The organism is Microbacterium sp. 5K110 (assembly GCF_005774735.1).
In the GTDB taxonomy this organism is placed as follows: Bacteria; Actinomycetota; Actinomycetes; order Actinomycetales; family Microbacteriaceae; genus Microbacterium.
Genome location: NZ_VBUM01000014.1, coordinates 1 through 48,914, shown reverse-complemented (window position 1 = coordinate 48,914; position 48,914 = coordinate 1). Strand labels below are relative to the sequence as shown.

Here is a 48,914-nt window from a genome sequence, read left to right as displayed (position 1 = left end):
CGATCGTCACCCCGGGCCCCCTCGGGTTCGCCGCGATCGCGTTCATCGGTGTCGCGGTCTTCCTGCTCGTGTGGGACATGCTCCGCCGCATCCGTCGCGGTCGCTACCGTGAAGAGGTCAACGCCGAGCTGGATGCCGAGGAGCAGGCGCGCGCCGCACGGGCCGCCAGCGAGACGGACGACGAAGACATCGACCCCGCCGCTCCCCGCAGCTGACGCCGACGCGCGGGCTCAGCCCGCGTGGTACGCCGGGGCCAGGGCGATGAGCAGGCACGCGGTCCAGTGGCACAGGAACGCCAGCACGGTGCACACGTGGAAGATCTCGTGGAACCCGAAGTGCCCGGGCCACGGGTTCGGCCGCTTCAGGGCGTACACGATCGCCCCGGCCGTGTAGAGCAGACCGCCGACGACGACGAGCACCATCATCGCGACGTTCGCGTCGAGCAGGTCGACGAGGTACATCACGGCCGCCCAGCCGAGCGCGAGGTACAGCGCCACGTAGAGCCAGCGCGGCGCGTGCAGCCAGAACACACGGAACAGGATGCCGAGCAGCGCGCCGGTCCACACGATCGACAGCAGCAGCACGGTCTTGGGCGTCGGCAGCGCGAGAACGGCGAGCGGGGTGTAGGTGCCCGCGATCAGCAGCAGGATGTTGGCGTGGTCGATGCGCTTGAGCACGGCCCGCGTGCGGGGCTTCCAATTGAACCGGTGGTAGAGCGCGGAGTTTCCGAACAGCAGCATCGAGGTCGCCATGAACACCGCGGAGGCCCACTTCGCGGGGGCGCCCTGGGCGAGGCAGATGAGCACGATTCCGGCGGCGATCGCCACGGGGAACGTCGCGGCATGGATCCAGCCGCGCCACGTCGGCTTGAGATCGTCCTGCGCTCCGACGGCCCCGGCTTCCAAGAGGGGGAGCTGGGGCATTTCGGGTCCGTCGCCAGTGGGGGAGAGCGTCACCCCTCGACCCTACGTCTCCCCGCATACCCCCGTCGGCACATGCCGATCTCCCCGCCCGTGCGGCGCGTACGCGTCATCCTCTCGGTGTTCCCGGGGCCGGACGCGGTAGCGTAGCCGGGTGGCGCGCGTGCGGAAGAACGAGGGGCGAGGGCCCCTCTATCGTCTGTACATCTCGCGCCTTCGTCGCCGGATGCCCGGCACCGTTCCGCACCACGTGGCCATGATGATCGACGGCAACCGCCGATGGGCGCGGCAGCTCGGTTTCGACAGCGCGGCGCACGGTCACCGCGCCGGCGCCGCGAAGATGCACGAGTTCTTGCGGTGGTGCGACGATCTCGGCATCCAGGTCGTCTCCCTGTACCTGCTCTCCAACGACAATCTGCGCAAGCGCGATTCGCGGGAGCTCGAAGACCTCATCGACATCATCGCGGAGCTCGCGGGCGAGCTCTCCCACGAGCCCGACTGGCGGGTGCAGCACGTCGGCCGCTCTGACGACCTGCCGCCGGCCCTCGCCGAGGTGCTGCACGAGGCCACCGAACGCACCCGTTCGCACACCGGTCTGCACGTGAACCTCGCCGTCGGCTACGGCGGGCGCAGCGAGATCGTGGACGCGGTGCGCAGCATCATCGCGAAGCACGACGAGCAGGGCGGATCGCTCGAGGAGCTGGCCGCCAGCCTCACGCCGGAGCAGATCGGGGAGCATCTGTACACCGGCGGCCAGGCCGACCCCGACCTCGTGATCCGCACGTCGGGCGAGCAGCGTCTCAGCGACTTCTTGCTCTGGCAGTCCGCGCATTCGGAGTTCTACTTCGTCGAGGCCCTGGGGCCCGATCTGCGCGAGGTGGACTTCCTCCGGGCCATCCGCGACTTCTCTGCGCGCGACCGACGATTCGGACAATGAGCCGTCATCAGCGTTAACGCACTCGTCACTTTTCCGGGCGTGTTCGCGACCCTGGCATCCGGCGTCAGGCCTTACGGTGAGGTCATCGGGCACGGAGCCCGATCGAGTCGGCCTTCGGATCGCGACTCGTGACCCACAGGTCGACTCGTGACAGCCGGGTGAGACACCCGGGTCGGGAGTGGGTTGTGACTGCACGAGCACCGTACGACCAGCGTCGCGTCGTCGAGAGCACTGTTTCGGAAACCGATGCCTCAGCCGACCAGGCTTTGCGCACCTACGTCCTGGATACCTCGGTACTGCTGAGCGATCCGCGCGCGTTCTTCCGGTTCGCTGAGCACTCCGTCGTCATCCCGGTCGTCGTGATCACCGAACTCGAGGGCAAACGCCACGATCCCGAGATCGGCTACTTCGCACGGCAGGCGCTGCGCCACCTCGACGAACTGCGCATCGAGCACGGCCGGCTCGACTTCCCGGTCCCCGTCGGCGACGACGGGACGCTCCGCGTTGAACTGAACAACACCGACCCGTCGGTCCTGCCCTCGGGCATGCGCCTGGGCGACAACGACAGCCGCATCCTCGCCGTGGCGATGAACATCGCGCGCGACGGCGTCGAAGTCACCGTGGTGTCGAAGGATCTGCCGATGCGCGTCAAGGCGGCATCCCTCGGTCTCTCGGCCGAGGAGTACCTCGCGGAGCAGGCCATGGACTCCGGCTGGACGGGGATCGCCTCGATCGACGTCTCGGGCGACGACCTGAGCGACCTGTACGAGGCGGAGGTGGCCTCGAGCGACGACGTCGTCGGGCTCCCGGTCAACACGGGGTTGATCATCCACTCCGAGCGCGGCTCGGCGCTGGGCCGGGTCACCGGTGACGGAGAGTTCCGCCTCGTCCGCGGCGACCGCGACGCCTTCGGGCTGCACGGGCGCTCCGCCGAGCAGCGCATCGCCCTCGACCTGCTGCTCGATCCCGAGGTCGGGATCATCTCGCTCGGTGGCCGTGCCGGGACCGGCAAGTCGGCGCTCGCGCTGTGCGCGGCGCTGGAGGCCGTTCTGGAGCGGCAGCAGCAGAAGAAGATCATCGTGTTCCGACCGCTCTTCGCCGTCGGGGGACAAGAGCTCGGCTACCTGCCCGGTGACCAGGCCGAGAAGATGAACCCGTGGGGTCAGGCCGTGTTCGACACGCTCGGCTCTGTCGTGTCGGGCAACGTCCTCGAAGAGGTCGTGGCGAGGGGGCTGCTCGAAGTGCTGCCGCTCACCCACATCCGCGGCCGCTCACTGCACGACGCGTTCGTGATCGTCGACGAGGCTCAGTCCCTCGAACGCAACGTCCTCCTGACGGTACTGAGCCGGATCGGGCAGAACTCCCGCGTCGTTCTCACGCACGACGTCGGGCAGCGCGACAACCTGCGCGTCGGGCGGCACGACGGCGTCGCTTCGGTCATCGAGACGCTGAAGGGTCACGCGCTCTTCGGCCACGTCACCCTGACCCGTTCCGAACGGTCGGCGATCGCCGCCCTCGTGACGGATCTGCTGGAGGCGGCCGAGCTGTCCTGACCACCGATAGAAGGTCCGGGATGCCACGCATCCCGGACCTTCGGCGTTCGGGGGCTCTCGAGATGAGAGGTTTCTCATCTGCACCTCCCGGCGTTCTCACATGAGGGCGTCAGAGTGGAATCACGGGCGAGGGAAACCTCGTCACCGCCCCGGCGGTTCCCCCCACAAAAGAAAAACGAGATCGTCCTGCCGCGCAGGTCACCGACGTTTCGGGTACGGCGGAAGACCGCCACGGACGATCCCCCAGCCCCCGGTACCCCCCGACCGGGGGCTTCTGGGTTTCCGGCGCGGTCATTGCCAGCGGTAGCCGGCGCCGCGCACGGTGGAGATGCGACCGGCGCCGAACTTCGCCCGCAAGTAGCGGACGTAGACGTCGACGACGTTCGACCCGGGGTCGAAGTCGAGCCCCCAGACACGACTGAGCAGCTGTTCCCGACTGAGCACTTGGCCCGCGTGGCTGATGAACTCCTCTGCCAGGGCGAATTCGCGCGCGCTGAGATCGATCTCACGACCGGCGACGGAGGCGCGGCGGGTGAGTACATCCAGCGAGACGTCACCGTGCGCGATCGTGATGCTCCCCAGGCTCACCGGTTCGCGTAGACGCGAACGTACGCGCGCGAGCAGCTCGTCGAACTTGAAAGGTTTCGCGACGTAGTCGTTCGCCCCCGCGTCCAGGCCGTCGACGGTGTCGCGGGTACTCGTGCGGGCGGTGAGCATGATGACGGGGATCGACGCCCCCTGACCGCGCAAGCTCCGAAGGACCTCGAATCCGTCCATCGTGGGCAGGCCCACATCCAGCAGGACGAGATCGACCTCGCCCGACAACGCCGTCTCGAGAGCCTCGGCGCCGTCGTCGACGATGAGCGTCTGGTAGCCGGCCGATTCCAATCCCTTGGCCACGAACGCCGAGATGCGTTCCTCGTCTTCGGCGATGAGGATGCGAGTCATCCGGTGGCCTCTCTCTGCAGGACGACGTCACCGGCACGCACGGGCGTCGGCAGGTCGGCGGGCGTGTGCGAGCCGCCCAGCGGGACGTGCAGCGTGAGGGTCGCGCCGCCCCCCGGGGTGTCGGCGATGGTGCAGTGTCCGTCGTGCGCCTTGGCGATGGCATCCACGATCGACAGTCCCAGGCCCGACCCGTCGACGCCGCGCCGCGTCGACACCCGGTCGAACCTCCGGAACACGCGATGCCGGGCGGCGGGAGGGATGCCGGGACCGTGGTCCCGCACCCACAGGCTCGCGGTCGTGCCATCGGTGGAACTGCCGATCTCGATCGGGCTGCCCGCCGGGGTGTACTTCGCGGCGTTGTCCGCCAGCTGCAGCCACGCCTGGACCAGTCGGTCGTGGTCGCCGACGATGCGGCCACGACCGCGGGCCTCGATCGTCCAGGTGTGCTCGGGGATCCCACCGACCAGCTCGCCCATGCGGTCGGTCAGGGCGCCCACGTCCACGATCCCGGTCGAGACCGACCCCGCCTCCACGTCGGCGAGGGTGTCGATGTCGTCGACGAGACGCGAGAGCCGGTCCAGCTCGGCGATGCCGAGGTCGCGCGTCTCGATGACGTCGCGCGCATCGGTGGGGTTCATCGTCTCGAGGTGACCGCGCACGATCGTGATCGGTGTCTTGAGCTCGTGCCGGACGTCGTCGAGCAACTGCCGCTGCGATTCCACCGACATCGACAGGCGGTCCAGCATGGAGTTCACCGACGCGGTCAGGTCGGAGATCTCGTCGTTGCCGTGGGCGGAGACACGGGTGCCGAGATCGGCGATGGTGATCGCGTCGGTGGTGTCGCGGAGCTTGCGTAGGGGCGAGAAGAGCCGCCCGGTGACGAACCAGCCGGCCACGGCGACGGCCAGGAGCACCACCGCCCCGGTGAGGGCATACGTCGTGGTCGACAGGCTCACCAGCTCCATACGCTCGTCAATGGCGATGGCCTGCACGATCGTGGCGTCGCCGGCGGGCACCGCCGCGTAGAGCACCGGGCCGAGAGTGCTGTCGAGGCGGCCGCGCGTCTCGCCGCGCTCGAGCGCGGAGCGAAGGGCATCGAGGAACGCGGCATCCGCGGTCAGGGGGACCCCCGGCGGTGCAGGGGTGGAGGCCAGCACCGTGCCGCCGCTCAGGGCCAGCGTGGCGTCGGTGCGCCCCGGAACGGCTGCCGCGACGAGATCCGCCGGGTCCTGGGCCGACACCGAGACGGTCGAGACGAAGCCGTCGAGTTGGCGCTGCGCGTTGGCGAGGACGCGCTCGCTCTGCACGAAGAACGTGACACCTCCGGCCACGATGAGTCCCACCAGCACGACGCCGAGGATCGCCCCGAGGAGCCGCACCCGTGCCGAGACGGCTCTCGTAGGGCGGATCATCCTCTGATTATGGCGCTCCCCGGCGTCGTGCGAGGTTCGGCTCAGCCCGGGTGGGTCATCGAGAGCAGGTCGAGCTTGGCGTCGAGCACCTCTTCGGTGATCTCGCCGCGCTCGACATAGCCCAGGTCGATGACGGCCTCGCGCACCGTGATGCCCTTGGCGACGGCGTGCTTGGCGATCTTGGCGGCGGCCTCGTAGCCGATGACCTTGTTGAGCGGGGTGACGATCGACGGCGACATCCCGGCGAACGCCTCAGCGCGCGCGACGTTGGCCTCCAAGCCGTCGATGGTCTTGTCGGCCAGGACGCGCATGGCGTTGGAGAGCAGTCGGATCGACTCCAGCAACGCCGTCCCCATGACCGGGATGGCGACGTTCAGCTCGAACGAGCCCGATGCGCCGGCCCACGCGACCGTGGCGTCGTTGCCGATGACCCGGGCGCACACCATGAGCGTCGCCTCGGGGACGACCGGGTTGACCTTGCCCGGCATGATCGACGATCCCGGCTGCAGGTCGGGGATGTGCAGCTCACCGAGACCCGTGTTGGGGCCCGAGCCCATCCAGCGGATGTCGTTGTTGATCTTCGTCAGCGACACCGCGATCGTGCGGAGGGCGCCGGATGCCTCGACGAGACCGTCGCGGTTGGCCTGGGCCTCGAAGTGGTCCTTCGCCTCGGTGATCGGCAGCTCGGTCTCGGCCGCGAGCAGCTCGATGACCTTCTGCGGGAAGCCGAGAGGAGTGTTGATCCCCGTGCCCACGGCGGTGCCGCCGAGGGGGACCTCGCCGACGCGGGGGAGGACGGCCTGCACACGCTCGATGCCGAGGCGCATCTGGCGGGCGTAGCCGCCGAACTCCTGGCCGAGAGTGACGGGCGTGGCATCCATGAGGTGCGTGCGACCGGACTTGACGATGCCCTTCCACGCCTCGGCCTTGGCCTCGAGCGCCACCGAGAGGTGGTCGAGGGCGGGGATGAGATCGTCGATCAGCGCCTGGGTCACGGCGATGTGCACGGACGTCGGGAAGACGTCGTTCGAGGACTGCGACGCGTTGACGTGGTCGTTGGGGTGCACCGTGTCGCCGAGGATGCGCGTGGCGAGGGTGGCCAGCACCTCGTTCATGTTCATGTTCGACGAGGTGCCGCTGCCGGTCTGGTAGGTGTCGACCGGGAAGTGGGCGTCGTACGCGCCGGTGATGACCTCGTCGGCGGCCTGGGCGATGGCGTCGGCCACGCGCGGGTCGAGGGTGCCGAGATCTTTATTGGCCAGTGCCGCGGCCTTCTTGATGCGGGCGAGCGCCGCGATCTGCGTCGATTCCAGGCCCGAACCCGAGATGGGGAAGTTCTCGACCGCGCGCTGCGTCTGCGCGGCGTAGAGGGCGTCCTTCGGCACCCGCACCTCACCCATGGTGTCGTGCTCGATGCGGTACTCGATGTCGGTCACGTCGTCGTTCCTCCAGATCGTTTCGTTCTATCTCAGGCGGCGCGGGGCTCGTCCACGTCGCCCACGCTCACGACGGGGACGGCTTCCCCGTCGTCGAGTCGGTAGTTGGCGCCCACCACCGCGACGCGGCCGTCGGCCACGGCCTCGCTGATGAGTTCGGACGCGCGCAGCAGATCGGCCACGGTGTGGCGGAGGTGCTCGCGGCCCACGAGTTCGGGGTCGACGCGCTCGGTACCGCGGCCGGCAGCGGCCTCGGCACGCTGGACACGGCGGACCGCGGGCACGATCGGGGCGATCTGACGCCAGATGTAGGCGGGGAGCGTCGGCGCGTCGATTCCGGTGCTGTCGATGGCTGCACCCACGGCGCCGCACGCGTCGTGCGCGAGGACGACGATGAGCGGCACTTCCAGCACGCCGACGGCGTACTCGAGGCTGCCGATGACGGAGTCGGAGATGACCTGACCGGCGTTGCGCACGACGAACAGATCGCCCAGGCCCTGGTCGAAGATGATCTCGGCGGCGAGACGCGAGTCCGAGCAGCCGAAGAGCGCGGCCGTGGGGTGCTGCGAGCTCGCGAGCTCGGCACGGCGCTCGACGTCCTGCCGCGGGTGGGCGGGCGCTCCGGAGACGAAACGCCGGTTGCCCTCGAGCATCTGGCTCCACACGTCACGGGGAGTCATGCGATCGTTCACGGGATCTCTCTCAGTTCGCGGACCTGGGTGGTGACGGATGCCGCGGCGATCGCGGTGGTCTCGGGACTGGCATCCCCGTAGATCAGGACCTGATCGGGCCCGGCGGGAGTGGACAGGGCGTAGCTGATGTTGCCGGCGCGCTCGGGGTCGCTCGGGCGGTAGACGGCCCAGTCGAGGCCGTCGATCTCGATCGTCTCGGTGCTGCGCGCTCCGCCGAGGATCTGGGCGACCCACTCCTCGCCGGTGTCCAGGCCCTGGGCCACGCGGACGAAGCCGGACTCGCCCGAGCGCACGTAGACCATGGTCCACGCTTCGACGCCACCCTGGCCCTCGGTCATCGCCTGGTTCACGCGCCACCCGTCGGGCAGAGCGGGGGCGAGGGCGGGGCGGCCGAGGTCGTCGGACAGCTCGGCGGCGAGAGCGGGGACGTCCGGCTGCGGGCGCGGCGCCGGTTCTCCGCGCGGGACGGCGGCGATCACGACCAGCACGACGGCGACGGTCACGAGGAGCGCCGCGATCAGGTTGCGGAACGTCTTGCTCGAGCGGTAGCGGCGGGAGGACTCGGCCTTGCGCGCCGCGGTCTCGTCCGGCGTCTCGGGACGACCGAGCTCCGCGACGACGCGGGCCATCAGGACTCCTCGCCTTCGCCGCGCGCGGCATCGAGACGCCGTTTCGCGCCCAGCAGCCACTCCTCGCATCGGGCGGAGAGCTGCTCGCCGCGTTCCCACAGCGCGAGCGACTCCTCCAGCGTGGGAGCGCCCTGCTCGAGTTCGGCGACCACGCGGACGAGCTCGTCACGGGCCTGCTCGAACGACAGGGACGCCACGTCGGCGGAGGGGCCGGAGGGCGTCGCGGTCATGGCATCCATCTTAGGCGGGACCGGCGGTGCGGCCGCCGCCGGACGAGGAGTCCGTGGGTTCGATGGGGCCCGTGGAGGAGGCGCCGAAAGCGCCGTCGGCGACGGTCACGACGACGCGTGCTCCCGCTGGCGCCTGCGTCGCGTCGCGCACGATCCCGCCGCCCTCGACCTGAGCGATCGCATAGCCCCGCGCCAGGGTGGCCTCGGGGGACAGCGCGCGCAGCGACGCGCGCAGCTCGCGGGTGCGGCGCTCCTCGGCCTGCAGCCGGCGGTCGACGACGTCGCGGCCCCGGGTCGACAGCATCCACACGTCTTGCGCGCGGGCGGTCAGCATCGTGTGCGGAGTCCGCAGCGCCGGGCGCGAACGCAACTGCTCGAGCTGGGCGATGTCGTGCAGCACCCGCTGGGTGAGGCGACCGGTCAGGCGCGCCCGGAGTTGGGCGACCGCCGCGCGCTGCTCGCTCACGTCGGGCACGATGCGCTTGGCCGCGTCGGTCGGCGTCGAGGCGCGGACGTCGGCCACGTCGTCCAGCAGCGGACGGTCGTTCTCGTGGCCGATGGCGCTCACGATCGGGGTGGATGCCGCGGCCACCGCGCGCACGAGTCGCTCGTCGCTGAAGCCGAGGAGCGTCTGCGGATCGCCGCCGCCGCGCGCGATGACGATGACGTCGACGTCGGGGTCCGCATCCAGCGCCGTCAGTGCGGCGAGCGTCTCGGGGACGCAGCGGTCGCCCTGCACCGCGGCGTACCGGGTGCGGAAGCGCACCTGGGGCCACCGCAGTTCGGCGTTACGGTGCACGTCCTTCTCGGCATCCGAGTTCTCGCCCGTGATGAGACCGATGCAGTGTGGGAGGAAGGGCAGCTTCTTCTTGCGCGCGGGGTCGAACAGCCCCTCGGACCGCAACTGCGCGCGCAGGCGTTCGAGACGTTCGAGCTGTTCGCCCAGGCCCACGTGCCGCATCGCCGAGACCGCGAACGAGAAGTCGCCCGTGCGGGGGAAGTAGTCCGCCTTGACGCAGGCGACGACGTGATCGCCGACCTGCAGGTCTTTCGGCAGCCGAGCCAGCGTGCTCGACCAGATCCGGAACGCCACGGTCGAATCGGTGCCGAGGTCTTTCATGCGGCCGAACACGTTCCCGCCGCGCCGGTTGAACGAGGTGATCTCGCCCTCGACCCAGACGGATCCCCACCGTTCGATGAACCCGCGGATCGTGTCGTTCAGTCGCGAGACCGAGGTCGGCGCGTCCGTCGTCGACTCACGGGGATGAACGGAGTCCGCCGGGGGCGTGAGGCCCTCGACGGCGTCGGGTCGGAAGGAGGTCATGGTCTCTCGTACGGGTCGATGGTGGCGGTTCGGCCGTCGTCCAGGGGCGCCCCCGTAGAATCGAGGGGTGAGCTCACCTGCCGTCCACCTGCCCGTTCCCCGTATCCCGGGTCGACGCGGGCGGCTCCAGGATATCCCGGTCCACGGACAGAAGAAGGTGCTGTTGGCCGCGCCCCGCGGTTACTGCGCCGGTGTCGACCGGGCGGTGATCGCCGTCGAGAAGGCCCTCGAGCGCTACGGGGCGCCGGTGTACGTGCGCAAGCAGATCGTGCACAACATCCACGTCGTCACCGAGCTCGAGAAGAAGGGCGCGATCTTCGTCGAAGAGGTCGACGAGGTACCCGAGGGCTCGCACGTCGTCTTCAGCGCTCACGGGGTCTCGCCCGCGGTCGTGTCCGCGGCATCCGATCGGCACCTCCAGGCGATCGACGCGACGTGCCCCCTCGTGACCAAGGTGCACCGCGAGGCGGTCCGCTTCGCCCGCGACGATTTCGAGATCCTGCTCATCGGCCACGAGGGCCACGAAGAGGTCGAGGGCACGGCGGGCGAGGCCCCCGAGCACGTCACCGTCGTCAACTCTCCGGAGCACGCCGACACCGTCGAGGTGCGCGACCCGTCGAAGGTCGTGTGGCTCTCGCAGACGACGCTCTCCGTGGACGAAACGATGGAGACGGTCCGCCGCTTGCGTGTGCGCTTCCCCGAATTGCAGGATCCGCCGTCCGACGACATCTGCTACGCCACCCAGAACCGTCAGGTGGCGATCAAGAAGGTCGCGGTCGGCGCCGACCTCGTGATCGTCGTCGGATCGGCCAACTCGTCCAACAGCGTCCGCCTGGTCGAGGTCGCGCTCGAGTACGGCGCCAAAGCCGCCTACCGCGTCGACTACGTCGACGAGGTTCGGCAGGAGTGGCTCGAGGGTGTCGAGACGGTGGGCGTCACGAGCGGCGCGTCGGTACCCGAAGTCCTCGTCACCGAGGTGCTGGAAGAACTCGCCGGCGCCGGTTACCGCGACGTCGAGGAGGTCCGGACGGCAGAGGAGGACCTGATGTTCTCGCTGCCCAAGGAACTGCGTCAGGACTCGTCGGGCAAGCGCGACCAGCGCGCCCTGGGCGGCCGGGGTCGCGCGTGAGTGACGCGGAGTCGCGCCCGCGCCCGCAATACGGCGAGTACGCCACCCCCGAGGAGCAGCGCGCCCGGATCCAACACCCCGAGGTCACCGAAGCGCTCCAGTCGGGGGTCGCGCCGGAGCCCGACTCGGAGCCGACGGCCGCTCCCGCCGCACACCGTGCGCGCGGACCCCTCGCCGACCGTGTCGTCACGTTCGTGCTGCTGGTCTACGGACTCGTCTCGGTCATCTCCACGATCGTGCAGCTCCTGGACTTTCCCGGATACGCCGAGCGCGCCGCGCAGATCCTCGGGGTCGACGCGACGTACACCGCTCTGTCGTCGGGCTTCGTCTGGGGCGCCGTCGCGTCGGTCGTGTACGGCGTGGGGTATCTCGTCACGGCCGCTCTGACGTGGCGACGGCTGCGCCGCGGGCGCGTGGCGTTCTGGGTGCCTCTGGTGGGCTTCGTCGCGACGACGCTCCTGGCCGGTGTGTGCATCACGATCGCGCTGATGGCCGACCCCGCCTTCCTCTCGGCTCTCACGGGCGCAGTCACCAACTGAACCGACGGGCCGGGCATCCCGTGTTCTCTTGAGGACGACAGGAGGGGATCGGCGGTGCGAGACGATCACGCGCAGTTGACGGCGCTGTACGACGCTCACGCCGCCCCCGTCTGGCGCTACGTCGTCAGCCTGACCGGCGACCACGCGGGCGCCGACGACGTCGTGCAAGAGACGTTGCTGCGGGCGTGGCGGACGCCGCGCATCATGGCCGACGACCCGTCGACCCTGCGGTCGTGGATGTTCACGGTGGCGCGCAACATCGTCATCGACGACGCGCGTAGCGCCCGCCGGCGCCACGAGCAGACCGTCGATGAGCTTCCCGAGACCGCCGGCGGCGACGACACGGATGCCATGTTCGACGCGCTGCTCGTCGAAGAGGCCCTCGCGACTCTGACGCCCGATCACCGCGCCGTCATCGTCGCGGCCTATTACGGCGGCCGGAGCGTGGCACAGGCCGCCGAAGAGCTGGGGATTCCCGCCGGGACCGTCAAGTCGCGTCTGCACTACGCCGTGCGCGCGCTGCGGCTCGCCCTGCAAGAGAGAGGCGTGACGCGATGAACGCCGCACACGAGCGGTTCGCCACGTGGGACGGGGCGTACGTCCTCGGCGCGCTGTCCGCTGCCGATCGCGCCGAGTACGAGCGGCATCTCGACGGGTGCGCCCTCTGCCGCGCTGCCGTCGCCGAGCTCGCGCCCACCGCCGGTCTGCTCTCGCGCCTGTCGCCCGAGCGGGCCCGCGCGATCGATTCCACCGACCCCGCGCCCGCCGCGGCGCCGATGGCTCCGCACCCTGCCCTCCGCGGGCGGCTCGTGCGGACCGCGCGCCGCCGTCGTCATCGCACGGTGGCGCTGTGGGCGGGGGCCGCCGCGGCCGCCCTGCTCGTGATCGCGGTGCCGAGCGTGCTGGCGCTCACGGCCCCCGCGGACGACGCTGGCGGCACCGTGTACGCCCTCGAAGACGTCGCGGGAGCGCCGCTGGAGGCGTCGGTCAAACTGACGTCGGTCGAGTGGGGGACACGCATCGACCTCGTCTGCCAGTACACCGGCGAGGTGCTGGACGCTCCGCCCGGAGGATGGCCCTACGCGCTCGCGGTCACCGACGACGCCGGCGCCACGACGATGCTCTCGACGTGGCGCGCCGGTCCGGGGTCCACAACAGAGTTGAGCGCGGGCACCGACGTCGCCGCCTCGAGCATTGGTTCGATCGAGATCCGCACGCTCGACGGCGACCGCGTCGTGATGCGCCGGGAGTTCGACAGCCCCTAGCATCGACGGATGCCGAGCCTCATCGCCGTCTGCGCCGTCCACGCCCTGCGTCCCGACTCGGGGTCGGTGGGGGTCACCGCGATCGACAAGCGCGCCCTCGAGGGTGCGGTGCGCATCGGACGTCTCGGGGTCCGCGCCGACGTGCAAGCCAGCCGCAAGCACCACGGCGGTCCCGACAAGGCGGTGTACGCCTACGCGCAGGACGACGCCGAGTTCTGGGAGCGCGAGCTCGGGCGAGAGCTCGCCCCCGGGTGGTTCGGCGAGAACCTGCGCCTCGAGGGCATCGACGTTAACGGAGCGCGGATCGGCGAGGTCTGGCGCATCGGGGAGACCGTCGAGCTCGAGGTCACGATGCCCCGCACGCCGTGCGCCACTTTCGCGCGCTGGGTGGGCGGCTCGACGGGCCGTGGGTGGGTCAAGCGCTTCTCGGACGAGGGCCGGCTCGGTGCCTACCTGCGTGTCCGCCGCGCCGGCGAGGTGCGCGCCGGCGACCGCGTCGAGATCGTCTCGTCGCCACCCGCCGCCCCGACGGTGCTCGAGCTCTACCGCGCGTAGCGGGGGCGGGCCATGGCCGCGAAACTGCATCCGGCTGACATCTCCACGGCAGGCTGCAGGGGAGATGTCAGGGAGATGCAGTTTCGCGCGCGGGAGAGGCCGCGGGACGCACGAACGCCCCGGCCGGAGCCGGGGCGTTCGGGGAGAGGTGTCAGCCCTGGGATTTGCCGAAGGAGCCGAGCTGCTTCGTGGCCTCGACGACGCGCACGGCCATCGCCGACTCGGCGACCTTGCCCCACGCGCGCGGGTCGTACTGCTTCTTGTTGCCGACCTCGCCGTCGACCTTCAGCACGCCCTCGTAGTTCGAGAACATGTAGCCCGCGATCGAGCGGGTGAAGGCGTACTGGGTGTCGGTGTCGATGTTCATCTTGACGACGCCGTTGGCGACCGCGAGAGCGATCTCTTCATCGGTCGAGCCGCTGCCACCGTGGAAGACGAGGTCGAGGGGCTTGGGGCCGGTGCCGAACTTGGCGGCGATGCCCTCCTGGATCTCACCGAGCAGCTCGGGGCGCAGCTTCACGCCGCCGGGCTTGTACACACCGTGCACGTTGCCGAAGGTGAGCGCCGAGATGTAGCGGCCGTTCTCGCCGAGACCGAGGCGCTCGACGGCCTTGGTCACGTCGGCGACCGTCGTGTAGAGCGCCTCGTTGGAGCCTTCGTGCTGGACGCCGTCCTCTTCGCCGCCGACGACGCCGACCTCGATCTCGAGGATCGCGTTGATGTTCTTGAGGCGGGGGAGGAGCTCGGCGGCGATGTCGATGTTCTCGTCGAGCGGCACGGCCGAGCCGTCCCACATGTGCGACTGGAAGATCGGGTTGCGGCCGGCCTTGACCTCTTCCTCGGAGGCTTCCAGCAGCGGCAGGACGAAACCGGGCAGGGCGTCCTTCGGGCAGTGGTCGGTGTGCAGCGCAACCGTGATCGGGTAGTTCTTGGCGACCTCGGTCACGTACTTCGCGAAAGCGAGGGCACCCGTGGCGCGAGCCTTCACGGTGTGACCGGCGAAGTAATCGGCGCCACCGGTGGTGACCTGCAGGATGCCATCCGAGCCGGCTTCGGTCAGGCCCTGGAGCACGGAGTTGATGGTCTGCGAGCTCGAGACGTTGATCGCGGGGTACGCGAAGCTGCCGGCCTTGGCGCGGTCCAGCATCTCGGCATACTGCTCAGGGGTGGCGACGGGCATGGAGGCGCTCCTTGGTCGTGACAGGGACACCGTCACTCTAGCGAAGGCACCCGATCGTGACGCCGCGGCCGGGCGAGGATCGCCGCAGTTCTGCCGAGGCGTTAAGAATCACGAATCCTTCGGGCTCCGGTCGGGAAAAACCAGCGGTTGTCACAGTCGCGCTGGCTACAGTGGGGCTCATGGTGAGCCTGACGTCCGACATGAGTCCCCTGCACCCCGATCGGAACCTGGCTCTCGAGCTGGTGAGGGCCACCGAAGCGGCCTCCATCCGCGCCGTGCCCTTCATCGGCCGCGGCGACAAGGAGGCCGCCGACGGCGCCGCCGTCGACGCGATGCGCGCCTTCTTCAGCACCGTCAACTTCGACGGCACGATCGTCATCGGTGAGGGCGAGAAGGACAACGCCCCCATGCTCTACAACGGCGAGCGGGTGGGCAGCGGTCGCGGCCCTCAGTGCGACGTCGCCGTCGATCCGATCGACGGCACCTCCCTGACGGCCGCCGGACGCCAGAACGCGCTGTCGGTCATCGCCGTGTCCGATCACGGCACGATGCTCGACGCCTCGAGCGTCTTCTACATGGACAAGCTCGTCACCGGACCCGCGGGCGTCGGCGTCGTCGACATCCGCCTCCCGATCGGCGAGAACATCCGGCTGCTCGCCAAGGCGCTCGGCAAGCCGGTCGACGAGATCGTCGTGTCGGTGCTGAACCGCCCGCGTCACGAGCAGCTCATCGCCGACATCCGCGAAGCCGGTGCGGGTACCCGCCTCATGAGTGACGGCGACGTCGCCGGCGGCATCAACGCGGCACGACACAACGCCCGGACCGACATGTGCGTCGGGATCGGCGGTAGCCCCGAGGGCATCGTCACCGCGTGTGCGATCAAGGCTCTGGGGGGTCACATCCAGGGCGTCCTCGCACCGCGCACCGACGACGAGAAGCAGAAGGGCCGGGATGCCGGTCTGAAGCTCGACGGCGAGGTCTACGAGGCCGACGACCTCGTCAAGGGGAAGAACACGATCTTCGTGGCCACCGGTGTGACCGACGGCCAGCTCGTCCAGGGCGTCCGTCGCGACGGCGACTTCATCTACACCGAGAGCGTCGTGCTGCGCGGTGCGTCGGGGACGCTCCGCCGGATCTCGTCGGAGCACCTCACGTCGAAGTGGCTCTGACCGTCGTCCCGTGGCGCGTCCGCCCGCGGCGCTGATTCGCTGAGACAGCAGGATGCCGCCTCGCGGTGTTTCGTCAGGTGGGCCTGAGTCAGGCGGACCTGCGGGTCCGGAAGTTCGATGCATGCAGATACAGCCGGGCGTGTCGTTGCGCAAGCGTGACTCCCCCACGAGGGGGTGTCTGGCAGAATCGACGAAGGTGTCAACGGCGACGCTGCGTTCTTCCGAGACCCGAAGGGGGATCGTTCCATGGCAGCTCCGACGAACTCAACCGCACCGCAGACCGGTGCACAGGCGGTCATCGCCGATGCTCTCGACCCCGCGCGGCGTCCCGATGTGCTGCTGCGCAAGCGCCGCGATGAGGGCCACGAGATCAGCGCATGGTGGATGGTCGGCGCCTTCGTCGGTGTCTCGGCCGCGGTCGTGAGCCTGCTGAGCTGGGTTCCCGGCGGGTCTTGATCCTCGGGCGACGCTCAGTTGCCGTCGGCGATTCCCGCTCGTGCGCGGATCGCGCCGAGGTCGGCATGAGTCATGTCCCGGTGTGCGAGCCCGCGTTCGGTCGCCTCGCCGTCGTTCTCGGCGGCGTCGATGAGTTCGGGCGCCGTCCACCTGCGCGGTGACGCCTCGAGCGGCGCGGGAGCGTCTACGGCGTCGAGCTTCGTTTCGTCGATGCCGGGGAACTTGCGCGCCGTCACCAGTACGCGCGACTCCAGCGACCCGGCGAAGCGGTTGTAACTGTCGACGGTGCGCTCCAGGGCGCGCCGCAGATCGCCGGCGTGACCGGCGAGCACGCCTACGCGCTCGTATAGCTCGGTACCGAGGGCGAACAACGTGCGCGCCTCGTCGGAGACGTCCTGCTGCGTCCACGTGAAGGCCACGGTCTTGAGGACCGCCCACAGGTTCACCGGCGACGCGAGGGCTACTCGACGCGCGAACGCGTACTCGAGCAGCGTCGGGTCGTCGTCGAGGGCCGCGGAGAGCAGGGACTCGCTCGGCAGGAAGCAGATCACGAACTCGGGGCTGGTCGAGAGCCCTGCCCAATACGTCTTGCGGGCGAGCGCGTCGACGTGCGCGCGCACGGCCCGGGTGTGCTTGGTCAGGAGGGCCGCCCGGCGCGCGCCCTCGTCGCCCGGGGCGGTCACCGGGATCGCGCTGGCCTGGAGGTAGGCGTCGAGGGGGACTTTGGCATCCACCGCGAGAGCCTTGCCTCCGGGGAGACGCACGACCATGTCGGGGCGACCCGCGCCGGCGTCGGAGGTGATCGAGGACTGCAGGTCGAAGTCGACGTAGCGCGTGAGCCCCGCGGCCTCGACGACCCGTCGCAGCTGTGTCTCGCCCCAGACGCCGCGCGTGCTGCCCGAGCGCATCGCCGAAGCGAGGGACTCGGTCGTGGCGCGGAGCGCCTCGTCGGCCTCACGCGAGAGTCGCAACTGTTCGCCCAGCGCGGAGTACTGCTCGACGCGGTCGCGCTCGAGGCCGTCGACCTTGCGCTGCATCGCGTCGAGGGTCTCGCGCACGGGATCGAGCGCGCGCAGGACCGTCTGCTCGCGGCGTTCGCGCTCTTCGCGCGCTGCCTGATCGGCGCGTGTCTGGCCCACCAGGTCGCGGTACAGGGTCGTCTGATGGTCGAGCTGCGCCTGTGCCCCGACGAGCGCGGCATCGGCGGCGGCGACGCGCGAGGCGAGAGCGATCCGCTCGGTCGCGGCGCGCGAGGTGGCCCGCGCGGCGCCGAGGAACCAGCCCGCGCCGGCACCGATCGCGAGGGCGAGGATCGCGAGGATCAGGGCGATGGCATCCATGTGCTCAGTGTGCCGCAGGCCTCCGACATCGCCCGGAAGTGGCGGGCGGGTCAGGCGACGGCGCGCTCGAGGCGGCGTTCCGCCTGGATCTGCGAGACCCGCACGCCGAGGTGCGCGGCGAGGGCGTGCACATCGGCGGCTCCGGCGCGCCGGGCGCAGTCGATCGTGATCTCCGCGCACGCGACGGCGTCGGCGAGGGCGTCGTGGTGAGCGAACGGCGAGCATCCGGCCTCGGCCGCGACGAGCGGCAGGCGGTAGGAATCGAGGGTGTAGGTCTTCCGCGACATCTGGACGCTGCAGAGATAGCGGTACGAGGGGCAGTCGTCGCCGGTCGCGGCGCACGCACGGCGCAGCACCGACATGTCGAAGCCCGCATTGTGGGCGACGAGCACGTCCGCCCCGGCGAAGGCGGTCAGCCGAGCCAGCTGCGTGCTCCAGTCCGGCGCGTCGACGACGTCGGACGGACGGATGCCGTGGATGCCGACGTTGATCGCGGCGAAGTCGTCGTGCCCGGCCGGCGGCTTGATGAGCCAGGCGGCAGTAGCCACGACCCGTCCGTCGCGGACGCGCGCGAGCCCCACCGCACACGCGGACGCGCCACTGGAGTTCGCCGTTTCGAAGTCGATCGCGGTGAAATCCAGTGCCACGCCTCCACCCTCGCTCGACCTCCCCGTCCGGCCGGGACGGCACGCCGTCCGACGCGGGATCGGTCTCGTCGCGCCGCGGGTCGTCGACGGTGACCGCCAGGCGGTGGGTCGTCGTGCGGGTGGCACGCCGGCTCCTGGCTTCCGGTATCGGCGTGTCCCCTGCCGACTCCGCCGCATGGTACGGCTACGGGAGGCGCCCGCGCGGACGTCCCGCCCCCGGCATAGGGTCGAGGCATGACGGAACGCCAGAAGTCGACGTCGTTCGGGCAGGCGGCCGCGGCTTACGAGTCGGGGCGGCCCGAGTATCCGGCCGAGGCGGTCGCGTGGATGCTCGCGCCGGTCCGCGAGCCCGGCCGGGCGCTGCGCGTCGCCGACGTGGGTGCCGGTACCGGCAAGCTCACGCGTGCGGTCGTCGAGCTCGGTGCCGACGTGGTGGCGATCGATCCGGATGCCGCGATGCTGGCGTCGTTGCGCGAGAACGTCCGCGGCATCCCGACGTTCGCCGGTACCGCCGAGCGTCTGCCGCTGCCCGACTCGGCCCTCGACGCCGTGGTGATGGGACAGGCGTGGCACTGGGTCGATCCGGAGCCTGGTTCTCTCGAGATCGCGCGCGTCCTGCGCTCCGGCGGGGTGCTCGGGCTGGTGTGGAACATCCGCGACGAGCGTGTCGACTGGGTGCGCAGCCTCACCCGGGTGATCGGGACGTCGAACGCCGAACGGCTTCTCGCCGACGGTGGGCCGCGGATCGCCGAGCCGCTCGTCGACCTCGAGCACCGCACGTGGACCTGGAGCCGCCGCATCACCCTGGCCCAGCTGCGCGACCTCGTCTTCTCTCGGAGCGACATCATCACGGCATCCGCCGAGGAGCGCGCGCGCATCGACGCCGAGGTCGACGGGGTCGTGGCATCCGTCCCGGGACTCGCCGACGGCGGAGCGGTCGACCTGCCGTACGTGACCCACGCGTTCCGCGCGCGGCGTCCCTGACGCGGTGAGGGCGGCGCGGGCCGGGTAACCTGGACTCCCGTGGCTCTTACCATCGGAATCGTCGGCCTTCCCAATGTGGGAAAGTCCACTCTCTTCAACGCCCTGACCAAGAACTCGGTGCTCGCGGCGAACTACCCGTTCGCGACCATCGAGCCCAACGTCGGGGTCGTGAACCTTCCCGATGTGCGGCTGCAGCAGCTCGCCGACGTGTTCGGCAGCGAGCGTCTCGTGCCCGCCGCGGTGTCGTTCGTCGACATCGCCGGCATCGTCCGCGGCGCCAGCGAGGGGGAGGGGCTGGGCAACCAGTTCCTCGCGAACATCCGTGAAGCGGATGCCATCGCCCAGGTCGTCCGCGGATTCGCCGACGACGACGTGGTCCACGTCGACGGGCAGGTGAACCCCGCGAGCGACATGGAGACGATCAACGCCGAGCTGCAGCTCGCCGACCTCCAGACCCTCGAGAAGGCGATCACGCGCTACGAGAAAGAGGTCAAGGGCAAGAAGCTCGACCCTTCGGTGCTTGACGCTGCCAAGGCCGCGGAGGACGCCCTCCAGCGGGGCGTGCTGCTCTCGGCATCCGGTCTCGACCTGTCGCCGATCCGCGAACTGGGTCTGCTGACCGCGAAGCCCTTCATCTTCGTCTTCAACGTCGACGAGGCCGTTCTCACCGACCAGGCCCGCAAGGACGAGCTGGCCGCGCTGGTCGCGCCGGCGAAGGCCGTGTTCCTGGATGCCAAGATCGAGTCGGAACTGATCGACCTCGACCCCGAGGATGCCGCCGAGCTGCTGGCGTCCACCGGCCAGGACGAGTCGGGTCTCGACCAGCTCGCGCGGATCGGCTTCGACACGCTGGGCCTGCAGACCTACCTCACGGCAGGTCCCAAGGAGGCCCGCGCGTGGACGATCCCGCAGGGCGCGAAGGCCCCGCAGGCGGCCGGTGTCATCCACACCGACTTCGAGAAGGGCTTCATCAAGGCCGAGGTCATCTCGTTCGCTGACCTGATCGAGCTCGGCTCGGTCGCCGAGGCCCGTGCGAAGGGCAAGGCCCGCCTCGAGGGCAAGGACTACGTCATGCAGGACGGCGACGTGGTGGAGTTCCGCTTCAACAACTGAGTGGGTAGAAGTAGGGGCATGCAGGACGCGGGGGAGGCGGCAGGTGGAGCACAGCGCTCTCGGTGAGGCTCTTGACTATCTCGTCGCCTACAAGGCTGCGCATCGACACGCCGACAAGGCGGAGATGTCCAGGGCCTACGAGGCGGCTTTCACGCCCCGGCGCGCTCGAAGCGTGTTCGTAGGGGCAGGCTACGCTCTTCGGTTCACGCAAGCTAACCAGGAGAATTTCTCCAACACCGTCTTGTCGTTGTCCGCTCTTCGGCTGCATGATCATCAACCTCTGGTGGTCGTGATTGTGCGTCCGAGTGAGGTGAGCTTCTTGCTAGCAAATTCGTCCGTGCTAGCAAGGATCAGTCACAGTTCCTCTGAGCTTCGACCTGACCACATTCGCGGAAGTTTCAATGGGTGGGACATCATGCGGTCGTTCGCTGGGTTGGAAAATCGTCGCGAGAACTTCTCCTCGATCTTCGAATTGCACCAGGCGTCGGTGTGGGACGAGACCGTCGAACGGCTTGCCGAGGTCTCCGCAATGGTCAAGGCGCGTCGACCCAAGTTCGTCCCAAGCGCGACACAGCGTGCAGCCATTCTCGACGCCCCTCGCCGCGCCGCCGAAGCGTTGGACACGCCCCACTACCTTGCTATCTCGGTCGAACTCGCTTCTCGAGTGCAGGGGGCGCAACGTGCGATTCTTGATGCGGCGCGGAATGAGAATGGCAATCTCCGTGGGCAGGAAGTGGAGCGTTTGATCACGGGCGGTGAGAACGGGCATCGCCTCGATGACCTCGGGGTTGCTCTCGCAGACGGACAGCTTTCCATCGACGTCAAATCCAAACGCTTGAATCGATCCTCCGCGCCAAAGGCCTATAACGTCGACAAAATGCTCGATTTCCTTGCGCAACCGGGGTCGGTGGCAGCAATACTGGCGATTGGTATCGACACCGATCGTGAGCGGGTTGTTTCCTCTCTCGTGCCCGTCCTTGATCGAGAACTCCTCCGTGTTACCGGAGTGCAGCACCACTGGGCAGGGCGAGGCAGTCGTGGGGTGACCCAGTTCAGCGCTGACTGGGGTGTAGTTTTCGATGGATCCCACCGGGCCTCGATTGATGTCGCGGCTGCCCGCACCTTCCTGCAGCACCTCATCGAGCTGTGATCCGCCTGCTTCAGCTGCGTGACCGCGACGTGGTGGAGTCCCGCTTCAACAACTGAGCAGGCTCCCCACGTAGGCTTCCGGCCATGAACGGAACCCCTCCGGTGCGACGTTCCATCCGGCTATTCCCGGACTACGGCCGGGACTGGCCGCTGTGGGAGGACTCGACACCGACGTGGGACGTCGGGTACACGACGACGCCCGACGACTATGGGCTGTCCGATGCGCTCCGTCGCGACATCGCCGCGTGGAACGCCCTGTGGGAGGCGAACTTCGACCCGTTCGACGGGTGGAAGGACGCGGCATCCTGCGAGGCGTGGCGCGCGGCGGGGGAGGGCGTCGCGGCACGGCTCGCCGACGAGGTCTCGGCGTTCGCCGACGTCTGGTACGAGCCGTGGCCGCTCCGAACAGAGCTGGGTACGGCCGAAGGCTGAGGTCTGAGGGTCGCCGATGGCAGTAGCGGTATCGCGCCTGCAGCACCGTGACGTGCGTGTCGTCGGCGATGTAGACGAGCCGATTCGCCTCGTCGATGCGGCGCGACCCCGCGCCGGCCAATGCGTGTTTCAGCGGCTCCGAGGCCGCTCCCGCGACGACCTTCGCTAGAGTCGGCGCGTGAAACCCACCCCACCGGCCGCACCGGGGTCGACTCCGGAGCGCCGGGCGCGGGTGCGGGCCATCCTCGCGGGCTCCGTGCCGAACCTCGCGCAGTGGTTCAACCTCTACGTCTACGCGATCTTCGCCCCGTATTTCCGCACCGAGTTCTTCGATCCCAACTCACCGGACTCGCTGCTCTTTGTGTACGGCCTGTTTGCCGTGACCTTCGTCGTGCGGCCGGTCGGCTCGTGGCTGTTCGGTCGGCTTGCTGATAGTCGGGGGAGGCAACGGGCACTCGTGGCCGCGGTCACCCTGATGTCCGCGGGTTCCGTCGCTCTCGCGGTCGCGCCGACCGAGCGGTCGATCGGGGCGTGGGCGGCCGTGATCCTCGTGGTCGTGAGTGTCGTTCAGGGCATCGCCACCGGGGGCGAGTACGCGGCGGCCACGGTGTTGTTGTCGGAGTCGGGCACGCGGGGGCACCGCGGATTCTTCGCCTCGTTCCAGGCCACCACGATCGTCGGCGGTCTCGTGCTCGCGCAGGGAACGCTCCTGGTGCTCCTGCTGATCAGCGATCGCGCGGCGGTGTCGGAGTGGGGGTGGCGGGTCGCGTTCGTCGCGGGCGGCGCGGCCGGTCTGGCATCGCTGCTGTGGGCGCGGGCGAAGCCGCAGCCAGCGCCGGTGGTCGGCCCATTCACCACCCCACCGGCCTCGACGATCGCCGAGTTGGTCCGCACATACTGGCGGCCGCTCATCTGGGTGATCCTGCTGACAGCGGGAGGCAGCGCGGCGTTCTACACCGCGACGGTCACGGTGCCCTCCGTCCTCCGCGAGGCGTCCTTCGCCGCGGGCGGACACGCGGCCGAGTCCACGACGACCGGGGTCGTGCTCGCGGCCTTCGTCGTGCTGCTGCTGATGCAGCCGCTCGGCGGGGCGCTGAGCGACCGGATCGGCCGGAAGCCTCTGCTCATCGCCTTCGGTGCAGCGGGTGTCCTGGGCGCGGGGTTCCTCGTGACCGCGGCCGCCCGGGTGACATCGCCGGCGGTGGTCTTCGGCATCCTGGTCCTCGCGTTCGCGGTTCTGACCTGTTACCTCTCGGTCAACGGCATCGCCAAGGCGGAGGTCTTCCCCGCCCACATCCGTGCCCTCGGTGTGGGCCTCGGGTACGCCGTGGCCAACTCGCTGTTCGGCGGCACCGCTCCGCTCGTCTACCACGCCACGGCGGGCGGTTTCAGTTTCGTCGTGTATCTGACGGTGCTGCTCGGGGTGACGCTGGTCGCCGCCCTCCCGATGCGCGGGGGCGCGGCGACCGCTCTGGACGCGCCCGATGTCTCAGCGGAGCGCTGACGAGCAACCATCGGCCCGTGCGTCAGCCTTCGGGCCGCAGCTGAACCGCGAACAGCCATTCCGCGATCTGCTCCGCGGACGGGTCGTATTCGCCGATCTCCCGCCCCTCGTCCCAGGCGCCCGGGATCACGTCGGCATCCGGGGGCCAGTAGATCCAGCCGATCGCCTTCCCGGCACCGTTGACGCGGAGTAGGGCGTGATAGGTCTCGACGTCTTCCTGGCTGCGGGACGACATCGCTCGGCGCAACAGCTCGACGATCTCCTCCCGCGTGATGCCGGGGGTGGGGGTGACAGCGTGTTCGATGAGATGGGCTCTCGCGAACTCCTCCGCCGACTGACTGGCGAAGTACTCCCGGAAGTCCTGGTGCACCAGGGTCGATCCGACGGCGGTGTTGAACGCCGCGATCTGTGCCGCCGCCTCGCCGTCAGGGAGGAGGTCGATCTCCTTGACGAGAGCGGCGAGTCGCGGAACGATCGCGGTGTCGATGCGAGGAGGGGTGAGCGACGGTCGGAGGTCCACGTACCCCAGTATGTGTCGAGCGCACGTCCGAGCCCCCGGTCACTCGACCGGGGGCTCGACTGCGGTCCTCAGCCGCCGATGGGCGTCGGGTTCGTCGTTCGCAGCGAATCGAAACGGTGGAGGGGTGAACGAGCGCCGGCAGGCAGGGGAGAATGCCACCGTGACTACCGTGCAACTGCGTCCGCTCGAGCCGGCAGAAGAGCCCGCCTTCATCGTGCGCCTCCAGGAGGCGTTCACCGCCGGTGCCGAGGCGGCGGAGCCCGGTCACGCCGGCTCGGAGCCCGTCATCTCGGTCGGGGAGATCCGGGAGTCCATCGACGCACCCGGGGCCGACTCCTGGAACGTGCTCGTCGACGGGCAGAGCGTCGGCGGAGCCGTCGTTTCGATGAAGGACGGGGGACGCCGCCGAAGTCTGGACCTGCTGTTCATGGACACGGCGGCGCAGGGCAGGGGAGTGGGATCGGCGACGTGGCGCGCGCTCGAGGAGCACTACCCCGATGCCGAGGTGTGGGAGACGATGACCCCGTACTTCGACACTCGCAACATCCACTTCTACGTCAACCGGTGCGGGTTCCACATCGTCGAGTTCTTCCACCCCGGACACCCCGACCCGAACAGCCCCCATCCGACGACGGCCGACGACGACGAGCGCGGGCCCGACCTCATGTTCCGGTTCGAGAAGCGGCGGAGCTGATCAGCCCAGCTCGCCCGGGTGCGTCAGGCGCCACCAGAGCGTCGGTTCCTCGAGCTCGCCCGAGATCTTCACGTCGGCGGTCGCCTTGTTCGGCCCGGCGGTCCAGGTGATCGTGCCGACCGACTCGCCGTCGGCGTAGCGCTCGGGGGTCTGGACGTCGAGCGCCGTGACGACCGGGGTGTCCGACCAGGTCATCAGCGCCGCGCTGCGACCAAGCACGATCTCGGCGCGCGCGCCCCACGCGGTGGTGATCTCGCCGAGCTCGTCACCGACGGTCCCGACCGGCACCTCGTGGAACCCGGCGCGGATGCTCTGGAGCACCGTCACGACGTCCTGATCGGTGCTGTCGTGGCTCTCTCCTCCGAGGCGGACCCCGGTGATCGTCAAGGGCGCGCCGATGCCGACGTCGAGGAGTGAGCTGAACAGCAGGTTGAAGGTGCCCTCGCCCAGGTTCCCCGTCTTGAGGCCCCGGATGCCCTCGGTCCCGAGCAGGCCGTTCGTGTTGGTGACGGTCCCGGGCCCGCCGGGCAGAGAGATCGAGGACATCCCCACGATCCTGGCCAGGGCCGGGTTCGCCTTGGCGATCTTCCCGAGCGCCACGAGGTCGCGCGGCGTGCTCGTGTTGCGCTCGTCGATGCCCGTGGCATCCACGATCCGTGTCGACTCCAACCCGTTCGCCGCGAGCCATGCGCGAGCGGCGTCGACGTACGCGCCCTCCGACCCGAAGCCCCATCGCGCGACCGCGACGGCGTAGTTGCTCGCCGAAGGCAGCAGCATCGTCGCGAGGGCGTCGTGGAGCGACATGCTCGATCCGTCCGGCATCCGGGCGATCGTGACCCCGCGGACGTAGAACTGGTCGTACAGGTCGGTGTCGGCCTTGGTGAAGGCGAGAGTGGGGCCGGGATCGTTCGCCCCGTCGAGCGGATGCCGGTCCAGGACGACGAGCGCGGTGACGAGCTTCGCGATGCTCGCGATCGGCCGCGGATCGTCGCCGCCCGAGGCGACCCGCGCGCCGTCGGCTTCCGCCCCGAGGTAGTCCTCGCCGCCGGTGACGCTGACACGCATCGCCCCCGACGCCGGCATGCCGATCGCGGCGGGTTGGCCGGCAGCGACGGCGGGCGGTTGAGTCGTGACGGTCGGCGGAGCCAGCGGTGCCGCCGAGGCCCACCACACGTATCCGCCGCCCGCGCCGAGGACCACCAGCACGCTCGCCAGGAAGACGATGAGGACGATCCGCCCCGCCCGGCCCGATCCGGATGCCGCGGGCGCCTTGTCCAGCAATCCCGCGAACGCGCTCAGGTCATCAGTATGGTCCTGCGTTTCCCCCATGCGTTTCCCCTCGCGCACTCCCACGAACCTCACCCGTCGCGATCTCGTGTCGCACGCTCTTCCTCACCCGGAGCGGTTTTTCAAGCCCCCCGACGGGGTCGAAAGCCGTGTCTACCGTGGAGGGTATCGGGAGATACCCGGAATACCACGACGGGAGGAGCCGACATGGGACTCGACGACAAGATCAAGAACGCCGCGGAAGACCTGACCGGTAAGGCGAAGGAAGCCACCGGCAAGGCCACCGACAACGAGCGTCTCGAGGCCGAAGGTCAGGCCGACCAGACCAAGGCCAACGTCAAGAAGGCCGGCGAGAACGTCAAGGACGCCTTCAAGTAAGTCGCCCTCCCCGAATGCCCCGACCCGTCGCGGTCGGGGCATTCGTCGTTTCCGGAGGGCGACGCGGAGGCCCGGCGCTCGCCGCGCCCCGGGGGTGCCGTGCACGGCGATCATCCCCGGGATAATGGCGGCATGACCGCTGCCGTTCCCACCGAGACCCCGACGTTGGTCTCGGGTACCCCCGTCGTCCTCCGTGCCCACGGCTACGAAGCCGCCATCGCGAGCGTCGGTGCCTCCCTCCGCTCGCTCACGTACGAGGGTCGTGACCTCGTCGTGCCGTTCGACGCCGACGAGCTGCGCCCCGCCTACCGCGGCACGACGCTGGCGCCGTGGCCGAACCGCGTGGTCGACGGCATCCACCGCTTCGACGGCCAGGAGCACCGACTGCCGCTCACGGAGCCGAAGCGCGGCCACGCGCTGCACGGGCTGCTGTCGTGGGTCGACTGGAACGTGCTCGAGGCCTCGGAGGACGCTGTCACGCTCACGGCGACCGTCCCCGCACAGGCCGGCTACCCCTGGTGGCTCGTCGTGTCGACCACGTACCGACTGGATGCCGACGGCCTCACGCAGACCGTCCGGGCGACGAACCTGTCGGACACGCCCGCGCCGTGGGGCACCGGCCCCCACCCGTACCTCGTCGGCGGTCCCGCCGCGCTGGACGAGTGGACGCTGGGCCTCCCGGCCGACACCGTGCTCGAGGTGACGCCCGACCGGCTGTCGCCGGTGGCCCTGGCATCCGTCACCTCCGACGCGGAGCGTTTCGACTTCCGCGACGCGCGCGTGCTCGGTGCCGTCGAGATCGACCACGCGTACACCGGCCTGATCCGGGATGCCGACGGTCGCACGACCGTCACCCTCACCGACCCGTCGGGCACGGGGGTGGCGATGAGCTGGGCCGAGGACTGCGCGTGGGTGCAGATCCACACGGCCGACCAGCCGACCGGACCCGGGACGCCCGGACACCGCGCCGGGCTCGCGGTGGAACCGATGACGTGCGCACCCGACGCCTTCAACGACGACGCCTACGACTTCGCCACCGGCGTCGTCTCGCTCGACCCCGGTGCCTCGCACGAGGCCGGCTGGACCATCTCGGCACGCTGAGCCACGAACGACAGAACCGCCCCGTCGCACGCGACCGGGGCGGTTCTGTCGTGAAGCGTCAGACGACCTGTGCGCCGCACATGCCGCAGTCGCCGCCCGCCGAGACCTCGACGAAGCAGTCGGGGCACATCGTGCGCAACGGCCGGTCGCTCGGCGCCACGGGCTTCGGGCCGGCGACGCGGCGCTCGGCGCGCGGGGCGGACGCGCGCACCTTCTTGAGCTCGATCGGTGCCGGCGGGGCGGGGGCCGGCTCGGGCTTGTGCGCGGCGCAGTAGAAGCGCACGAAGCCGCCGTGGTGCTTGGGATGGCGGTGCTTGACCGCCCACAACTCACCGCGGTCGAACAGCTCTCCCTCGGCTCCGCACCCGACGCAACGGGTGGGCTCTCCGGGGACGACATCGGCGACGAGGACGGGAGCATCGAAGGCGATGGCATCCCGCCAATCCGACGAGGACACGATCTTCATGGGGGACCCTTCTTGCGGCGGTTCGGGCCGCCTCACCCTCCACGGTACGCGCCCTCACCGGCACGTGGTGACCTCCGGGGGGATCCGTGGGGGTGGACAGCCCGGGAGACCCTCCCGATAGGTTGGAGAGAATTCCCCCGCGCCGCCTCGGCGGTGCCCATCGAAGGAGAAGCATGGAACTCGCCGCTCTGGGGGCGATCGGTCTCGTCGTCGTCATCGCTCTCGTCGTCGCCATCGTCGTCATCCTCATCGTCGCCGGCATCATTCGCGGGTGGTACCGCGTCGCGAAGGCCGACGAAGCCCTGGTCATCGTCGGTAAGCGCCAGAAGGCCGCCGACGGCAACTCGTCGCGCATCACCGTCATCACCGGCGGTGGCGCGATCGTCAACCCGCTGACCCAACGCGGCGAGATGATCTCGCTGCGTGCCCGTCAGATCAAGATGGAGCCCACCGCGCAGTCTTCCACCGGTGTGACGGTCAACGTCAGCGGTGTCGCGCTGGTCAAGATCGGATCCGATCCCGAGTCCGTGCGCCGCGCGGCCGAGCGGTTCGCCTCGCAGGACAAGGCCATCGAGCAGTTCACGACCGAGCAGCTCGAGGGCGCGCTGCGCGGCGTCGTGGCCACGCTCACCGTCGAAGAGCTCATGCGCGACCGCCAGCGGCTGGCGGACCAGATCGCGGAGGGCATCAAGCAGGATCTGTCGTCGCAGGGACTGATCCTCGACTCCTTCCAGATCCAGGGCATCACCGACACCAACGGCTACATCTCCGCGCTCGGAGCGACCGAGGTCGAGCGCGTCAAGCGCGAGGCGGAGGTCGCGCGCATCAACGCGGTCCGCGAGATCCGCGCGCGTCAGATCGCGACCGACGAGGCCAACCTCATCGAGCAGACCGCGCTCGACAAGAACAGCGCCGCGGCCAAGGCCGAGGTCGGCCGGGCGAACGCCGAGGCCGAGCAGGCGGAGGCACTCACGCGTGCCGAGCGTCGGCAGGCCGTGCTGCAGCAGGAGGCGCAGAACACGCAGGCACGCCTCGAGTCCGAGGTCGCCCGCGTCGCCGACGCCGACCTGTACCAGCGGCAGAAGGAAGCCGACGCCGAGGCGTACGCGCAGATCAAGGCCGCCGAGGCCCGCGCCCAGATCGCCGAGCAGGAAGCGGCCGCCGTCCGCGTGCGCGCAGAGGCCGACGCGCAAGCCGTCCGCCTGGCCGGTGAGGCCCGGGCCGAAGCGATCCGCGCCGAGGCCGAGGCCCTCTCGCACAACCAGGAGGCGCTGCTCGCGCAGCGCGCGCTGGAGGCGCTCGTGCCGATGATGGCGGAGTTCGCCAAGGGGTATGACCGCGTGGGCAACATCACCGTGCTCGGGGGCGAGGGTGCCAGCGGCCACCTCGCGGCCGAGTCGGCCACGGGCCTGCGGTCGTCGTTCGAGGCGGTCCGGGCCGCCACCGGCATCGACCTGACCGCGATCATCCAGGGGCGTGCCGTCGCGGACGCCTTCGCCGACGCGTCTCACCGCCCGTCCGAGACGAGCGCGACCACCGAGGCCGCACCGGCATCCACCTCGGGGACGTCGCCCACGGCGTCCGAGCCCGGGGCCTGACGAGGAACCTCGACGGTGCCCGAGGCGCCCGAGGTCGAGGCGCTCACGCGGTTCTTGCGTGAGCGCCTCACCGGCCGCGTCGTGCGCGGCGTCGAGCTGACCGAGTTCCGCGCCCTCAAGACCCGCGCGCGACCGCTCGACGAGATCGTCGGCCGCACCGTCGGGAGCGTCGATCGGCACGGTAAGCACATCGACCTCGACGCCGACGGCACCCACCTCTCGATCGGCTTCGGTCGCGCGGGATGGGCGACGTGGAGCGACGACGCAACGGCATCCGATCCTCCCGCGAACGGCGCGGCGCTGATCGCGCGCGTGACGTTCGACGACGGCGTGCTCGGGATCACCGACGCGGGGGAGTGGCTGTCGGTGCAACTGCACGTCGTGGACGCGCCCGACGACGTGGCGGCGGTCGCCAAACTCGGACCGGATGCCGCCGACCCGGGCTTCTCACGCGAGGCGCTCGTCACCGCGCTCGGTCGACGACGCAAGCAGCTCAAGGCGCTGCTGCAGGAGCAGGAGTCCCTCGCGGGGATCGGCAACGCCTACTCGGACGAGATCCTGTACGTCGCGCGGCTGTCTCCCGTGGCCCAGGCCGCCTCGCTGAGCGACGACGAGGTCACGCGGCTGCACACGGCGGTGCGCGAGGTCCTGGACGGCGCCGTCGCCGCGCGCGACGGCATCCCGATCGCCGAGCAGAAGGCGGCGAAGGTCGCGTCGATGCGGGTGCACGGCCGGACGGGCGAGCCCTGCCCCGACTGCGGCGGCACGATCGAGGACATCCCCGGGACGAAGGGCGGCGGTCAGTACTGCCCGTCCTGCCAGCCGCTCTCCGCCTGACGGGTGGGAGGGGGCGCGGCGCCCCAAACCGCGAGACTGCACCCGCCTGACAACTCCACGGCAGCGTGCAGTGGGGATGTCAGTGGGATGCAGTCTCGGCGTGCGGGCACCGCGGCCCGCGGGGACCGGCGTGCGGGTCAGGCCGTCTGGCCGGAGTGCTTTCCCTCGGCGACCTCTTCGACGAGCTTGGCGTTGAACGCGGGCAGGTCGTCGGGGTTACGGCTCGAGACGAGGCCCTGGTCGACGTGGACCTCCTCGTCGACCCACGTGGCGCCGGCGTTGCGCAGGTCGGTCTGCAGCGTCGGGTAGCTCGTCAGCGTGCGGCCCTTCAGCACGTCCGCCTCGGTGAGGATCCACCCGCCGTGGCAGATGACCGCGACCGGCTTGTGCTGGTCGAAGAACGCCCGCGTGAAGTGCACGGCATCCTTCACGATCCGGATGTCGTCGGCGTTCTGGACGCCGCCGGGCAGCACGAGTGCGTGGAAGTCATCGGCCGTCGCGGAACCGACGGGGAGGTCGACCTTCTGCTCGTGACCCTTCTCCCCGGTGACGGTGCCGTCTGCGGGAGAGACCAGAACGGCCTCGGCGCCGGCCGCGGTGACGGCCTCCCAGGGGCTGGTGAGCTCGCTGTCTTCGAAGCCGTCGGTCAGAAGGAAGGCGATGCGCTTTCCGGTGAGATCCGTCATGGGGACTCCTCTCGCTGGGGTGGGGATCAGTCCACGCTAGGAAGAGGCCCTGACACCGGGACGGGGGTTGCGGATGCCGTGCCCGCCGGGTACCGCGGAAGTCCCGCGTACGACCGGCCCCCGTTCCTGCGCGCGGGCGTAGCATGGAGCGCATGTCCGGTGAGAGCACCCCCGAAACCGAGACCCCGTCGAAGCCCATCCTCACGCTTCTGACGCCCGAGGCCTCGGACGACGACCGCACCCCTCCCACCTATCGGTGCGCGGGGGGCTCCTGCTCGATCGGGTGAGCCCGATCGAGCTCAGTGCGCGAGCGGGACTCCGTCGATCTGGTCGGCGGGCTTGCGGATCAGGAACGCTCCGACGATGAGCGGCAGCGAGACGATCGCCGCGATCATGAACGCCATGCGCGCTCCCGCGGCGTCCGCCTCGAGTCCTCCGCCGTGGGACGCGGACACCGAGGACATCACGGTGACCAGCAGGGCGATGCCGGCGGCTCCGGCGACCTGCTGCACGGTGCCGACCACGGCGGAGCCGTAGGAGTAGAACTGCGGCGCGACCGAGCCGAGGGATGCCGTGAACAGGGGCGTGAACGACAGCGCAAGGCCGATCGACAGCACCGTCTGCGCGACGATGAGCAGCACGAACGACGTGTCCGTCCCCACCGTGGAGTAGAACCACAGCGTGCCGCTGGTGATGACGGCGCCGGGCACGAGGAGGACCTGCGTGCCGAAGCGGTCGTAGAGCCGGCCGATGAGGGGCCCGGCCAGGCCCATCGCGAGCGACCCGGGGAGCACGGCCAGGCCGGTCTCGAGGGGGGTCTTGTCCAAGACGTTCTGCAGGTAGAGCGGCAGCAGCGTGATCGCCCCGAAGAACGCCAGCGACATCACCCCGAGCTGCGTGACCGAGAGGGAGAAGTTCAGCGAGCGGAAGACCCGCAGATCGAGCAGGGCCGTTCCGCCCTTCTGAAGCCGCAGCTGACGCAGCACGAAGAGCGTGAGGCCGGCGACGCCGACGACGAGCGAGACGACGAGGGTCACGGTCGACGCCGACTGGGCGGCGGCGGCATCGGCTCCGGCACCGTGTCCGCCGCCGATCTGGCTGAGGCCGAACACCAGTCCACCGAAGCCGAAGGCCGAGAGGATCACGGACAGGACATCGATGGGGGCCTTGCGGGTCTCGCCGAGGTTGTGGATCCACCGAGCGCCGACGAACAGCGCGACGAGGGCGATCGGGAGGACGATCCCGAAGATCCAGTGCCAGCCGAGCGACTGCAGCACCAGACCCGACATCGTGGGTCCGATCGCGGGGGCGAGGGCCATGACGATGCTGACGCGCCCCATCATGCGGCCGCGTTGCTGCGGCGGCACGATCGTCATGATCGTCGTCATCAGCAGCGGCAGCATGATCGCGGTGCCGGAGGCCTGGATGACGCGGGCGACGACGAGCAGCTCGAAACCGGGGGAGAGGAACGCCACGAGCGTTCCGGCCGAGAACAGTGTCATCGCGGCGACGAACACCTGGCGTGTGGTGAAGCGCTGCAGGAGGAAGCCCGTGATGGGGATGACGACGGCCATCGTCAGCATGAAAGCGGTGGTCAGCCACTGGGCGGCGACGGCGGTGATGCCCAGGTCGCGGATGAGGAACGGGATCGCCACGTTCATCGTGGTCTCGTTGAGGATCGCCACGAACGCCGCGATGAGCAGGAGCCAGATGACGCGGCTCTGTTCGGCGGTGACACCCGAGGCCGATGTGGGCGGGGCGGTGGAGGTTCCGGTGGTGGCGGCCAAGGCGGGGTCCAATCGGGGCAGGCGTCCAGGCGTCACGAAGGCGACGAGCTTCGGAGGTAACGGCGCGAAGCGGGCGCGTATTCCCGGCGAGCGGGAAACGGGTCGAGGCGGTCGGAGGCGACGACAGCGCGTGCCTGATCCTAGCGTGCCGTGATGTCCGGGCCCTGAGCGCCGCCGTGTCGGCGGCCGGACGTAGGCTGACCGGCATGAGCATGGGCGGCACGGGTGGCAGCATGTTCCGCGGCGTGTACGCGGAAACCCAACGGCAGCGCAACGCCGAGGCGCCGCGCGTTCCCGACCTGGGGCGGCGGGTCGCCTCACTCTTCCGCCCCTATCGGGCCCGCATCGCGGTCACGGTCGTGCTCGTCGTGGTGGGGGCGGCGGTCGCGGTGATCCCGCCGCTGCTGGTGCAGCGGATCTTCGACGACGCGCTCTTCCCCGTCGACGGTTCTCCGGTGGACCTGAGACTGCTGGCCGGTCTCGTGGCGGCGATGATCGGGCTCTTCCTGATCTCGGGCGGGCTGGGCGTCGCGCAGACGTGGTTCACGGCGACGGTCGGCAATCGGGTGACGGGCGATCTGCGTGTGCGCTTGTTCGACCACCTGCAGGCGATGGAGCTCGGCTTCTTCACTCGCACCAAGACCGGTGTCATCCAGTCGCGTCTGCAGAACGACGTCGGCGGGGTCTCGGGCGTGCTGACGAACACGGTCACCAGCATCCTCGGCAATTCGGTCACGGTGGTGGCCTCGCTCGTGGCGATGATCCTGATCGACTGGCGGCTGACCCTCATCGCGGTGGTCATCATGCCGATCCTCGTGCTCGTGCAGCGACGGGTCGGGCAGGTGCGCGCGCGTATCGCGGCGCAGACGCAGGAGTCCCTGTCCGAGCTGTCGGCCATCACGCAAGAGACGCTGAGCGTGTCCGGCATCCTGCTGTCGAAGTCGTTCAACCGTCAGCGCACGGAGTCCGCGCGATACGACGCCGAGAACGCCAACCAGGTGCGCCTGCAGGTGCGTCAGGCGATGAGCGGTCAGCGTTTCTTCGCGGTCGTGCAGGTCATCATGGCGAGCGTCCCGGCCATCATCTACCTCGTCGCGGGGCTGCTCGTCGGCAGCGGAGCAGGGACGCTCACGGCGGGCACGATCGTCGCGTTCACCACGGTGCAGGCGCGCTTGCTCATGCCGCTCATGGGGCTCATGCGCGTCGCCCTCGACGTGCAGACCTCGTCGGCGCTGTTCGCCCGCATCTTCGAATACCTCGACCTGAAGCCGGCGATCGCCGATGCGCCCGAGGCGATCCCCGTCTCGGCGGCGCCGGGTCCCGTGGGACGCGTGGAGTTCCGCGACGTCGTCTTCCGCTACCCCGACGCCCCCGACCATGCGCGTCCGACCCTCGGTGGGGTCTCGTTCGTCGTCGAGCCCGGTCAGCACGTCGCCTTCGTCGGGCCCTCGGGCGCGGGCAAGACGACGATCCTGTACCTCACCCCGCGCATGTACGAGGCCAGCGCCGGGGCGGTGCTGTTCTCGGGAACCGACGTGCGGGCCCTCGAGCGCGCATCGATCATCGACAACATCGGCATTGTCTCGCAAGAGACGTATCTGTTCCACGCGACGGTGCGCGAGAACCTCCGCTACGCCAAGCCCGAGGCGACGGATGCCGAGATCGAGGCGGCGTGCCGCGCGGCGAACATCCACCACGTCATCGCCGGTTTCGAGGACGGCTACGACACGATCGTCGGCGAGCGCGGCTACCGCCTGTCGGGTGGGGAGAAGCAGCGCATCGCGATCGCGCGGGTGCTCCTGAAGGACCCGCCCGTGCTGCTGCTCGACGAGGCCACCAGCGCGCTGGACACCGTCTCCGAGCGCATCGTGCAAGAGGCTCTCGAGACGGCGTCGCACGGTCGCACGACCCTGTCGATCGCGCATCGGCTGTCGACCGTCGTCGGAGCCGATCGCATCCATGTCGTCGATGCGGGCCGCATCGTCGAGTCCGGGACGCACGCCGAGCTCCTCGCCGCGGGCGGCCTGTACACGGGTCTGGCCGCGGAGCAGATGGCGGCGTCGTTCGTCCTCACCGAGGAGGAGCACGACCGCGCCGACCTCGAGCGGCCGGCGCTGGTCACGCGACGCGCGGACCAGTCGCCGACGTGACGGCCTCGGCCGCGTCGACGCGCGGCCGGTTCGCTACGCCGGCAGCGTCTCGAGGAACGCCTCGAGCGCGATGCGGTAGGTCGGGTCGGGGTGCGTCTCGGCGAGGCGCAGCAGCGGCGGCAGATCGAGGGTGCGGATGAGTCGCCCGCGTTCGGCCACGGCCGCGTCGGCTCCCGCCGCGCGCAGCAGGGCGATGCCCTCACCGAGCGCCTCGAGGTAGTCGCGCAGCACGTCCACCTCGCTCAGACGCTGCGTGATCGAACTCCGGTCGCGCCGCTCCCGCCACTCCACCACGACGTCGGGGACGACGTCGAAGGCGGTCGCGAGCGTGTACATCCGCTGCGCGACGACCTGATCCTCGTAGTAGCGACCCTCGGGGAAGCGCAGGTCGTGCGCGCGCCAGAACGCGGTCCGGCTGAGCTTGGACCACGCGACGATGTTCCCGGATGCCGCGGGGTGCTGCGCGAGCGTCGTCGCGCGCCGGGCGGGATCGGTGGCCGCCGTCACCCAGGGCTGGACGGCCCCGGCGGTGTAGCCCGGGCCGTCGGCATCCGGTCGCAGGCGCACGTAGGCGCCGACGACGAAGTCGCTGCCGGAGTCCTCCAGGGTCGCGGCGAGTCGTTCCAGGGCGTCCGGACGCATGCGGTCGTCGGCGTCGAGGAACGCGAGGAAGGGCGTCTCGACGAGCGAGAGCCCGGTGTTGCGGGCGGCCCCGAGTCCTCGCGGTTCGGGATGCCGGACGACGCGGAAGCGCGGGTCGGCCGCGGCGGCGTCGGCGAAGATCCCCCGGGTGCCGTCGACCGAGGCGTCATCGACGAGGACGGCGGTCCAGCGCGGGTGGGTCTGCGCCTCGAGCGAGCGCAGCGCCTCGAGCGCGAACTCCTCGACGTCGCGACCGGGGACGATCACGGTGATCGCGGGGGAAGTCACCCGCGCGATCTTACGGCGGCGACCGCCTCGGCGACGGCGGTTGCCACGACGTCGAGATTCCGCGTCAGCCCGTGCGGCAGCGTGAACCGCACGGCGGTGCGGGCGTCGTCCGCGTCGATGCCCAGGGCGAGCAGCACGTGCGACGCCTCGTCGCTGCCCGCCGCGCACGCCGACCCGCTCGACGAGACGATGCCGCGGCGTTCGAGTTCGAGCAGCACGGTCTCGCCGTTGATGCCGGGGAAAACGAAGCTCGCGGTCCCGGGAAGCCGCCGCGTCGGGTGGCCGGTCAGACGGGCGCCGGGAACGGCGTGCAGCACTCGGGCGATGAACGTGTCGCGCAGATCCGTGACACGTGCGGCCTCCGCAGCGCGTTCGGCCTCGGCGAGCGACAGTGCCGTGGCGATCGCGACGGCACCGGCCACGTCCGGCGTTCCGGAGCGGCGTCCGCGTTCCTGTCCGCCGCCGTGCAGCAGCGGTTCGAGCGGCAGGCGTCCACGGACGGCGAGGATTCCGGTGCCCTTCGGGGCGCCGATCTTGTGCCCCGCGATCGTGAGGGCGTCCGCGCCGAGCCCGGACAGCGGCAGCCACCCCGCGGCCTGGACGGCGTCGAGGTGCAGGGGGACGCCCCGCTCCCGTGCGACCGCGGCGAGGGTCGCGGCATCCTGAACCGTGCCGACTTCGTTGTTGGCGTATCCGATGCTGACGAGGGCCGTGTCGTCGCGGAGCGCCGCGGCGAGGTCGTCGGGGTCGAGGAGTCCCGTGCCATCGACGGGGGCGTGGGTCACGTCGACGCCGTGGAGCCGCGCGAGGTAGTCGGCAGAGGCGAGCACCGACTCATGCTCGATCGCCGTGGTCACCAGGTGCCGCTTGCCGCGGGGGAGGACACCGAGCACGAGCCCCTTGATCGCGGTGTTGTTCGACTCGGTGCCCCCCGAAGTGAACACGATGTCGCCGGGTCGCATCCCGAGGACGCCCGCGACGCGCGCGCGGGCGTCGTCGAGAGCGGATGCCGCGGCTTCGCCGACCTCGTGGTGGCTCGACGGGTTGCCGAACCAGCGGGTGAGGTACGGCGCCATCGCGTCGACGACCTCGGGGCGGACCGGGGTCGTCGCGGCGTTGTCGAGGTACAGGCTCACGTCGTGCGGATGCGGATGTCGAGACCGAGGTCGAGTGCCGGCGCGGAGTGGGTGAGCGCGCCGACGGAGATGACGTCGACGCCGGTCTCGGCGATCGCGCGCACGGTGTCGAGCGTCACTCCTCCCGAGGCCTCGACCACGGCGCTCCCGGCGATCTTCTCGACCCCGGCGCGCAGGTCGTCGAGCGAGAAGTTGTCGAGCATGATCGTGTCGACGCCCGCCGCGAGCACCGCGTCGATCTGGTCGAGACGGTCGACCTCGACCTCGACGTGGGTGGTGTGCGGCAGCCGCGCGATCGCGCTCTCGAGGGCTTGCGTCAGCGGCATCCCGCTGGCAGCGAGCACGGCGAGGTGGTTGTCCTTGGCCATGACCGCGTCCGAGAGGGAGAAGCGGTGGTTGTGCCCTCCGCCGTCGCGGACGGCTTGGCGCTCGATCGCGCGCAGCCCGGGAGTCGTCTTGCGGGTGTCGACGATGCGGGCGCCGGTGTGGGCCACCGCGGCGACGTAGCGGCTCGTCAGTGAGGCGATCCCCGACATGCGCTGCACGAAGTTCAAGCCGATGCGCTCTGCGGTGAGCACGCCGCGCGCGGGCCCGGACACCACGGCGAGGACTTCGCCCGGGACGAACTCCGCGCCGTCGGCGACGCGCACCTCGACCCCGATGGTGGGGTCGGTCAGCGTGAAGGCGGCCCGGAACACGTCACTCCCGCTGAACACGCCGATCTCTCGGGCCACGAGCTCGGCGCGGGCCGTCGCGCCGGCCGGGATGAGGGTCTCGCTCGTGAGGTCCCCCCACGGGGCGTCCTCTTCGAGGGCGGCGGTGACGACGCGGTCGATCGCGGCGCGGGTCAGCATGCGAAGGCCTCCTGGGTGGCAGGGACGGATACGGCGGTGGGCGACGAGGAGGCCTCGTCCGAGCGGAAGTGCGCGCCGACCGAGACGGTGCGCGCGAGCGCGGCCGCCACGACGTGCCGCGCCAGCAGGAGCAGGGCGTCGTCCTCGGCGCCGCGGGGGCGCGTGTCGGCGCTCCATGCGGCCAGGATGCCGGCGGCCCGGCGCAGACCGGCGTCGTCGCGGACGAGTCCGGCGTCGTCCCACATGAGCTGCTGCAGTGCCGGGCGCGAGAACGGCGGCGCGTCCGCCGCCGGGGCGACGGCGGCGAGCGGAACGGCGGCGGGGGCGTCGACGTTCGGCCATGCGGTGTCCGACGCGGCGGCTTCTCCCGCGCGGGCGCCGAACACGGCGCCCTCGAGGAGGGAGTTGGATGCCAGCCGGTTCGCGCCGTGCACGCCGGTGCGCGCGGTCTCGCCCACGGCGTAGAGACCGGGCATCGTGGTCCGCCCGTCGAGGTCGGTCACGACACCCCCCATGAAGTAGTGCGCGGCGGGGGTGACGGGGATCGGCTCCCGCGACCAGTCCAGGCCCCGCGCCCGCACGGCGGCGTCGATCGTGGGGAAGCGTTGAGCCAGGCGCGCGGCGCCGAGACCGGTCGCGTCCAGCCGGACGGGGCGGCCGCCCTGGGCCGCCATCGCGCGAGCATTGGCACGGGCCACGACGTCACGCGGGGCAAGTTCGCCGTCGGGGTGCGCGTCGAAGGCGAACCGGCGCCCCGCGTCGTCGACCAGCACGGCACCGTCCCCGCGCACCGCCTCGGAGACCAGGAACGCCTCGCCCACGGCGAGGGCGGTGGGGTGGAACTGCACGAATTCGAGATCCGCCACGGCGGCGCCGGCGCGCAGGGCCGCAGCGATCCCGTCGCCGGTGGCCGAGGCCGGATTGGTCGTGTGGGCGTAGAGCTGTCCGGCACCCCCGGTGGCCAGGATGACGGCGTCCGCGCGGAGGCGTCGGCGCACGCCGCCCGACTCGACGTCGATGCCGACGACTCGGCCGCCCTCGACGACGAGATCGCGCAGGACGGTGTGCTCGCGCACGTCGAGGGTCATCGCGCGCGCGGCCGCCCCCAGGGCCGACTGGATCGCCGCCCCCGTGGCATCCCCGCCGGCGTGCAGCACGCGGGGACGCGCGTGCGCCGCTTCGAGGCCCCGGGCGAAGTCGCCGTCGGCTCCGCGGTCGAAGGCGACGCCCCGCCGGACCAGCTCGGCGATGCGGGTGGGGCCTTCCGCGACGAGCGTCTCCACGGCGTCACGGTCGCCCAGGCCCGCGCCCGCGGTGATCGTGTCGGCGGCGTGCGAGGCGAGCGAGTCGTCCGCGCCGGTGACGGCGGCGATCCCGCCCTGCGCCCAGCGCGTGTTGGTGTCGGCCAGCGCGCCTTTGGTGACCACCGTGACCCGGCATCCGCGTTCGGCGGCGTGCAGGGCGGCGGTGAGCCCCGCGATGCCGCTGCCGACGACGATGACGTGGGTCATTTCACGGCGCCGTTCGGCTTCGCGGCCAACATGCGCTCGAGCGCCACGGTCGCGGGATCGGCGACGTCGGCGGGGACCGTGATGCGATTGACGACCTCGCCGGCGACGAGGGATTCCAGCACCCACGCGAGGTAGCCCGGGTGGATGCGGTACATCGTCGAGCACGGGCACACCACCGGGTCGAGGCAGAAGATCTTGTGCTGCGGGTACTGGGCGGCCAGGCGCTGGACCAGGTTGATCTCTGTGCCGATCGCGAAGGTCGTCGGCTCGGTCGCGGCAGCGATCGCCTTGCGGATGATGTCGGTGGACCCCGCCTCGTCGGCGGCATCCACGACGTCCATCGGGCACTCGGGGTGCACGATCACGCGCACGCCGGGGTGCTCGGACCGGGCCTTCTCGATCTGCTCGACGGTGAACCGGCGGTGCACCGAGCAGAAGCCGTGCCACAGGATGACGCGGCTGTCCTCGAGCGTCGTGGCATCGGAGCCGCCGAGGGCCTTCCGCGGGTTCCACATCGGCATCTGCTCCAGCGGCACGCCCATCGCTTTGGCGGTGTTGCGTCCGAGGTGCTGGTCGGGGAAGAACAGCACGCGGCGCCCGCGGGCGAAGGCCCACTCCAGCACCGTCCGCGCGTTGGACGAGGTGCAGACGATCCCGCCATGCCGACCGACGAAGCCCTTGATGGCGGCGCTGGAGTTCATGTACGTCACGGGGATCGCCGGCACGAGGCCCTCGGCATCCGGAGTGTCGAGGTCGCCGAAGACGTCGGCGAGCTGCTCCCAGCACTCTTCGACCTGGTCGATGTCGGCCATGTCGGCCATCGAGCATCCCGCGGCCAGGTTCGGGAGGATCACGGCCTGGTCGGGGTGCGACAGCAGGTCGGCGGTCTCGGCCATGAAGTGCACGCCGCAGAAGACGATCGCCTCGGCCTCGGGGTGCGCCTTGGCGGCGTTGGCGAGCTGGAACGAGTCGCCCACGTAGTCCGCGTGCCGGACGACTTCTTCCCGCTGATAGAAGTGCCCCAGCACGACGACGCGGTCGCCGAGGGTCGCCTTGGCCGCGCGGACGCGCGCGTCGAGCTCGTCGTCGGAGGCCTCGCGGTACTCACGCGGCAGCTCGCCCTGGCGGGGAGCGCCGGTGGGGATGACGTCGCCCATCGACGATCCCGGTCCATAGCCCGGACGCGTATCGAAGTCCCACGGGCCGACGGCGAGGTCGGTCGTGCACGTCGCGTCGGTCGTCGCACCCGAGACGATCGCCTGGATGACGTGGTCGACCGAGGGATCGATGTCGGCGCGGGGCTGCAGGGTGAGGGGTGTCGTGTTCATGGGCGGTCCGATCAGTGACGGGACGTGAGCGGGCCGCGGTCGGCGAGCTCCACGTCACGGTTGTAGCGGTACAGGCGGGCGGGGCGGTGGCTTCCGGTGCGGAAGCGCTCGGTCGGGATGACGGTGTCCGACGTGTCGATCTGGCGTCGGAAGTTCGCGGGGTCGAGCCGGCGGCCGATGATCGTCTCGGTGACCTCGCGCAGGTCGGCCAGAGTGAACTCGTCGGGCAGCAGACCGTGCGCGATGCGGCTGTAGCCGACCTTGTTGCGCAGGCGCCAGAGCGTGTATTCGACGATGTCGTTGTGGTCGAAGGCCAACGCGGGGAGGTTCGTCGCGTCGAACCACTCGACGTTCTCGGGCGCGTCGCCCTCGCGCGCATGAGCGGCGACCTGGGCGTCGACCTCGTCCGACCGCAGGAGCGCCCAGTAGACGATCGACACCACTCGCGTGGGGGAGCGGTCGACCGCCCCGAAGGCATACAGCTGCTCGAGGTAGCTGGGGGTGAGACCCGTGGTCTCTTCGAGGGTGCGCGAGGCAGCGGCATCCAGGCCCTCGGCCGGGTCGAGCCAGCCACCGGGGAGTGCCCACCGACCGTCGAAGGGATCTCGCGTCCGCCGCACGAGGGGGAGGGAGAGGACGGGTTCGTCGTGCGCGTCGCGCCGCACGCTGAAGATCACGGTCGAGACCGCGACGCGGACGTCGCTGTCGCGGGGTTCGGGCTGCCGGGTTCGTGTCATTGTGACCATATCTCCTCGACGATCTTAGTGTCACCGTGACCCGAAGGGCAAAACGGGAGTCTCCCAGCGGCGCGACGTACGCTTTCGGCACGACCCTGGAGGTAGGGATGCCGCTCGTCGACATCGTGCTGATCGTGCTTCTCGCACTCGCGCTCATCGTGGGCATCGCCCGCGGATTCCTCGCCACGATCGGCTTCTTCGCCGGCCTCGCGCTGGGCGGTGTCGCTGCGTTCTGGCTCATCCCGCTCGTGGGGCAGGGGGTCGCCGACCCCATGTGGCGCGGCGCCGCGATCGTCGCCGCGGGAGTGCTGCTGCTCATGCTCGGCGCGGCCCTCGGAACCGCCGTCGGCAATGCGCTCCGTCGAGGAGCCGACCGCATCAAACTCCGGGTGCCCGAGCGCATCCTGGGCGGGCTCGTGAACCTCGCCGCCGCCGCCCTCGCCCTGTCGTTCTTCGCCGGCACCCTGACCACGGCCGGCGTGCCGATCGTCTCGACCGCCCTGGCATCCTCGACGGTCGTCCGAACGATCGACCGGCTCACGCCCGACCCCGTGCGCGCCGCGCTGGGCGAACTCCGCGGAACCGTCTTCGCCGACGGCATCCCGCGACTGGGGCAGCTGATCCAGATCGGCCCGGTGCCCAGCGCCCCCACGATCGCGCTCGACGACCCCGCACTCACCCGTGCCGCGCAGTCCGTCGCCCGCATCAGCGGCACGGCCTACGCGTGCGGCATCACCGCCAGCGGATCGGGATTCGTCGTCGCCGACGACCGCGTCGTCACCAACGCGCACGTCGTCGCGGGCGTCGATGCGCCGCTGGTCGAACTGCCGGGTCGTGAGGCGAAAGAAGGGCGCGTGGTCTACTTCGACCCGGTCGACGATCTCGCCGTCATCGCGGTCGACGGACTGGATGCCGCCAGCCTGCCGGTCTCGTCGGCGCTCGCCGTGGGCTCGGCCGCCGTCGTGCAGGGCTACCCCTACGGCGGTCCGTTCACCTCGGGCGGCGCGCAGGTGCTCTCCACCGGGACGGTCCCGGTGCCCGACATCTACGGTGACCAGTCCGCGCCGCGCGAGATCTACGCGCTGGGCGCGACGGTGCGGCCGGGCAACTCCGGCGGACCGCTCCTGACCCCCGCGGGAGAAGTGGCCGGCGTGGTGTTCGCGCGATCCGAGACCGACGACGACGTCGGGTACGCCATGACCCCCACCGAGCTCGACCCCGTCCTCGCGCAGCTGGGGTCGCTGTCGGCGCCGGTGGGATCGGGGAGCTGCACGACGCGCTGATCGCGCGGGCGATCGGGTCTGATCGGTCCCCACCCGGCGGATGGCTGAGCGTCGCCGCCTCGGATACACTGGCGGCCACAAGTCCACACCGGCCCCATGATCGATGCGGGAGAGCTCCGGCGAACGCAGCCGGGCACCGAAGGAGCAAGCCTCCCCGCCAATCTCTCAGGTACGCGTACCGCGTCGATCGGGCCACTCTGGAAAGAGACCCGGGCACATCCGGCGGGTCCACCGACGGTGAAAGCCCGCGCGCGCATGCCGCCCGGGCGAAACTCTCAGGTCCATGACAGAGGGGGAGTTCTCAGGCGCCGACCGGCGTCTGACCGTCATCGCGAACGGCAGAACTCATGACCGACACCCCCGCTCCACCGCGCTCCTCGCCGCTGCACGATCGGCACGAGGCCCTCGGCGCCTCGTTCACCGACTTCGGCGGCTGGAACATGCCCGTCCGCTATTCGTCCGACCTTGCCGAGCATCGCGCCGTCCGCGAAGCCGCCGGGCTGTTCGACATCTCGCACATGGCCGAGTTCTGGGTGCACGACGGACGCGCCACCGATCTGCTGGACGTCGTCCTCGCCGGTCGCGCGTCGGCGATGCGCACGGGCAAGGCCAAGTACTCGCTCGTGCTCGCCGACGACGGCGGCATCGTCGACGATGTCATCGTCTACCGCACGGGCGAGCAGCACTACCTGGTCGTGGCGAACGCGGGCAACCGCGAAGCCGTGGCCGGCGCGTTCGCCCGTGTCCGCGAGAGCTGGCCGGCAGACGCGGGAGAGGCACCGACCGTGTGCGACGTCACCGACTCCGTCGCCCTCGTCGCCCTCCAGGGGCCGCGAGCCCGCGGCATCCTCGAGTCCGTCGGCGCCGTCGAGATCCTCGGCACGCCGCTCGAGGAACTCGGCTACTACGCCTTCACCGAGGGCACCTTCGACGGGGACTCGCTGTTCATCGCGCGCACCGGCTACACCGGCGAGGACGGCTACGAACTGCTCGTTCCCGTCGAACGCGCCGGCGACCTGTGGGACGCTCTGCTCGCGGCCGGCGCCCCGCACGGTCTCGTCCCGTGCGGCCTCGCGGCACGCGACACCCTGCGCCTCGAAGCCGGGATGCCGCTCTACGGACACGAGCTGACTCGCGAGATCGCGCCCGCGCAGGCCGGACTCGGCCGCGTCGTCGCGACCGACAAAGACGCCTTCGTCGGCAAGGACGCCCTGGCATCGCGTCCCGCGGACGCCCCCGTCCTCGTCGGCCTGGTGTCGGACGGCAAGCGCGCCGGCCGCGCCGGCTACGCCGTGCTCCGCCACGACGAGGTCGTCGGCGAGATCACCAGCGGCGCCCTCAGCCCCACCCTGGGTCACCCCGTGGCCATGGCGTACGTTTCGCCGACCGCGGCCGAACCCGGCACCCCCTTGACCATCGACGTACGCGGGACCCGCATCCCCGCGACCGTCACCGCCCTTCCCTTCTACCGGAGGAACGCATGACCGACCTGACCGCTCTCCGCTACACCTCCGAGCACGAGTGGATCGCCCTCGACGGCGACCTCGCCACGGTCGGCATCACCGACTTCGCCGCCGAGAAGCTCGGTGACGTCGTCTTCGTCGACCTCCCCGCGACCGAGTCCACCGTCGCCGGCGGCGACGTGTGCGGCGAGATCGAATCGACCAAGTCGGTCGGCGAGCTCTACGCGCCGCTGAGCGGCACCGTCGTCGAGATCAACGACGCCGTCGTCGACGACCCCTCACTCGTGAACGCCGACCCGTTCGGCGCGGGCTGGCTCGTCAAGATCCGCCTCGACGGCGACCTGCCCGGCGACCTCCTCGACCGCGCCGCGTACGAGGACCTCACCGCATGAGCCTGACCACCGCCGCCCCCCGGACGGATGCCACGGCGCCCGCCGCCTTCACTGATCGCCACATCGGCATCGGCGCCGGTGACCGCGCCCGCATGCTCGACGTCGTCGGGTACGACAGCGTCGAGCGGCTCGTCGAGACCGCCGTCCCGGCATCCATCCACGTCCGCCCCCGCGAGACGAGCGCGCTGCCCCCGGCGGCGACCGAAGCCGAAGCGCTCGCCGAACTGCGTGAGCTCGCCGCGGCCAACCGCTCGGCCCGCCCGATGATCGGCCTCGGCTACTACGACACCTTCACGCCGTCGGTGATCCAGCGGAACGTCCTCGAGAACCCCTCCTGGTACACCGCGTACACGCCGTACCAGCCCGAGATCTCGCAGGGGCGTCTGGAAGCGCTCATCAACTTCCAGACGATGGTCACCGACCTCACGGGCCTCGCCACCGCCAACGCGTCGATGCTCGACGAGTCCACCGCGGTCGTGGAGGGCATGCTCGTGGCCCGGCGCGCATCGAAGGCGAAGACCGACGTGTTCCTCGTCGACGCCGATGCGCTCCCGCAGACCAAGGCGCTGCTCGCCCACCGGGCCGCGGCCGTCGGTGTCCGCGTGCACGAGACCGATTTCACCGGCGAGGTGCCGGAGTGCTTCGGGGCGTTCGTGCAGTACCCCGGCGCCACGGGCCGCATCTGGGACTTCTCCGACGTCGCAGCCGCGGTCCACGCGCGCGGCGGTCTGGTGGTGGCCGCCGCGGACCTCCTCGCCCTGACCTTGCTGCGCTCGCCGGGCTCGCTCGGCGCCGACGTCGCCGTGGGCACGACGCAGCGCTTCGGCGTGCCCCTCGGCTTCGGCGGCCCGCACGCCGGGTACATGGCCGTGCGCGCCGGGCTCGAGCGCCAGCTCCCGGGTCGGCTCGTCGGGGTGTCGCTGGATGCCGCGGGGAACCCCGCCTACCGCCTGTCGCTGCAGACGCGCGAACAGCACATCCGCCGCGAGAAGGCCACGTCCAACATCTGTACCGCGCAAGTGCTGCTGGCCGTGATGGCCGCGATGTATGCCGTGTACCACGGGCCCGACGGGCTGCGGGCGATCGCGACGCGCGTCGCGCGGACCGCCGACTCCCTGGCATCCGCTCTCCGTTCCTTCGACCTGCACCTGTCCTCGGACGCGTTCTTCGACACGGTCCGGGTCCACGTGCCCGGCCGGGCGCAAGACGTCGTGGACCGTGCCCGCGCGCGCGGCTACCAGCTGCTGTGGGTCGACGACGCCACGGTGGGCGTGTCGGTCGACGAGACGACGACGGATGCCGACGTCGCCGAGATCGTGGCATCCTTCGGGCTGCCGACCGAGGAGCTTCCCGAGGGCGAGGCGCTCCGCGGGGTCGAGGGGCACCTGCACCGGGACGACGCGTATCTCACCCACCCCGTGTTCCACGCGCACCGCAGCGAGACGGCCATGATGCGGTACCTCAAGACGCTCGCCGACCGCGACTACGCGCTCGACCGGGGCATGATCCCGCTGGGCTCCTGCACCATGAAACTGAACGCGGCGACGGAGATGGCGGCGGTGTCGTGGCCGGAGTTCTCGCGGGTGCATCCGTTCGCGCCCGAAGCCGACGTGCACGGCTACCTCGCGATGATCGAGCAGCTCGAGCGGTGGCTCGCCGAGGTGACCGGATACGACGCCGTCTCGCTGCAGCCGAACGCCGGCTCCCAGGGCGAGCTCGCGGGCCTGCTCGCGATCCGCGGGTATCACCACGCGAACGGCGATACGGCGCGCACCGTGTGCCTCATCCCGTCCTCGGCGCACGGCACGAATGCGGCTTCGGCGATCCTCGCGGGCATGCGGGTCGTGGTGGTCGCGTGCGACGAGGCCGGCAACGTCGATCTCGGCGACCTGCGGGCCAAGATCGCTCAGCACGCCGACGAGCTGTCGGCCCTGATGATCACGTACCCCTCGACGCACGGGGTGTACGAGCACGACGTGCTCGAGATCACGCAGGCCGTCCACGACGCGGGCGGCCAGGTGTACGTCGACGGCGCGAACCTCAACGCGCTGCTGGGCTTCGCCCGCTTCGGCGATCTCGGCGGCGACGTGTCGCACCTGAACCTGCACAAGACGTTCGCGATCCCGCACGGCGGGGGAGGCCCCGGCGTGGGGCCCGTGGCCGCGAAGGCGCACCTCGCGCCCTACCTCCCGTCGCACCCGTTCTCGCAGCGCGCCGATCACGCCGGTGGCGTGTTCGACGGCGGCCCGGTGTCGGCCGCCCCGCACGGCTCCGCCGGCATCCTGCCGATCTCGTGGGCGTACGTGCGCATGATGGGCGCCGAGGGACTGCGGCAGGCCACCGCCGCCGCGGTGCTCTCGGCCAACTACATCGCCGCGCGCCTGCGCGAGCACTACCCGGTGCTGTACGCGGGCGAGGGCGGACTGGTCGCGCACGAGTGCATCCTCGACCTCCGCCCGCTCAAGGAGCAGACCGGGGTCACGGTCGACGACGTCGCGAAGCGGCTGATCGACTACGGCTTCCATGCCCCGACGATGTCGTTCCCGGTCGCCGGAACGCTCATGGTCGAACCGACCGAGAGCGAGGACCTCGCCGAGCTCGACCGGTTCGTGGATGCCATGATCGCGATCAAGAACGAGGCCCTCGCCGTCGCGGCGGGGGAGTGGCCCGCCGACGACAACCCGCTCGTGAACGCCCCGCACACCGCGGAGGCGGCCGTGGCGAACGAGTGGCCGCACGCGTATCCGCGCGAGACCGCGGTGTATCCGCAGCGTTCGCTCGTCCGCACCAAGTACTGGCCGCCCGTCCGCCGCATCGACCAGGCCTACGGCGACCGCAACCTGGTGTGCTCCTGCCCCCCGCCGGAGGCGTTCGCCTGACGCGGTGGGGCGGGGCGTGGGTCGCGTTTCGCGAGACTGCATCTGCCTGACAACTCCACTGCACGCTGCAGTGGAGTTGTCAGGCGGTTGCTGTTTTGCGGGGTGGAGTGGCGCTGGCGGGCGGGCAGTCTCGGCGGGTCCGCGGGCGGACGGCCGCCGGGGTCGAGGCCTGGCGACGGGTCAGGGCAGGGGCGTGGCGGACGGGAGGCCGGGGCGCAGCAGACGACGAAGGCCCGCGAGGCGGTTCAGATCGGGCGGACGGTCGGGGGAGAGGCCGGCCGACAGCAGGATGTCGCGAAGCGCGGACGGGTCCGCCAGGTCGTCCCAGGCCCAGTGGGCAACGGCGCGCGCCCCGCGACGGCGCAACCGGCGGTCTCGCTCCTCGCGCGCGCGGAGCGCGGCGACCGGGTCTCCGAACCTTCCGTCGTACTTCATATGACCGTCGGCCTCGCCCACCAGGCCGATGGCGGGCCACCACATGTCGGTCCGATCGCCGTCGTCGTCCCACGGTCCGATCCAATGCTGCAGCTCCGGCGTCGGGAACCCCCACCACTCGATCCCGGCGCGGCTCGTGGACTCCAGCGGCGATTCCGCGGCGGCATCGGCGCGCTCGAGTGCCCATCGAGCATGTCGGCGTCCCCGCGCCGAGCCGCGCTGTTCGTTGAGCGCGCCCAGTGCGGCCGCGGTCATCGTCGCGTCGCGGCGGAGCGTGGCATCCGCCAGGACGAGTCCCGCAGCCGGATGCCGGGTCCGGGCGATGTCGACGCACGTCTCGGCGGGTGAGGTGAGACGGATGCCGCCGATCTCGTCGATCACCCGGTCCGAATGAGCACTGGTGTGCACCCGGATGCCGCTCACTCGACGCGACGTCGCCGTGTCGTCCGCGAGTACGTGGACCGTCTCGATCGCCCCGAGCGTGGGGAGGCCCCACAGCAGCGCCGCGGACTCCAGACACAGCACGGCATCCGGGTCACGCAGCAGATGAGCGTGGACGCGGGCGAGATCGCGCTCCCAACGGGGGAGGGACTGCCAGTCGCCGGTCTCGGCGTAGACACCGCGCAGCACGGGGACGACCTCTCCTCGACGGATGCTGCGGGTGGAGTGCGTCAGCTCCGCCGCCCGTACGAGGGCGATCGGTGACGTACGCGGAATCGGGATCATGGTCCCAGGCTGTCGCACCTCGGCCGCCCGTGGCGTCCGTCCACAGGCGCCCCGCATCCTCGGCATCCTGGGGAGGAGGGGTCGCCGAGCGCGCCGCCCCATCGAGACTGCATCCGCCTGACATCTCCACTGCACGCTGCAGTGGACTTGTCAGGCAGTTGCTGTTTCGCGGATTCCGGCGGGGGTGCCGCCC

At 70.6% G+C, this 48,914-nt stretch carries 49 protein-coding genes, 1 pseudogene and 2 riboswitches; of the genes and pseudogenes, 26 read left to right on the top strand and 24 right to left on the bottom strand.

Annotated elements, in window-relative coordinates; all coding sequences use genetic code 11:
• Window positions 1-2 precede the first annotated feature (2 nt).
• Entirely contained in the window at window positions 3-215 is a 213-nt protein-coding gene (locus FE256_RS05670) for a hypothetical protein (protein WP_138173628.1), read from the top strand.
• Between the two features lie 15 nt (window positions 216-230).
• Here the strand turns inward: FE256_RS05670 and trhA are convergent, their stop codons facing one another.
• The gene (gene trhA / locus FE256_RS05665; protein ID WP_138173626.1) at window positions 231-923 is read right to left on the bottom strand and encodes a PAQR family membrane homeostasis protein TrhA; all 693 of its coding nucleotides are present in this window, start codon (window positions 921-923) and stop codon (window positions 231-233) included.
• A 151-nt stretch (window positions 924-1,074) separates the two neighbouring features.
• Between trhA and FE256_RS05660 the strand changes: the two genes are divergently transcribed.
• Window positions 1,075-1,857, top strand: a complete 783-nt coding sequence (locus tag FE256_RS05660) for an isoprenyl transferase (RefSeq protein WP_502704855.1) — start codon at window positions 1,075-1,077, stop codon at window positions 1,855-1,857.
• Window positions 1,858-2,042: 185 nt separating this feature from the next.
• Window positions 2,043-3,410, top strand: a complete 1,368-nt coding sequence (gene phoH2 / locus FE256_RS05655) for an RNA 5'-3' helicase PhoH2 (RefSeq protein ID WP_171024221.1) — start codon at window positions 2,043-2,045, stop codon at window positions 3,408-3,410.
• 291 nt (window positions 3,411-3,701) lie between these two features.
• Here the strand turns inward: phoH2 and FE256_RS05650 are convergent, their stop codons facing one another.
• From FE256_RS05650 to xseA, 7 genes are read right to left on the bottom strand one after another with little or no spacing between them, the layout of a single operon-like run.
• On the bottom strand, window positions 3,702-4,358 hold the full coding sequence (locus FE256_RS05650; protein ID WP_138173624.1) for a response regulator transcription factor: 657 nt from the start codon (window positions 4,356-4,358) through the stop codon (window positions 3,702-3,704).
• Window positions 4,355-5,770, bottom strand: coding sequence for a sensor histidine kinase (locus tag FE256_RS05645; protein ID WP_138173622.1), 1,416 nt, complete (start codon window positions 5,768-5,770; stop codon window positions 4,355-4,357). The genes FE256_RS05650 and FE256_RS05645 overlap by 4 nt, the downstream gene beginning before the upstream one ends.
• Window positions 5,771-5,811: 41 nt before the next feature.
• Window positions 5,812-7,206 (bottom strand): class II fumarate hydratase, encoded by a 1,395-nt coding sequence (locus tag FE256_RS05640; RefSeq protein WP_138173620.1) that lies wholly within the window; start codon window positions 7,204-7,206, stop codon window positions 5,812-5,814.
• Between the two features lie 32 nt (window positions 7,207-7,238).
• Entirely contained in the window at window positions 7,239-7,886 is a 648-nt protein-coding gene (locus FE256_RS05635; RefSeq protein WP_212743484.1) for a carbonic anhydrase, read from the bottom strand.
• Window positions 7,887-7,894: 8 nt separating this feature from the next.
• Complete coding sequence (locus FE256_RS05630) at window positions 7,895-8,527, bottom strand: DUF4245 family protein (protein ID WP_138173617.1); 633 nt, start codon at window positions 8,525-8,527, stop codon at window positions 7,895-7,897.
• The gene (locus FE256_RS05625) at window positions 8,527-8,766 is read right to left on the bottom strand and encodes an exodeoxyribonuclease VII small subunit (protein WP_036328293.1); all 240 of its coding nucleotides are present in this window, start codon (window positions 8,764-8,766) and stop codon (window positions 8,527-8,529) included. Before FE256_RS05625 ends, FE256_RS05630 begins: the two co-directional genes overlap by 1 nt.
• Window position 8,767: 1 nt before the next feature.
• Window positions 8,768-10,081 carry an exodeoxyribonuclease VII large subunit gene (gene xseA / locus FE256_RS05620; protein ID WP_138173615.1) on the bottom strand — a complete coding sequence of 438 codons (1,314 nt, stop codon included), beginning with the start codon at window positions 10,079-10,081 and terminating at the stop codon, window positions 8,768-8,770.
• 67 nt (window positions 10,082-10,148) lie between these two features.
• Here xseA and FE256_RS05615 point away from each other — a divergent pair, with 67 nt between their 5' ends.
• From FE256_RS05615 to FE256_RS05595, 5 genes are read left to right on the top strand one after another with little or no spacing between them, the layout of a single operon-like run.
• The gene (locus tag FE256_RS05615) at window positions 10,149-11,210 is read left to right on the top strand and encodes a 4-hydroxy-3-methylbut-2-enyl diphosphate reductase (protein ID WP_171024220.1); all 1,062 of its coding nucleotides are present in this window, start codon (window positions 10,149-10,151) and stop codon (window positions 11,208-11,210) included.
• Entirely contained in the window at window positions 11,207-11,749 is a 543-nt protein-coding gene (locus FE256_RS05610; RefSeq protein ID WP_138173613.1) for a DUF6264 family protein, read from the top strand. Before FE256_RS05615 ends, FE256_RS05610 begins: the two co-directional genes overlap by 4 nt.
• A 54-nt stretch (window positions 11,750-11,803) precedes the next feature.
• Entirely contained in the window at window positions 11,804-12,307 is a 504-nt protein-coding gene (locus FE256_RS05605) for a sigma-70 family RNA polymerase sigma factor (protein WP_138173611.1), read from the top strand.
• Window positions 12,304-13,014: an anti-sigma factor family protein gene (locus FE256_RS05600; RefSeq protein ID WP_138173609.1), complete on the top strand. Its 711-nt coding sequence runs from the start codon at window positions 12,304-12,306 to the stop codon at window positions 13,012-13,014. Before FE256_RS05605 ends, FE256_RS05600 begins: the two co-directional genes overlap by 4 nt.
• 9 nt (window positions 13,015-13,023) lie before the next feature.
• A complete protein-coding gene (locus tag FE256_RS05595; RefSeq protein ID WP_138173607.1) occupies window positions 13,024-13,569 on the top strand; it encodes an MOSC domain-containing protein in 546 nt (181 codons plus the stop codon).
• Between the two features lie 151 nt (window positions 13,570-13,720).
• On the opposite strand, the gene fbaA is transcribed toward FE256_RS05595, so the two are convergent.
• Window positions 13,721-14,749, bottom strand: a complete 1,029-nt coding sequence (gene fbaA / locus FE256_RS05590) for a class II fructose-bisphosphate aldolase (protein WP_138173605.1) — start codon at window positions 14,747-14,749, stop codon at window positions 13,721-13,723.
• Between the two features lie 179 nt (window positions 14,750-14,928).
• Between fbaA and glpX the strand changes: the two genes are divergently transcribed.
• Both glpX and FE256_RS05580 read left to right on the top strand, forming a co-directional pair.
• Complete coding sequence (gene glpX / locus FE256_RS05585; protein ID WP_138173603.1) at window positions 14,929-15,918, top strand: class II fructose-bisphosphatase; 990 nt, start codon at window positions 14,929-14,931, stop codon at window positions 15,916-15,918.
• 246 nt (window positions 15,919-16,164) lie between these two features.
• Window positions 16,165-16,374 (top strand): UDP-N-acetylmuramyl pentapeptide phosphotransferase, encoded by a 210-nt coding sequence (locus FE256_RS05580; RefSeq protein WP_138173601.1) that lies wholly within the window; start codon window positions 16,165-16,167, stop codon window positions 16,372-16,374.
• Window positions 16,375-16,388: 14 nt separating this feature from the next.
• On the opposite strand, the gene FE256_RS05575 is transcribed toward FE256_RS05580, so the two are convergent.
• Together FE256_RS05575 and FE256_RS05570 are read right to left on the bottom strand one after the other, a co-directional pair.
• Window positions 16,389-17,714 carry a DNA recombination protein RmuC gene (locus FE256_RS05575; RefSeq protein WP_138173599.1) on the bottom strand — a complete coding sequence of 442 codons (1,326 nt, stop codon included), beginning with the start codon at window positions 17,712-17,714 and terminating at the stop codon, window positions 16,389-16,391.
• Between the two features lie 50 nt (window positions 17,715-17,764).
• Window positions 17,765-18,361: a 3'-5' exonuclease gene (locus tag FE256_RS05570; RefSeq protein ID WP_138173597.1), complete on the bottom strand. Its 597-nt coding sequence runs from the start codon at window positions 18,359-18,361 to the stop codon at window positions 17,765-17,767.
• A 234-nt stretch (window positions 18,362-18,595) separates the two neighbouring features.
• On the opposite strand from FE256_RS05570, the gene FE256_RS05565 reads away from it, so the two are divergent.
• From FE256_RS05565 to FE256_RS05550, 4 genes are all read left to right on the top strand, one after another.
• A complete protein-coding gene (locus tag FE256_RS05565; RefSeq protein ID WP_138173595.1) occupies window positions 18,596-19,345 on the top strand; it encodes a class I SAM-dependent methyltransferase in 750 nt (249 codons plus the stop codon).
• 39 nt (window positions 19,346-19,384) lie between these two features.
• Window positions 19,385-20,458: a redox-regulated ATPase YchF gene (ychF, locus tag FE256_RS05560; RefSeq protein WP_138173593.1), complete on the top strand. Its 1,074-nt coding sequence runs from the start codon at window positions 19,385-19,387 to the stop codon at window positions 20,456-20,458.
• 43 nt (window positions 20,459-20,501) lie between these two features.
• Window positions 20,502-21,608, top strand: coding sequence for a hypothetical protein (locus tag FE256_RS05555; RefSeq protein ID WP_138173591.1), 1,107 nt, complete (start codon window positions 20,502-20,504; stop codon window positions 21,606-21,608).
• Window positions 21,609-21,691: 83 nt separating this feature from the next.
• Window positions 21,692-22,039: an immunity protein CdiI family protein gene (locus FE256_RS05550; protein ID WP_138173589.1), complete on the top strand. Its 348-nt coding sequence runs from the start codon at window positions 21,692-21,694 to the stop codon at window positions 22,037-22,039.
• A gap of 34 nt (window positions 22,040-22,073) precedes the next feature.
• On the opposite strand, the pseudogene FE256_RS18570 reads toward FE256_RS05550, so the two are convergent.
• Window positions 22,074-22,172, bottom strand: a pseudogene (locus FE256_RS18570) (type II toxin-antitoxin system YoeB family toxin); the annotation flags it as partial.
• A 45-nt stretch (window positions 22,173-22,217) separates the two neighbouring features.
• Between FE256_RS18570 and FE256_RS05540 the strand changes: the two are divergent.
• A complete protein-coding gene (locus FE256_RS05540) occupies window positions 22,218-23,543 on the top strand; it encodes an MFS transporter (RefSeq protein WP_138173587.1) in 1,326 nt (441 codons plus the stop codon).
• A 22-nt stretch (window positions 23,544-23,565) separates the two neighbouring features.
• Here FE256_RS05540 and FE256_RS05535 read toward each other — a convergent pair whose 3' ends face one another.
• Window positions 23,566-24,063 (bottom strand): hypothetical protein, encoded by a 498-nt coding sequence (locus FE256_RS05535; RefSeq protein WP_138173585.1) that lies wholly within the window; start codon window positions 24,061-24,063, stop codon window positions 23,566-23,568.
• 160 nt (window positions 24,064-24,223) lie between these two features.
• Here FE256_RS05535 and FE256_RS05530 point away from each other — a divergent pair, with 160 nt between their 5' ends.
• On the top strand, window positions 24,224-24,757 hold the full coding sequence (locus FE256_RS05530) for a GNAT family N-acetyltransferase (protein ID WP_171024219.1): 534 nt from the start codon (window positions 24,224-24,226) through the stop codon (window positions 24,755-24,757).
• Here FE256_RS05530 and FE256_RS05525 read toward each other — a convergent pair whose 3' ends face one another.
• Complete coding sequence (locus FE256_RS05525) at window positions 24,758-26,086, bottom strand: serine hydrolase (RefSeq protein ID WP_138173581.1); 1,329 nt, start codon at window positions 26,084-26,086, stop codon at window positions 24,758-24,760.
• A 165-nt stretch (window positions 26,087-26,251) separates the two neighbouring features.
• On the opposite strand from FE256_RS05525, the gene FE256_RS05520 reads away from it, so the two are divergent.
• Both FE256_RS05520 and FE256_RS05515 read left to right on the top strand, forming a co-directional pair.
• Window positions 26,252-26,422, top strand: coding sequence for a CsbD family protein (locus FE256_RS05520; RefSeq protein WP_138173579.1), 171 nt, complete (start codon window positions 26,252-26,254; stop codon window positions 26,420-26,422).
• 132 nt (window positions 26,423-26,554) lie between these two features.
• The gene (locus tag FE256_RS05515; protein ID WP_138173577.1) at window positions 26,555-27,523 is read left to right on the top strand and encodes an aldose 1-epimerase family protein; all 969 of its coding nucleotides are present in this window, start codon (window positions 26,555-26,557) and stop codon (window positions 27,521-27,523) included.
• Window positions 27,524-27,581: 58 nt separating this feature from the next.
• On the opposite strand, the gene FE256_RS05510 is transcribed toward FE256_RS05515, so the two are convergent.
• Window positions 27,582-27,989: a glucose-6-phosphate dehydrogenase gene (locus FE256_RS05510; protein WP_138173575.1), complete on the bottom strand. Its 408-nt coding sequence runs from the start codon at window positions 27,987-27,989 to the stop codon at window positions 27,582-27,584.
• A 173-nt stretch (window positions 27,990-28,162) separates the two neighbouring features.
• Here FE256_RS05510 and FE256_RS05505 point away from each other — a divergent pair, with 173 nt between their 5' ends.
• Both FE256_RS05505 and FE256_RS05500 read left to right on the top strand, forming a co-directional pair.
• Window positions 28,163-29,587 (top strand): flotillin family protein, encoded by a 1,425-nt coding sequence (locus tag FE256_RS05505; protein WP_138173573.1) that lies wholly within the window; start codon window positions 28,163-28,165, stop codon window positions 29,585-29,587.
• Between the two features lie 15 nt (window positions 29,588-29,602).
• Window positions 29,603-30,424 carry an Fpg/Nei family DNA glycosylase gene (locus tag FE256_RS05500; RefSeq protein ID WP_138173571.1) on the top strand — a complete coding sequence of 274 codons (822 nt, stop codon included), beginning with the start codon at window positions 29,603-29,605 and terminating at the stop codon, window positions 30,422-30,424.
• Between the two features lie 137 nt (window positions 30,425-30,561).
• Here FE256_RS05500 and FE256_RS05495 read toward each other — a convergent pair whose 3' ends face one another.
• Entirely contained in the window at window positions 30,562-31,110 is a 549-nt protein-coding gene (locus FE256_RS05495) for a type 1 glutamine amidotransferase domain-containing protein (protein ID WP_138173569.1), read from the bottom strand.
• Window positions 31,111-31,262: 152 nt separating this feature from the next.
• On the opposite strand from FE256_RS05495, the gene FE256_RS18565 reads away from it, so the two are divergent.
• Window positions 31,263-31,397 carry a hypothetical protein gene (locus FE256_RS18565; protein ID WP_289508575.1) on the top strand — a complete coding sequence of 45 codons (135 nt, stop codon included), beginning with the start codon at window positions 31,263-31,265 and terminating at the stop codon, window positions 31,395-31,397.
• A 12-nt stretch (window positions 31,398-31,409) separates the two neighbouring features.
• Here FE256_RS18565 and FE256_RS05490 read toward each other — a convergent pair whose 3' ends face one another.
• Window positions 31,410-32,897, bottom strand: coding sequence for an MDR family MFS transporter (locus FE256_RS05490; protein ID WP_252370909.1), 1,488 nt, complete (start codon window positions 32,895-32,897; stop codon window positions 31,410-31,412).
• 212 nt (window positions 32,898-33,109) lie between these two features.
• On the opposite strand from FE256_RS05490, the gene FE256_RS05485 reads away from it, so the two are divergent.
• Window positions 33,110-35,047 (top strand): ABC transporter ATP-binding protein, encoded by a 1,938-nt coding sequence (locus FE256_RS05485; protein WP_138173630.1) that lies wholly within the window; start codon window positions 33,110-33,112, stop codon window positions 35,045-35,047.
• Window positions 35,048-35,080: 33 nt separating this feature from the next.
• Here the strand turns inward: FE256_RS05485 and FE256_RS05480 are convergent, their stop codons facing one another.
• Genes FE256_RS05480 through FE256_RS05455 form a run of 6 tightly spaced genes read right to left on the bottom strand, consistent with a single transcriptional unit; the run spans window position 35,081 to window position 41,543 of the window.
• Window positions 35,081-35,977 carry a glycosyltransferase family 2 protein gene (locus FE256_RS05480; RefSeq protein WP_138173567.1) on the bottom strand — a complete coding sequence of 299 codons (897 nt, stop codon included), beginning with the start codon at window positions 35,975-35,977 and terminating at the stop codon, window positions 35,081-35,083.
• Window positions 35,974-37,113 carry a cysteine desulfurase family protein gene (locus FE256_RS05475; RefSeq protein ID WP_138173565.1) on the bottom strand — a complete coding sequence of 380 codons (1,140 nt, stop codon included), beginning with the start codon at window positions 37,111-37,113 and terminating at the stop codon, window positions 35,974-35,976. The genes FE256_RS05480 and FE256_RS05475 overlap by 4 nt, the downstream gene beginning before the upstream one ends.
• Complete coding sequence (nadC, locus tag FE256_RS05470; protein WP_138173563.1) at window positions 37,110-37,967, bottom strand: carboxylating nicotinate-nucleotide diphosphorylase; 858 nt, start codon at window positions 37,965-37,967, stop codon at window positions 37,110-37,112. Before nadC ends, FE256_RS05475 begins: the two co-directional genes overlap by 4 nt.
• Window positions 37,961-39,478 carry an L-aspartate oxidase gene (gene nadB / locus FE256_RS05465; RefSeq protein ID WP_138173561.1) on the bottom strand — a complete coding sequence of 506 codons (1,518 nt, stop codon included), beginning with the start codon at window positions 39,476-39,478 and terminating at the stop codon, window positions 37,961-37,963. The genes nadC and nadB overlap by 7 nt, the downstream gene beginning before the upstream one ends.
• The gene (gene nadA, locus FE256_RS05460; protein WP_138173559.1) at window positions 39,475-40,806 is read right to left on the bottom strand and encodes a quinolinate synthase NadA; all 1,332 of its coding nucleotides are present in this window, start codon (window positions 40,804-40,806) and stop codon (window positions 39,475-39,477) included. The genes nadB and nadA overlap by 4 nt, the downstream gene beginning before the upstream one ends.
• An 11-nt stretch (window positions 40,807-40,817) precedes the next feature.
• A complete protein-coding gene (locus FE256_RS05455) occupies window positions 40,818-41,543 on the bottom strand; it encodes an NUDIX hydrolase (RefSeq protein WP_374208179.1) in 726 nt (241 codons plus the stop codon).
• 107 nt (window positions 41,544-41,650) lie between these two features.
• Here FE256_RS05455 and FE256_RS05450 point away from each other — a divergent pair, with 107 nt between their 5' ends.
• The 4 genes from FE256_RS05450 (at window position 41,651) to gcvP (ending at window position 47,560) form a co-directional block, all read left to right on the top strand.
• The gene (locus tag FE256_RS05450; protein ID WP_138173555.1) at window positions 41,651-42,826 is read left to right on the top strand and encodes a MarP family serine protease; all 1,176 of its coding nucleotides are present in this window, start codon (window positions 41,651-41,653) and stop codon (window positions 42,824-42,826) included.
• Window positions 42,827-42,922: 96 nt separating this feature from the next.
• A riboswitch (glycine riboswitch) is annotated at window positions 42,923-43,017 on the top strand.
• Window positions 43,018-43,126, top strand: a riboswitch (glycine riboswitch).
• Between the two features lie 47 nt (window positions 43,127-43,173).
• Window positions 43,174-44,310: a glycine cleavage system aminomethyltransferase GcvT gene (gene gcvT, locus FE256_RS05445; RefSeq protein WP_138173553.1), complete on the top strand. Its 1,137-nt coding sequence runs from the start codon at window positions 43,174-43,176 to the stop codon at window positions 44,308-44,310.
• Window positions 44,307-44,681 (top strand): glycine cleavage system protein GcvH, encoded by a 375-nt coding sequence (gene gcvH / locus FE256_RS05440; protein WP_138173551.1) that lies wholly within the window; start codon window positions 44,307-44,309, stop codon window positions 44,679-44,681. The genes gcvT and gcvH overlap by 4 nt, the downstream gene beginning before the upstream one ends.
• Entirely contained in the window at window positions 44,678-47,560 is a 2,883-nt protein-coding gene (gene gcvP, locus FE256_RS05435) for an aminomethyl-transferring glycine dehydrogenase (RefSeq protein ID WP_138173549.1), read from the top strand. Before gcvH ends, gcvP begins: the two co-directional genes overlap by 4 nt.
• Before the next feature lie 180 nt (window positions 47,561-47,740).
• On the opposite strand, the gene FE256_RS05430 is transcribed toward gcvP, so the two are convergent.
• Entirely contained in the window at window positions 47,741-48,721 is a 981-nt protein-coding gene (locus tag FE256_RS05430; RefSeq protein ID WP_138173547.1) for a type IV toxin-antitoxin system AbiEi family antitoxin domain-containing protein, read from the bottom strand.
• Window positions 48,722-48,914 lie beyond the last annotated feature (193 nt).

Excerpts from the sequence above, each read along its gene's own strand:
- FE256_RS05575 (WP_138173599.1), bottom strand. The coding sequence starts at position 17,714 with ATGGATGCCATCGCCCTGATCCTCGCGATCCTCGCCCTCGCGATCGGT.
- nadB (WP_138173561.1), bottom strand. The coding sequence starts at position 39,478 with ATGACCCACGTCATCGTCGTCGGCAGCGGCATCGCGGGGCTCACCGCC.
- FE256_RS05600 (WP_138173609.1), top strand. The coding sequence starts at position 12,304 with ATGAACGCCGCACACGAGCGGTTCGCCACGTGGGACGGGGCGTACGTC.
- FE256_RS05515 (WP_138173577.1), top strand. The coding sequence starts at position 26,555 with ATGACCGCTGCCGTTCCCACCGAGACCCCGACGTTGGTCTCGGGTACC.
- FE256_RS05485 (WP_138173630.1), top strand. The coding sequence starts at position 33,110 with ATGGGCGGCACGGGTGGCAGCATGTTCCGCGGCGTGTACGCGGAAACC.
- FE256_RS05430 (WP_138173547.1), bottom strand. The coding sequence starts at position 48,721 with ATGATCCCGATTCCGCGTACGTCACCGATCGCCCTCGTACGGGCGGCG.
- FE256_RS05550 (WP_138173589.1), top strand. The coding sequence starts at position 21,692 with ATGAACGGAACCCCTCCGGTGCGACGTTCCATCCGGCTATTCCCGGAC.
- gcvT (WP_138173553.1), top strand. The coding sequence starts at position 43,174 with ATGACCGACACCCCCGCTCCACCGCGCTCCTCGCCGCTGCACGATCGG.
- FE256_RS05495 (WP_138173569.1), bottom strand. The coding sequence starts at position 31,110 with ATGACGGATCTCACCGGAAAGCGCATCGCCTTCCTTCTGACCGACGGC.
- FE256_RS05595 (WP_138173607.1), top strand. The coding sequence starts at position 13,024 with ATGCCGAGCCTCATCGCCGTCTGCGCCGTCCACGCCCTGCGTCCCGAC.
- glpX (WP_138173603.1), top strand. The coding sequence starts at position 14,929 with ATGGTGAGCCTGACGTCCGACATGAGTCCCCTGCACCCCGATCGGAAC.
- gcvH (WP_138173551.1), top strand. The coding sequence starts at position 44,307 with ATGACCGACCTGACCGCTCTCCGCTACACCTCCGAGCACGAGTGGATC.
- fbaA (WP_138173605.1), bottom strand. The coding sequence starts at position 14,749 with ATGCCCGTCGCCACCCCTGAGCAGTATGCCGAGATGCTGGACCGCGCC.
- FE256_RS05450 (WP_138173555.1), top strand. The coding sequence starts at position 41,651 with ATGCCGCTCGTCGACATCGTGCTGATCGTGCTTCTCGCACTCGCGCTC.
- FE256_RS05455 (WP_374208179.1), bottom strand. The coding sequence starts at position 41,543 with ATGACACGAACCCGGCAGCCCGAACCCCGCGACAGCGACGTCCGCGTC.
- FE256_RS18565 (WP_289508575.1), top strand. The coding sequence starts at position 31,263 with ATGTCCGGTGAGAGCACCCCCGAAACCGAGACCCCGTCGAAGCCCATC.
- FE256_RS05525 (WP_138173581.1), bottom strand. The coding sequence starts at position 26,086 with ATGGGGGAAACGCAGGACCATACTGATGACCTGAGCGCGTTCGCGGGA.
- nadA (WP_138173559.1), bottom strand. The coding sequence starts at position 40,806 with ATGAACACGACACCCCTCACCCTGCAGCCCCGCGCCGACATCGATCCC.
- FE256_RS05520 (WP_138173579.1), top strand. The coding sequence starts at position 26,252 with ATGGGACTCGACGACAAGATCAAGAACGCCGCGGAAGACCTGACCGGT.
- trhA (WP_138173626.1), bottom strand. The coding sequence starts at position 923 with ATGCCCCAGCTCCCCCTCTTGGAAGCCGGGGCCGTCGGAGCGCAGGAC.
- FE256_RS05635 (WP_212743484.1), bottom strand. The coding sequence starts at position 7,886 with ATGACTCCCCGTGACGTGTGGAGCCAGATGCTCGAGGGCAACCGGCGT.
- nadC (WP_138173563.1), bottom strand. The coding sequence starts at position 37,967 with ATGCTGACCCGCGCCGCGATCGACCGCGTCGTCACCGCCGCCCTCGAA.
- FE256_RS05510 (WP_138173575.1), bottom strand. The coding sequence starts at position 27,989 with ATGAAGATCGTGTCCTCGTCGGATTGGCGGGATGCCATCGCCTTCGAT.
- FE256_RS05505 (WP_138173573.1), top strand. The coding sequence starts at position 28,163 with ATGGAACTCGCCGCTCTGGGGGCGATCGGTCTCGTCGTCGTCATCGCT.
- gcvP (WP_138173549.1), top strand. The coding sequence starts at position 44,678 with ATGAGCCTGACCACCGCCGCCCCCCGGACGGATGCCACGGCGCCCGCC.
- FE256_RS05565 (WP_138173595.1), top strand. The coding sequence starts at position 18,596 with ATGACGGAACGCCAGAAGTCGACGTCGTTCGGGCAGGCGGCCGCGGCT.
- xseA (WP_138173615.1), bottom strand. The coding sequence starts at position 10,081 with ATGACCTCCTTCCGACCCGACGCCGTCGAGGGCCTCACGCCCCCGGCG.
- FE256_RS05650 (WP_138173624.1), bottom strand. The coding sequence starts at position 4,358 with ATGACTCGCATCCTCATCGCCGAAGACGAGGAACGCATCTCGGCGTTC.
- FE256_RS05630 (WP_138173617.1), bottom strand. The coding sequence starts at position 8,527 with ATGGCCCGCGTCGTCGCGGAGCTCGGTCGTCCCGAGACGCCGGACGAG.
- FE256_RS05625 (WP_036328293.1), bottom strand. The coding sequence starts at position 8,766 with ATGGATGCCATGACCGCGACGCCCTCCGGCCCCTCCGCCGACGTGGCG.
- FE256_RS05645 (WP_138173622.1), bottom strand. The coding sequence starts at position 5,770 with ATGATCCGCCCTACGAGAGCCGTCTCGGCACGGGTGCGGCTCCTCGGG.
- FE256_RS05580 (WP_138173601.1), top strand. The coding sequence starts at position 16,165 with ATGGCAGCTCCGACGAACTCAACCGCACCGCAGACCGGTGCACAGGCG.